The 57,671-nt window shown below is 55.1% G+C and carries 49 protein-coding genes, 4 tRNA genes and 3 pseudogenes (1 of these 56 cut by a window edge); 23 read left to right on the top strand and 33 right to left on the bottom strand.

All coding sequences use genetic code 11. The features are described from left to right. The 4 genes from dacD to HV242_RS14445 form a co-directional block, all read left to right on the top strand. A protein-coding gene (gene dacD, locus HV242_RS14460; RefSeq protein ID WP_014170783.1) for a serine-type D-Ala-D-Ala carboxypeptidase DacD crosses the window boundary here: on the top strand, positions 1-596 show its 3' portion. The gene continues 571 nt to the left of window position 1, outside the view; only the last 596 of its 1,167 coding nucleotides appear in the window; its start codon lies beyond the left edge, outside the window; the stop codon is at positions 594-596. A gap of 131 nt (positions 597-727) precedes the next feature. Beyond that, positions 728-1,201, top strand: a complete 474-nt coding sequence (gene sbmC / locus HV242_RS14455) for a DNA gyrase inhibitor SbmC (protein WP_032678501.1) — start codon at positions 728-730, stop codon at positions 1,199-1,201. A gap of 92 nt (positions 1,202-1,293) precedes the next feature. Next, a complete protein-coding gene (locus tag HV242_RS14450) occupies positions 1,294-2,352 on the top strand; it encodes an FUSC family protein (protein ID WP_020883296.1) in 1,059 nt (352 codons plus the stop codon). 168 nt (positions 2,353-2,520) lie between these two features. Further along, positions 2,521-2,856 (top strand): DUF496 family protein, encoded by a 336-nt coding sequence (locus tag HV242_RS14445; protein ID WP_008499467.1) that lies wholly within the window; start codon positions 2,521-2,523, stop codon positions 2,854-2,856. A gap of 49 nt (positions 2,857-2,905) precedes the next feature. Here HV242_RS14445 and HV242_RS14440 read toward each other — a convergent pair whose 3' ends face one another. Beyond that, positions 2,906-3,238 (bottom strand): gamma-glutamylcyclotransferase family protein, encoded by a 333-nt coding sequence (locus HV242_RS14440; protein ID WP_063858300.1) that lies wholly within the window; start codon positions 3,236-3,238, stop codon positions 2,906-2,908. A 53-nt stretch (positions 3,239-3,291) separates the two neighbouring features. Continuing rightward, positions 3,292-3,367, bottom strand: a tRNA-Asn gene (locus HV242_RS14435). Between the two features lie 161 nt (positions 3,368-3,528). Between HV242_RS14435 and emmdR the strand changes: the two are divergent. Next, positions 3,529-5,036, top strand: a pseudogene (gene emmdR / locus HV242_RS14430) (multidrug efflux MATE transporter EmmdR). Positions 5,037-5,116: 80 nt separating this feature from the next. After that, positions 5,117-5,192: transfer RNA gene (locus tag HV242_RS14425), tRNA-Asn, on the top strand. 119 nt (positions 5,193-5,311) lie between these two features. On the opposite strand, the gene HV242_RS14420 is transcribed toward HV242_RS14425, so the two are convergent. The 3 genes from HV242_RS14420 to shiA form a co-directional block, all read right to left on the bottom strand. Further along, the gene (locus tag HV242_RS14420; RefSeq protein WP_063858301.1) at positions 5,312-7,084 is read right to left on the bottom strand and encodes an aminopeptidase P family protein; all 1,773 of its coding nucleotides are present in this window, start codon (positions 7,082-7,084) and stop codon (positions 5,312-5,314) included. A gap of 18 nt (positions 7,085-7,102) precedes the next feature. Then, positions 7,103-8,557, bottom strand: a complete 1,455-nt coding sequence (locus HV242_RS14415; protein WP_014170778.1) for an AMP nucleosidase — start codon at positions 8,555-8,557, stop codon at positions 7,103-7,105. Between the two features lie 73 nt (positions 8,558-8,630). Then, on the bottom strand, positions 8,631-9,947 hold the full coding sequence (shiA, locus tag HV242_RS14410; protein WP_032680659.1) for a shikimate transporter: 1,317 nt from the start codon (positions 9,945-9,947) through the stop codon (positions 8,631-8,633). Between the two features lie 191 nt (positions 9,948-10,138). On the opposite strand from shiA, the gene ldtA reads away from it, so the two are divergent. Further along, on the top strand, positions 10,139-11,038 hold the full coding sequence (gene ldtA / locus HV242_RS14405; protein ID WP_063858302.1) for a L,D-transpeptidase: 900 nt from the start codon (positions 10,139-10,141) through the stop codon (positions 11,036-11,038). A gap of 61 nt (positions 11,039-11,099) precedes the next feature. Here the strand turns inward: ldtA and HV242_RS14400 are convergent. Then, a tRNA-Asn gene (locus HV242_RS14400) sits at positions 11,100-11,175 on the bottom strand. A gap of 320 nt (positions 11,176-11,495) precedes the next feature. On the opposite strand from HV242_RS14400, the gene nac reads away from it, so the two are divergent. Continuing rightward, positions 11,496-12,413 (top strand): nitrogen assimilation transcriptional regulator NAC, encoded by a 918-nt coding sequence (gene nac, locus HV242_RS14395; protein WP_014170773.1) that lies wholly within the window; start codon positions 11,496-11,498, stop codon positions 12,411-12,413. A gap of 96 nt (positions 12,414-12,509) precedes the next feature. Continuing rightward, positions 12,510-13,460: an HTH-type transcriptional regulator Cbl gene (cbl, locus tag HV242_RS14390; RefSeq protein ID WP_025203722.1), complete on the top strand. Its 951-nt coding sequence runs from the start codon at positions 12,510-12,512 to the stop codon at positions 13,458-13,460. 282 nt (positions 13,461-13,742) lie between these two features. Here the strand turns inward: cbl and HV242_RS14385 are convergent, their stop codons facing one another. Further along, complete coding sequence (locus tag HV242_RS14385; protein WP_063858303.1) at positions 13,743-14,351, bottom strand: glutathione S-transferase family protein; 609 nt, start codon at positions 14,349-14,351, stop codon at positions 13,743-13,745. Positions 14,352-14,521: 170 nt separating this feature from the next. On the opposite strand from HV242_RS14385, the pseudogene HV242_RS14380 reads away from it, so the two are divergent. After that, positions 14,522-15,430 (top strand): annotated as a pseudogene (locus HV242_RS14380) (LysR substrate-binding domain-containing protein). Between the two features lie 43 nt (positions 15,431-15,473). On the opposite strand, the gene HV242_RS14375 reads toward HV242_RS14380, so the two are convergent. The 6 genes from HV242_RS14375 to HV242_RS14350 form a co-directional block, all read right to left on the bottom strand. After that, a tRNA-Asn gene (locus HV242_RS14375) sits at positions 15,474-15,549 on the bottom strand. Positions 15,550-15,713: 164 nt separating this feature from the next. Then, positions 15,714-17,903: a TonB-dependent siderophore receptor gene (locus HV242_RS14370; protein ID WP_014170770.1), complete on the bottom strand. Its 2,190-nt coding sequence runs from the start codon at positions 17,901-17,903 to the stop codon at positions 15,714-15,716. 26 nt (positions 17,904-17,929) lie between these two features. Beyond that, positions 17,930-19,255, bottom strand: coding sequence for a lysine N(6)-hydroxylase/L-ornithine N(5)-oxygenase family protein (locus tag HV242_RS14365; protein WP_014170769.1), 1,326 nt, complete (start codon positions 19,253-19,255; stop codon positions 17,930-17,932). Further along, positions 19,252-20,994: an IucA/IucC family protein gene (gene iucC, locus HV242_RS14360; protein WP_074172473.1), complete on the bottom strand. Its 1,743-nt coding sequence runs from the start codon at positions 20,992-20,994 to the stop codon at positions 19,252-19,254. The genes HV242_RS14365 and iucC overlap by 4 nt, the downstream gene beginning before the upstream one ends. Next, positions 20,991-21,938 (bottom strand): GNAT family N-acetyltransferase, encoded by a 948-nt coding sequence (locus HV242_RS14355; RefSeq protein ID WP_063858304.1) that lies wholly within the window; start codon positions 21,936-21,938, stop codon positions 20,991-20,993. The genes iucC and HV242_RS14355 overlap by 4 nt, the downstream gene beginning before the upstream one ends. Beyond that, entirely contained in the window at positions 21,938-23,680 is a 1,743-nt protein-coding gene (locus tag HV242_RS14350; protein WP_047744881.1) for an IucA/IucC family protein, read from the bottom strand. The genes HV242_RS14355 and HV242_RS14350 overlap by 1 nt, the downstream gene beginning before the upstream one ends. A 138-nt stretch (positions 23,681-23,818) precedes the next feature. Between HV242_RS14350 and HV242_RS14345 the strand changes: the two genes are divergently transcribed. Beyond that, complete coding sequence (locus tag HV242_RS14345) at positions 23,819-25,030, top strand: MFS transporter (RefSeq protein WP_032680667.1); 1,212 nt, start codon at positions 23,819-23,821, stop codon at positions 25,028-25,030. On the opposite strand, the gene mtfA is transcribed toward HV242_RS14345, so the two are convergent. Then, complete coding sequence (gene mtfA, locus HV242_RS14340) at positions 25,027-25,824, bottom strand: DgsA anti-repressor MtfA (RefSeq protein WP_063858306.1); 798 nt, start codon at positions 25,822-25,824, stop codon at positions 25,027-25,029. The genes HV242_RS14345 and mtfA overlap by 4 nt on opposite strands. 315 nt (positions 25,825-26,139) lie before the next feature. Here mtfA and HV242_RS14335 point away from each other — a divergent pair, with 315 nt between their 5' ends. Next, a complete protein-coding gene (locus HV242_RS14335; RefSeq protein WP_063858307.1) occupies positions 26,140-27,039 on the top strand; it encodes a LysR family transcriptional regulator in 900 nt (299 codons plus the stop codon). Here the strand turns inward: HV242_RS14335 and HV242_RS14330 are convergent. The 3 genes from HV242_RS14330 to HV242_RS14320 form a co-directional block, all read right to left on the bottom strand. After that, positions 27,014-27,802, bottom strand: a complete 789-nt coding sequence (locus HV242_RS14330) for a substrate-binding domain-containing protein (RefSeq protein ID WP_063858308.1) — start codon at positions 27,800-27,802, stop codon at positions 27,014-27,016. The two genes, HV242_RS14335 and HV242_RS14330, sit on opposite strands and share 26 nt — an antisense overlap. Beyond that, complete coding sequence (gene tcuC / locus HV242_RS14325; protein ID WP_044866317.1) at positions 27,799-29,112, bottom strand: MFS transporter; 1,314 nt, start codon at positions 29,110-29,112, stop codon at positions 27,799-27,801. Before tcuC ends, HV242_RS14330 begins: the two co-directional genes overlap by 4 nt. Before the next feature lie 285 nt (positions 29,113-29,397). Beyond that, positions 29,398-30,705 carry a serine hydrolase domain-containing protein gene (locus tag HV242_RS14320; RefSeq protein WP_063858317.1) on the bottom strand — a complete coding sequence of 436 codons (1,308 nt, stop codon included), beginning with the start codon at positions 30,703-30,705 and terminating at the stop codon, positions 29,398-29,400. Positions 30,706-30,800: 95 nt separating this feature from the next. Here HV242_RS14320 and HV242_RS14315 point away from each other — a divergent pair, with 95 nt between their 5' ends. Continuing rightward, the gene (locus HV242_RS14315) at positions 30,801-31,706 is read left to right on the top strand and encodes a LysR family transcriptional regulator (RefSeq protein WP_050737025.1); all 906 of its coding nucleotides are present in this window, start codon (positions 30,801-30,803) and stop codon (positions 31,704-31,706) included. On the opposite strand, the gene fumA is transcribed toward HV242_RS14315, so the two are convergent. Beyond that, the gene (gene fumA, locus HV242_RS14310; RefSeq protein ID WP_050737024.1) at positions 31,695-33,344 is read right to left on the bottom strand and encodes a class I fumarate hydratase FumA; all 1,650 of its coding nucleotides are present in this window, start codon (positions 33,342-33,344) and stop codon (positions 31,695-31,697) included. The two genes, HV242_RS14315 and fumA, sit on opposite strands and share 12 nt — an antisense overlap. Positions 33,345-33,399: 55 nt before the next feature. Then, entirely contained in the window at positions 33,400-34,908 is a 1,509-nt protein-coding gene (locus HV242_RS14305) for an anion permease (protein ID WP_072126457.1), read from the bottom strand. Positions 34,909-35,519: 611 nt separating this feature from the next. Here HV242_RS14305 and HV242_RS14300 point away from each other — a divergent pair. Both HV242_RS14300 and HV242_RS14295 read left to right on the top strand, forming a co-directional pair. Beyond that, positions 35,520-38,300: a flavocytochrome c gene (locus tag HV242_RS14300; protein WP_050737023.1), complete on the top strand. Its 2,781-nt coding sequence runs from the start codon at positions 35,520-35,522 to the stop codon at positions 38,298-38,300. A gap of 65 nt (positions 38,301-38,365) precedes the next feature. Further along, positions 38,366-39,328: an FAD:protein FMN transferase gene (locus tag HV242_RS14295; RefSeq protein WP_050737022.1), complete on the top strand. Its 963-nt coding sequence runs from the start codon at positions 38,366-38,368 to the stop codon at positions 39,326-39,328. Here the strand turns inward: HV242_RS14295 and dcuR are convergent. Together dcuR and HV242_RS14285 are read right to left on the bottom strand one after the other, a co-directional pair. Continuing rightward, on the bottom strand, positions 39,309-40,028 hold the full coding sequence (gene dcuR, locus HV242_RS14290) for a two-component system response regulator DcuR (RefSeq protein WP_050737021.1): 720 nt from the start codon (positions 40,026-40,028) through the stop codon (positions 39,309-39,311). The genes HV242_RS14295 and dcuR overlap by 20 nt on opposite strands. Next, positions 40,025-41,641 (bottom strand): sensor histidine kinase, encoded by a 1,617-nt coding sequence (locus HV242_RS14285; protein WP_050737020.1) that lies wholly within the window; start codon positions 41,639-41,641, stop codon positions 40,025-40,027. The genes dcuR and HV242_RS14285 overlap by 4 nt, the downstream gene beginning before the upstream one ends. Positions 41,642-41,805: 164 nt before the next feature. On the opposite strand from HV242_RS14285, the gene HV242_RS14280 reads away from it, so the two are divergent. Continuing rightward, positions 41,806-42,669 (top strand): N-acetylmuramic acid 6-phosphate etherase, encoded by an 864-nt coding sequence (locus HV242_RS14280; RefSeq protein ID WP_050737019.1) that lies wholly within the window; start codon positions 41,806-41,808, stop codon positions 42,667-42,669. 56 nt (positions 42,670-42,725) lie between these two features. Here the strand turns inward: HV242_RS14280 and ompC are convergent, their stop codons facing one another. Further along, complete coding sequence (ompC, locus tag HV242_RS14275) at positions 42,726-43,892, bottom strand: porin OmpC (protein ID WP_050737018.1); 1,167 nt, start codon at positions 43,890-43,892, stop codon at positions 42,726-42,728. 352 nt (positions 43,893-44,244) lie between these two features. Here ompC and HV242_RS14270 point away from each other — a divergent pair, with 352 nt between their 5' ends. The 3 genes from HV242_RS14270 (at position 44,245) to HV242_RS14260 (ending at position 46,895) form a co-directional block, all read left to right on the top strand. Further along, positions 44,245-44,946, top strand: coding sequence for a phosphohydrolase (locus HV242_RS14270; protein WP_050737017.1), 702 nt, complete (start codon positions 44,245-44,247; stop codon positions 44,944-44,946). Between the two features lie 61 nt (positions 44,947-45,007). Next, positions 45,008-46,423 carry a DNA cytosine methyltransferase gene (locus HV242_RS14265; protein ID WP_050737016.1) on the top strand — a complete coding sequence of 472 codons (1,416 nt, stop codon included), beginning with the start codon at positions 45,008-45,010 and terminating at the stop codon, positions 46,421-46,423. Beyond that, positions 46,404-46,895, top strand: coding sequence for a very short patch repair endonuclease (locus tag HV242_RS14260; protein WP_050737015.1), 492 nt, complete (start codon positions 46,404-46,406; stop codon positions 46,893-46,895). The genes HV242_RS14265 and HV242_RS14260 overlap by 20 nt, the downstream gene beginning before the upstream one ends. On the opposite strand, the gene yedA is transcribed toward HV242_RS14260, so the two are convergent. Beyond that, the gene (gene yedA / locus HV242_RS14255) at positions 46,867-47,781 is read right to left on the bottom strand and encodes a drug/metabolite exporter YedA (protein WP_020883329.1); all 915 of its coding nucleotides are present in this window, start codon (positions 47,779-47,781) and stop codon (positions 46,867-46,869) included. The two genes, HV242_RS14260 and yedA, sit on opposite strands and share 29 nt — an antisense overlap. A gap of 178 nt (positions 47,782-47,959) precedes the next feature. Between yedA and HV242_RS14250 the strand changes: the two genes are divergently transcribed. The 3 genes from HV242_RS14250 (at position 47,960) to dgcQ (ending at position 50,906) form a co-directional block, all read left to right on the top strand. Further along, positions 47,960-48,871 carry a DUF808 domain-containing protein gene (locus tag HV242_RS14250; RefSeq protein ID WP_020883330.1) on the top strand — a complete coding sequence of 304 codons (912 nt, stop codon included), beginning with the start codon at positions 47,960-47,962 and terminating at the stop codon, positions 48,869-48,871. Between the two features lie 78 nt (positions 48,872-48,949). Beyond that, complete coding sequence (locus HV242_RS14245) at positions 48,950-49,132, top strand: YodC family protein (protein ID WP_014170745.1); 183 nt, start codon at positions 48,950-48,952, stop codon at positions 49,130-49,132. A 73-nt stretch (positions 49,133-49,205) separates the two neighbouring features. Then, positions 49,206-50,906, top strand: coding sequence for a cellulose biosynthesis regulator diguanylate cyclase DgcQ (gene dgcQ / locus HV242_RS14240; RefSeq protein ID WP_044867762.1), 1,701 nt, complete (start codon positions 49,206-49,208; stop codon positions 50,904-50,906). On the opposite strand, the gene HV242_RS14235 is transcribed toward dgcQ, so the two are convergent. Both HV242_RS14235 and yodD read right to left on the bottom strand, forming a co-directional pair. Beyond that, the gene (locus tag HV242_RS14235; protein WP_063858310.1) at positions 50,891-51,691 is read right to left on the bottom strand and encodes a mannosyl-3-phosphoglycerate phosphatase-related protein; all 801 of its coding nucleotides are present in this window, start codon (positions 51,689-51,691) and stop codon (positions 50,891-50,893) included. The two genes, dgcQ and HV242_RS14235, sit on opposite strands and share 16 nt — an antisense overlap. Before the next feature lie 302 nt (positions 51,692-51,993). Beyond that, on the bottom strand, positions 51,994-52,221 hold the full coding sequence (yodD, locus tag HV242_RS14230; RefSeq protein ID WP_008500310.1) for a YodD family peroxide/acid resistance protein: 228 nt from the start codon (positions 52,219-52,221) through the stop codon (positions 51,994-51,996). 129 nt (positions 52,222-52,350) lie between these two features. On the opposite strand from yodD, the gene dsrB reads away from it, so the two are divergent. Beyond that, the gene (gene dsrB, locus HV242_RS14225; RefSeq protein ID WP_020883333.1) at positions 52,351-52,539 is read left to right on the top strand and encodes a protein DsrB; all 189 of its coding nucleotides are present in this window, start codon (positions 52,351-52,353) and stop codon (positions 52,537-52,539) included. Between the two features lie 104 nt (positions 52,540-52,643). Here the strand turns inward: dsrB and rcsA are convergent, their stop codons facing one another. From rcsA to fliL, 8 genes and pseudogenes are all read right to left on the bottom strand, one after another. Then, positions 52,644-53,267: a transcriptional regulator RcsA gene (gene rcsA, locus HV242_RS14220; RefSeq protein WP_008500313.1), complete on the bottom strand. Its 624-nt coding sequence runs from the start codon at positions 53,265-53,267 to the stop codon at positions 52,644-52,646. Between the two features lie 278 nt (positions 53,268-53,545). Then, positions 53,546-54,347, bottom strand: a pseudogene (gene fliR, locus HV242_RS14215) (flagellar biosynthetic protein FliR). 7 nt (positions 54,348-54,354) lie between these two features. Beyond that, complete coding sequence (gene fliQ, locus HV242_RS14210; protein WP_008500315.1) at positions 54,355-54,624, bottom strand: flagellar biosynthesis protein FliQ; 270 nt, start codon at positions 54,622-54,624, stop codon at positions 54,355-54,357. A gap of 9 nt (positions 54,625-54,633) precedes the next feature. Beyond that, on the bottom strand, positions 54,634-55,371 hold the full coding sequence (gene fliP, locus HV242_RS14205; RefSeq protein ID WP_008500316.1) for a flagellar type III secretion system pore protein FliP: 738 nt from the start codon (positions 55,369-55,371) through the stop codon (positions 54,634-54,636). Further along, on the bottom strand, positions 55,371-55,745 hold the full coding sequence (gene fliO, locus HV242_RS14200; protein ID WP_025203802.1) for a flagellar biosynthetic protein FliO: 375 nt from the start codon (positions 55,743-55,745) through the stop codon (positions 55,371-55,373). Before fliO ends, fliP begins: the two co-directional genes overlap by 1 nt. A gap of 2 nt (positions 55,746-55,747) precedes the next feature. Beyond that, entirely contained in the window at positions 55,748-56,161 is a 414-nt protein-coding gene (gene fliN / locus HV242_RS14195) for a flagellar motor switch protein FliN (protein ID WP_014170738.1), read from the bottom strand. Continuing rightward, positions 56,158-57,162: a flagellar motor switch protein FliM gene (gene fliM, locus HV242_RS14190; RefSeq protein WP_014170737.1), complete on the bottom strand. Its 1,005-nt coding sequence runs from the start codon at positions 57,160-57,162 to the stop codon at positions 56,158-56,160. Before fliM ends, fliN begins: the two co-directional genes overlap by 4 nt. 4 nt (positions 57,163-57,166) lie before the next feature. Beyond that, positions 57,167-57,637 (bottom strand): flagellar basal body-associated protein FliL, encoded by a 471-nt coding sequence (gene fliL, locus HV242_RS14185; protein ID WP_020883336.1) that lies wholly within the window; start codon positions 57,635-57,637, stop codon positions 57,167-57,169. Positions 57,638-57,671: the final 34 nt, after the last annotated feature.

Genomic DNA, 57,671 nt, shown 5'->3' with positions numbered 1-57,671 from the left:
TCATTCACGGCGAGCCAGAGTTCTACCATATGTACAGCGAAAAGAGCCTTACCTGGAACGGGATCACCCAGCAAAACCGTAACGGCCTGCTGTGGGATAAAACCATGAACGTTGATGGCCTGAAAACGGGGCACACGTCGGGAGCGGGCTTTAACCTGATTGCGTCAGCGGTTGACGGTCAGCGTCGTTTAATCGCGGTGGTGATGGGCGCTGACAGCCCGAAAGGGCGTGAGGAACAGGCCCGGAAGCTGCTGCACTGGGGGCAGCAGAACTTTGATACGGTGCAGATCCTGCATAACGGCAAAAAAGTGGGAACAGAGCGTATCTGGTACGGCGATAAAGAGCAGGTGGAACTGGGCACCGACCAGGATTTCTGGCTGGCCTTGCCTAAAACAGAAGTTCCTAACATCAAAGCCAAGTACGTGCTGGATAAAAAAGAGCTGGAAGCGCCGATTGCGGCTCATCAGCGGGTAGGGGAAATCCAGCTTTACGATCGTGACAAAGTCGTGGCGCACTGGCCGCTGGTGACGCTCGAAGCGGTGAATAAAGGCGGCCTCTTCTCCCGTCTGAGCGATTATCTGCATCACACGCTGTAACGGCCTGCGTTAAAGCTCATGAGCAGACTGGCGCGGTTGCGAGTCTGCTCACATAATAAACACTCCTCGTTTGCTGAACAGTTAAAACCTGCTTTATAGTGTATAAATATACAGTAATAAAAGGAGGCAGCATGGACTACAGCATCAAGCAGCAACAGAAACGTAAAATCGCCGGCTTTCATCTGGTCGGGCCGTGGGACAAAACGGTAAAACAGGGCTTCGAACAGTTAGTCATGTGGGTGGATGGACGTCACATTCAGCCGCTGGAGTGGGTTGCGGTTTACTACGATAATCCGGACGAGGTCCCGGCAGAAAAATTGCGCTGTGACACGGCCGTAACGGTACCGGACGATTTTGTCATTCCTGAAAACAGCGAAGGCGTCATGATGACGGAAATCGCCGCTGGAGAGTATGCGGTGGCGACGGCGCGCGTTGAAAACCATGACTTCGCGACCCCATGGAACCAGTTCTTTAATTCCCTCTTGCAGGACAACAGCTACCAGATGGCCCCTAAACCCTGCTTCGAGCGCTACCTTAATGATGGTAACGCGGACGGTTACTGGGACATCGAAATGTATATTGGTGTAGAGCACAAAGCCGGTTAAGCCTGGTTATTACAGGGTTTTTCAGCCGGGTGTGATCCGCCCGGCTGAAAACACAGTACAATTGTGATTTGCCCTGTAGCTGGAGAGCGGGTGTGCGTCCCGACAAATCATTAACCCCTTTTGAAATTCGTCTGTACAAACACTACCGCGTGGTACATGGGTGCCGTATCGCGCTGGCCTTTGTGTTGACGTTTGTGCTGGTTCGTTTGCTGGATGTTCCTGAGGGAACATGGCCGCTTATCACGCTGGTGGTCGTGATGGGGCCTATTTCGTTCTGGGGGAACGTTGTTCCACGCGCCTTCGAGCGCATTGGCGGTACCGTTTTAGGCTCTGCCCTGGGGCTTATCGCGCTGAAGCTTGAGCTTATCTCGTTTCCGGTTATGTTGATCTGGTGCGGTGCCGCGATGTTCCTTTGCGGCTGGCTGGCTTTAGGCAAAAGGCCCTATCAGGCGCTGCTGATTGGTATCACGCTGTCGGTGGTGGTCGGTGCACCGGCGGGGGATATGACGACTGCCCTGTGGCGAAGCGGGGACGTTATCCTCGGCTCACTGCTGGCTATGCTCTTTACCGGCATCTGGCCACAGCGTGCTTTTCTGCACTGGCGTATTCAGATGGCTAACTATGTCACCGCATTCAACCGTGTCTATCAGGCCGGATTTTCCCCTAACCTGGTTGAACGTCCCCGGCTGGAAAAACATCTGCAAACGATCCTCAACGATGTGGTCAGGATGCGCGGGCTGATTACCCCGGCCAGCAAAGAAACCCATATCCAGAAATCCATTTTCGAAGCCATTCAGACGGTAAGCCGCAATCTGGTATGCATGCTTGAGTTGCAAATCAACGCGCACTGGGCTTCTCGTCCCAGCCACCTTTTAATGCTCAACGCCCATACCTTAAAAGAGACGCAGCAGATGACGCAGCAAACGCTGTTGACCATCGCCCACGCGCTTTATGAAGGTAACCCGCAGCCCATCCTGGCGAACAGTGAACGTCTGAATGAGATCGTTGCGGAGCTGAAGCAGTTAATGAATGAGCGTCAGAGCGATAACGTTGCGGAAACGCCTATTCATGGTTATGTCTGGCTGAGTATGGAGCTGGCGCGGCAGCTGGAGCTACTGTCGCATCTCATTTGCCGGGCGCTGCGCAAATAAAGAGCAGCTATCTCCATATGTGACGCCTGCTGCTTCGATTCAGCATCAATTGGGGTTATGATAGCTTTAAACGATATACTCATTGTCATTCGCAGCCGCTGTCAGTAAGGTTATTGTTACAACGGTTGCTTTAACGAATCCGAATCTCACATTATCAGGGGTGTAAAAATGGAAACTACCAAGCCTTCGTTCCAGGATGTTCTGGAATTCGTCCGCCTGTTCCGCCGCAAAAACAAACTGCAGCGTGAAATCCAGGACGTTGAGAAGAAGATCCGTGACAACCAGAAACGTGTCCTGCTGCTCGATAACCTGAGCGACTACATCAAGCCAGGCATGAGCGTTGAGGCTATTCAGGGCATCATCGCCAGCATGAAGAGCGACTACGAAGACCGCGTTGATGACTACATCATCAAAAACGCTGAGCTGTCTAAAGAACGCCGTGATATCTCCAAGAAACTGAAAGTAATGGGCGAAATCAAAAACGGTGAAGCCAAAAGCGAGTAATCGCCGATGAATACAAAAAAGGCTCTCTGGTGACAGAGAGCCTTTTTTATTACGCAGTACGCGGCTGTAGCTGATAAATCCAGGCGTTGACCTGTTTTCCATGCGGCGTGGTCACATTGACCTCAACCCGATCGTAGCCGTCTTCAAATTCGTCCAGCATTGGCCAGTGTGCACTCAGGCTATCAGAGATAAACAGAAAGCCCTCCACGCGTGGGCCGTCCGGATGCAGCACTATCCCCGGAAAATCTGCCGCCGCGCCCCAGCCACGTTCGTAAAACGTCCCGGTGACAAAACCGGCCTGCCATTCGCCACCGATGTTTTCAAGAATATGTGCATTCGCGTGACCCGGGCGTAGCGTGCCGTAGACAAACAGAGCGTTCATTTTCCCTCACCAGCAAAGCAAAAAGCCTGCTATAAAAGCAGGCTTTTTAAATTTGGCTCCTCTGACTGGACTCGAACCAGTGACATACGGATTAACAGTCCGCCGTTCTACCGACTGAACTACAGAGGAATCGTTGTGGAGGCTTATCTTAGCGGCGAAAAAAGTTTTGTCAAACCTGATCTTAGCGATTAGCGATCGATTGATGATTCTGTCGACAGTTTGTTGTAAATCCACACATCTTTTTATGGAAAATACTTTGCAGGTTTAGCATTTCTCCCCCATCATTTGAAATGGAGTTTCAACTTTCTCGTTAAGGTCCATTTTGAACGTCACTGCCCCTCTACGCCAGGTGATTATGCGCACGCCATGGTATGCAAAGCGTAAAAGCTATCGTGTTCTGTTCTGGCGTGAAATCACCCCCCTTGCCGTGCCTATTTTCCTGGAAAACACCTGCGTTCTGTTGATGGGGGTGCTGAGTACCTTCCTGGTCAGCTGGCTGGGTAAAGAGGCGATGGCCGGTGTCGGGCTGGCGGACAGCTTTAACATGGTGGTTATTTCTTTTTTTGCCGCCATTGACCTCGGGACGACGGTTGTCGTCGCCTTTAGCCTCGGTAAGCTCGATCCTAAACGTGCGCGCGAGGCTGCCCGACAGTCGCTGATGATCATGACCATTTTCTCGATCGTGCTGGCGGCGGTGATCCACTATTTCGGCAGGGAAATTATCGATTTTGTCGCCGGTGAGGCCACAAATGAGGTTAAAGACCTCGCGCTGACCTACCTGGAAATGACGGTCCTGAGTTATCCGGCTGCAGCCATCGCGCTGATTGGCAGCGGCGCGCTGCGCGGGGCGGGCAACACCAAAATTCCGTTGCTGATAAACGGCGGGATGAACATCCTGAATATCATTATCAGCAGCGTGCTGATCTACGGCGTCTTCTCCTGGGACGGGCTCGGGTTCGTGGGTGCCGGGCTGGGGTTAACGATTTCACGTTATATCGGCGCGGCCGCCATTCTCGGGGTGCTGATGGCGGGGATCACGCCGTCACTGCGCCTTACGCTGAAGAGCTATTTCCGCCCCTTTAACTTCGCCATTATCTGGGAAGTGATGGGAATTGGTATTCCCGCCAGTATTGAATCCGTGTTGTTTAACGGGGGCAAGCTGTTGACGCAAATGTTTGTCGCCGGGATGGGGACTGACGTTATCGCCGGTAACTTTATTGCCTTCTCCATCGCCTCCCTGATAAACCTGCCGGGCAACGCCCTCGGTTCGGCGTCGACCATCATCACTGGTAAACGGCTGGGGAAAGGGCAGATAGGGCAGGCGGAACGGCAGTTGCGGCACGTCTTCTGGCTGTCAACCATTGGCCTGACGCTGATCGCCTGGGGAAGCGCCCCCTTTGCCGGGCTTATGGCCTCTTTTTATACCCACGAAGATGATGTCAAAGAGGTCGTTAAGATCCTGATCTGGCTGAACGCGGCCTTTATGCCCATCTGGGCGGCTTCATGGGTTCTGCCTGCCGGGCTGAAAGGGGCACGCGATGCACGCTTCGCGATGTGGGTGTCGATGCTCGGCATGTGGGGTTGCCGTGTGGTGGTGGGTTACACGCTCGGGGTCATGCTTGGCATGGGGGTAGTCGGCGTCTGGCTGGGGATGTTCCTTGACTGGGCGGTGCGTGGGGCGTTGTTCTACTGGCGTATGGTCAGTGGGCGCTGGCTCTGGAAATACCCGCGAATAAAACAGGAACCAACGACCACAGAATCAACAGAATGCCTGACAAATGCGCGAAGTGGAGAATAATTCGGCAAACAGTCAGAAATATGCATTCTGCCTTTGACATCATCGGGGAGCATCGATAATATGCGCCCCGTTCACACGATTCCTCTGTAGTTCAGTCGGTAGAACGGCGGACTGTTAATCCGTATGTCACTGGTTCGAGTCCAGTCAGAGGAGCCAAATTTAAAAAGCCTGCTTTTATAGCAGGCTTTTTGCTTTTCTGCGTTCTGAAAAAGTCCGATGCGACGGGCTTACAGCCGGGTCAGGCGAAACCGCCGCCCGGCATCCACCTGATATTTCTAGTGGTTAACCCCAACCGGCATCGTCGCCTCAAGCAACCATTGCCGCGCGTCGCTGTCGACCAACGGTAACAGGGCCTCACGCACCTGCTGATGATACTCATCCAGCCACTGTTTTTCCTGTTCGTTCAACAGCTGTAACTCGACCTGGCTCAGGTCGATCGGGATCAGCGTCAGTGAGGAAAACGTGCAGAATCCCGGACGGCTTTCGACTATCTCCACCTGGTTTTCAATGCGGATCCCATGGCTGTCCGCCAGATAATATCCAGGCTCGATAGTCATGATGGTGCCGGCCACCAGGGGCCACGGGTTAACCTTTTTGGCGAGACGATGCGGGTTCTCATGGATAAGCAACTGATGTCCTACGCCATGCCCTGTCCCGTGATCGTAATCCAGCCCCATTTCCCACAACGGGCGACGCGCGAAGGCATCAAGCTGATGGCCCTGGCTGCCGGAGGGAAACTGTAAGGTTATCAACGACAGGAACCCTCTCAGTACGGCGGTGTAGTGCAACTTCTGCTGTGACGGCACGCTACCCCATGCCAGCGTACGCGTGGCGTCAGTGGTGCCGTTATGGTACTGACCGCCGGAATCATTAAGGTAAAAATGATGATGACCGATGGACTTATTGCTGGCTTCGCTTGAGTGATAGTGGCACATCGCCGCATTACTGGAGGAGGCGGAGATGGTGGCAAAACTTTGCTCAATAAATCCAGGCTGCTGTTTACGGAACGCAAGCTGCTGCGCCTGCGCTTCCAGCTCCGTCAGCGGTTTTCCCGCCGCCTCACGCAGGGGGACTTCACGGCTTAGCCAGGCCAGGAAATTTACCCAGGCAGCACCGTCCTGGTGATGACACTCGCGGTACCCGGCAAGTTCGACCGGGTTTTTAGTGGCTTTCATCAGAGTGATGGGATCGGTTCGCCAGGCTATTTCGCCCTCTGGCTCAATGGCAAAGCGCAGGGCGACCGGCGCGGAATCGGCATCAACCATCACCCGCTTACCTTGTGACAGGCGCTGACAGCGTTCGATAAAGGCATCCTGTGGCGCAATCCTGAACGCGTTTCTCACGCTCTCGGGTAGCTCGCTAAGCTTATTGTCGTTAACAAACCACTCCACGCTACCGTCACGGTCAAGAAGGGCAAAGGAGAGGGGAACAGGACTGGATGGAATGTCGGCGCCACGCACGTTCAACAGCCAGGCGATGTTATCCGGCAGAGTCACGGCCAGATAATCGGCATCGTGTGCGGCCAGCACGGCGGCAACGCGCTGGCGTTTGGCGAGGCTGCTTTCGCCACTGACCTCCACCGGCATTTCTCGAATACGTCCCGCCGGCGCGGCAGGGCGATCGTGCCATAAGGTATCAAACGGCGACTTACTGAGCGGAACCAGTTCACAGGGTGTTGCAGACAGTTGCCCGAACTCCGTATTGGTCATCAGCAGTGCTTCAAACCCAATACGCATGCCGGCCCCGGCGTTGGCTGTGAGCCATTCGGCCAGCGGTTCATTGTGCAGATGGTGGATTTCAATTTCATCCATATTGACCTGAAGGCGAGCCTGAACCTGATAGCGGCCATCGACAAACAGCAGGGCTGTGTTTTTCAGTATCAGCGCCAGACCTGCGGAGCCATCAAAGCCTGTCAGCCAGGCCAGCTTTTCATCGTACGGCGCGCAATACTCACTCTGCCAGGCATCCGCGCGCGGCACGATCATGCCATCAAGATTGTTTTCCTGTAGCCATCGGCGCAGGGCCGATAAGCGTGATGGGGTGTGCATGGTTATTCCTTGTTCTGGTTAGCGGAATGGCGGCTCGTTGAAGGTACGTAATTTACGGGAATGCAGCCTGTCACCTTCCGCACGCAGTAAATCAATGGCGCGAATGCCGATTTGCAGATGTTCGGAGATAGCCCCTTCATAGAAACGGTTGGCCTGACCCGGAAGCTTAATTTCGCCGTGCAGCGGTTTGTCGGAAACGCACAGCAGCGTGCCGTAAGGGACACGGAAGCGATATCCCTGTGCGGCGATGGTGGCGCTTTCCATATCAATCGCGACGGCACGGCTGAGATTGAAACGCAGCGCGGAGGCGGAGTAACGCAGTTCCCAGTTGCGGTCATCCGTCGTCACTACCGTACCGGTACGCAGACGCTGTTTAACTTCTTCACCCGGCATACCGCTCACCTCTTTGGTGGCGTCATACAGCGCACGCTGCACTTCGGCGATGCTCGGGATAGGAATATCCGGTGGAAGCACAGCGTCAAGCACATGGTCATCACGCAGATAGGCGTGTGCCAGCACGTAGTCGCCAATCAGTTGGCTTTCACGCAGGCCGCCGCAGTGTCCAATCATCAGCCACACGTCCGGGCGCAATACCGCCAGATGGTCGCAGATGGTTTTGGCATTTGACGGACCAACCCCGATGTTAATTAAGGTGATCCCCTGGCCGTCAGCGGTGATCAGGTGCCAGGCAGGCATCTGGTGTTTTTTCCACGCCAGGTCGGAGATGGCCTGCTCGGGTGCCTCGGTTTCCGCGGTGATCCAGATCCCGCCGGCGCAGGACAGCGCGATGTAAGGGCTATCCGGGTCGAGGATCTGGCTACAGCCCCAACGGACAAACTCGTCGACATAGCGGGTGTAGTTGGTAAACAGTACAAAGGGCTGGAAATGGTCGACGGGCGTCCCGGTGTAGTGACGCAGGCGCGCCAGAGAGAAATCCACGCGGCGGGCATCAAAGTGCGACAGCGGTGAAAATTCTGCCGGGTGGTAGATACCATCCGCCGTCTCATCGCCAATCTGCGACAGCTCGGTGGTCGGGAAATGGCGCGTCAGCCCCGCGCTCATGGAGCGGTCAAGGGTTAATGCTGAACCGTCAATCACATACGGATACGGGATCTCATGCTGTGAAGGTTCAACGGCAATGTGCGCGCCGTAATCCTGATACAACAGCGTGAGTTGCTCTTCAAGATAAGGGCGGAACAGTGCAGGGCGGGTGACGGTGGTGCTGTAGCAGCCGGAGTGGGTAAAGCGTGCGTAGGCGCGCGTTTTCGGCGTGTTAGTCGCGCTGCCGTCCCAGGTGACGGAAAGCGATGGATAAACAAAAAGGCCCTTACTTCTGGCCTTTTCGTCGGGGAGTTTCCCTGTTTCGATATACTCACTGATGGCGCTGCGCAGCGCGTTGACGGACTGTTCATACAGTGCATCGAGTTTTTCCAGTGCCTGAGCCGGGGTCAGGCTGGAGCCCTTATTATTCATCTCTGTCTCCTTGTTCCACAGGTGTGCGACTCTACCCGATAGTATGTCACACGCCTGTGAAACAAAAGTGAGATCAGGTGTGGCTCGTCTCTTTCATCAATAGCGCCGTCGCTGCTGACAGCAGGCAACCGGCCAGCAGATAAAGTGCCACACTATGCCAGTTGCCGCCGGAGAAGGTCACCAGCGCGGCGGCAATAAATGGCGTAAACCCGCCGCCGACCACGCTTGCCACCTGATAGCCTACGCCCGCGCCGCTGTAGCGATAGCTCGCCCCGAACAGTTCGGTAAACATGGGCTGCTGCACGCAGACCACCATATCGTGGGCGATGTTAGCGAGCATGATGGCAAAGAAGACAATCCAGAAGATCGACTGTGCCTCCAGTGCCATGAAGAACGGCCAGGCGCTGAGGGTGCCAATCAGCGCCCCGGTGATATAGACGCGACGGCGACCAAACCTGTCCGCCAGCCAGGCGAAGCAGGGGATAGTCAGGCAGCTGATCCCGCCGACCAGCAGGCCAATGTTCAGGAACAGCTCGCGGGGCAGACCGAGATTTTGCGTTGAATAATTGAGGGCAAAGGCGGTCACGATATACATCGTCAGCAGTTCGCACAGGCGCAGGGCGATAATTTTCAGAAAAGCGCCAGGATGCCGGACAAGCGCTTCCATCACTGGAAGCCGTTTTCTGGCAACGGGCGGTTCTTGCCGCTGTTGTTCGAACTCAGCAGATTCCTCCATGCCGTTGCGGATCCACAGTGCAGCGACAACCAGCACGATGCTGAAGATAAACGGAATGCGCCAGCCCCAGCTCAGGAATTGTTCATCGGTGGTGAAGTGGCTCATCAGCGACACCAGCCCGGTGGAGAGCAGCAGACCTACGCCATAGCCCACCTGCACGCCGCTGCTGTAAAACGCTTTCTTGTTCTTCGGGGCACTCTCAACGGATAACAGCGCCGCGCCACCCCATTCGCCGCCTACCGCGAAGCCCTGAATGGCGCGCAGCGTAACCAGCAGCACCGGCGCCCACCAGCCAATGGTGGAAAATGAAGGGAGAACGCCAATCAGCGCGGTGGCGATGCCCATCATCCAGACGGTGAGCATCAGCATGCGTTTGCGTCCGAGACGGTCACCGAAGTGGCCGAAGATCACTCCGCCCAGTGGACGAAACAGGAAGCCGACGCCAAAGGTGGCAAACGCGGCGAGCGTACCCATTGCCGGGCTAATCTGGGGGAAGAATTCGCGGTTAAACACCAGCGCGGCAGTAATGCCGTAAAGCAGAAAATCATACCAGTCGACGACGGCACCCGCGAAGCTGCCGAGGGCTGCGCGGCGGGCACGATTGAGCGAAGGTGTCTCCTCGTTGGGATGTGTGGAGGTGAGAGTGGAGTCCATAGTTGTCCTGTCTGCACGTATTTCTAATTATTGGTATAAGAAAAGGTCACTCACATAGCCACCGTCATATAAACGGAACGTATGAGACTACCGCGCCAGGGCGCGTGTGCAAACTGATTTTATTTCCTGATGGGTAATGCAAAGTGGCTACGCTATGCTTAGCAAATCGAGGTGCGACTGAGGAAGGGAATATGTGTCGTATAAATGTGTTGAGTTGTCTTGCTGCATTACTTATCAGCCAGAGCGTTCAGGCGGTAAGTTATCCTTTACCGCCGACAGGCAGTCGGCTGGTGGGCACTTCGCAAACCATTACCGTGCCGGATCACAATACGCTACCGCTCGAAGCGTTTGCCGCGCAATACGGGCAGGGTCTGAGCAATATGCTGGAAGCGAACCCGGGCGTGGATCCTTTTTTGCCTAAATCCGGTACGCGACTGGTGATACCCCAGCAGCTGATTTTGCCTGACACCGTCCGCGAGGGAATTATCGTTAATGCGGCAGAAATGCGCCTCTACTATTACCCACCGGGAAGTAACACTGTTGAAGTGTTACCCATCGGCATTGGTCAGGCCGGGCGCGAAACCCCGCGAAACTGGGTCACAGCGGTAGAACGTAAGCAGGAAGGCCCCACCTGGTCTCCTACGCCGAATACGCGACGCGCCTATGCGGCAGAGGGGAAAACGCTGCCTGCATTCGTGCCCGCCGGGCCCGATAACCCAATGGGACTGTATGCGATTTATATTGGCAGGCTGTATGCCATTCACGGGACAAACTCCAATTTTGGCATCGGACTGCGGGTGAGCCAGGGTTGTATTCGTCTGCGCAATAACGACATTAAATATCTTTTCGATAACGTCCCGGTAGGCACCCGTGTGCAGCTTATCGATCAGCCCGTTAAAGTGACGACAGAGCCGGACGGCAGCCGCTGGGTTGAGGTGCATGAACCGCTATCACGGAACCGGGCGGAATTTGAATCGACCCGGAAAGTGCCTTTGCCGATATCTGCCTCGCTGCGAACCGAGCTTGTCAACGAGGGGGCGGGCGCGGAACTGGAACGTCGGTCAGGGATGCCGGTTAAGCTCGGCAACTGAGGGCAATTTTACCTGCCGCAGAAAAGCAAAAAGCCTGCTATAAAAGCAGGCTTTTCAAATTTGGCTCCTCTGACTGGACTCGAACCAGTGACATACGGATTAACAGTCCGCCGTTCTACCGACTGAACTACAGAGGAATCGTGTGAACGGGGCGCATATTATCGACGTCAGCCGGCCTTGTCAAAGGGTGGATCAACGCCTTTTGATCGTTTGCTGACAAAATCAGCAAAATGGCGTTTTTGACGCCGGAATGCACCGTAATGGTGCGCGCATACCCCTAATGGGGCAGATCATAAACTGCTGTTTCAGTAATAAAACCGCTGCTTATGATTAGCTTTCCTTATTTTCAGCCGCTTAGCGACAAATCAGACCTCTTCGTAAAACTGGCATTCATATTGCAAAACCCTATCAACAATGAAAAGCCAGTACCGGCACAGCATTTCGAACAGGGGGCAAAATGAACTTAAGACGACTGAAATACTTCGTAAAAATCGTCGATATCGGCAGCCTGACTCAAGCGGCGGAAGTGCTGCATATCGCGCAGCCTGCGCTGAGCCAGCAGGTGGCTACTCTGGAAGGCGAGATGGATCAGCAGCTGTTGATCCGCACCAAACGTGGCGTGACGCCAACGGAAGCAGGCAAAATCCTTTATACCCATGCGCGCACCATCCTTCGCCAGTGCGAACAGGCGCAGCTGGCGGTGAATAACGTGGGCCAGACGCTGAGCGGCCACGTATCCATTGGGCTGGCTCCGGGAACGGCCGCGTCCTCTATTACCATGCCGCTGCTGCAGGCCGTCCGCGCAGAGCTGCCAGAAGTACTGGTTTACCTGCATGAGAACAGCGGTTCTGTGCTGAATGACAAACTTCTTAGCGGCCAGCTGGATATGGCGGTGCTGTACGACCGCTCACCGGTGGCCGGGATCACCAGCCAGCCGCTGCTGAAAGAAGATCTCTACCTTGTGGGCACCCGCGACTGTCCGGGGCAGAGCGTCGATCTGACGGCCGTAGCAGAAATGAATCTTTTCCTGCCACGTGACTACAGCGCGGTGCGCGTGCGTGTGGATGAAGCGTTCTCCCTGCGCCGCCTGACGGCAAAAATTATCGGTGAAATTGATTCCATCTCCACGCTAACCGCCGCTATAGCCAGCGGTATGGGTGTGACCGTCCTGCCTGAATCCGCAGCACGTTCGCTGTGCAGCGCGGCAAACGGCTGGATGGCGCGCATCACCACGCCTTCGATGAGCTTACCGCTGTCGCTGAATATGTCCGCGCGCGGATCGCTGTCACCTCAGGCGCAGGCGGTAAAAGAGATTCTGATGTCGCTGGTCAGCAAACCGTCTCTGGAGAACCGTGAGCTGCAGCTGGTGAGTTGATATTCCATAAAAGCATAAGATGCTGGTTTTTATTATTTGTTCTGCAGGTCGGCTGACTCTAACAATAGCGTTATGTCAGATGCGCCGGAGTGAATCGTGAATTTCCAGCAACTTAAAATTATCCGTGAGGCGGCCAGGCGGGACTACAACCTGACCGAGGTCGCCAATATGCTTTATACCTCTCAGTCCGGCGTCAGTCGCCATATCCGCGAGCTGGAAGAAGAACTGGGTATAGAGATTTTTATCCGCCGCGGCAAGCGTCTGCTTGGCATGACGGAGCCGGGAAAAGCCTTGTTGACCATCGCTGAGCGGATCCTCAACGAGGCCAGCAATGTGCGTCGCCTGGCGGATCTCTTTACCAATGACGCCTCGGGCGTCCTCACTATCGCCACCACCCACACCCAGGCGCGTTACAGCCTGCCGCCGGTGATTAAAGCCTTCCGTGAACTTTTCCCTGACGTCCGTCTGGAGCTTATCCAGGGCACACCGCAGGAAATTGACGTGCTGTTGCAAAACGGTGGGGCAGATATCGGCATTGCCAGTGAACGCCTGAGCAACGATCCGCTGCTGGTGGCTTTCCCGTGGTTTCGCTGGTACCACAGTCTGTTACTTCCCGTCGACCATCCGCTGAATCAGGTTACGCCCCTGACGCTGGAAGATATCGCGAAATGGCCACTGATTACCTATCGGCAGGGTATTACCGGACGCTCGCGCATTGATGAAGCCTTTAACCGCAAAGGCTTAACGCCGGATGTGGTGCTGAGTGCACAGGACTCTGATGTGATCAAAACCTACGTCGAGTTGGGGCTGGGCATTGGTCTGGTGGCGGAACAGTCCGGTGGTGAACGCGAGACGGAGAACCTGGTACGACTGGATACGCGTCATCTCTTTGATGCCAATACCGTATGGCTCGGCCTGAAGCGTGGACAACTGCAGCGCAACTATGTGTGGCGCTTTATCGAACTCTGCAACGCCGGGCTGTCCGTGGATGAGATTAAACGTCAGGTGATGGAGCCAGAAGAAGTGGCGATTGATTATCAGATTTAAGCCCCTTATAGCACCCGTCCCCGTCGACAAGAAGCACAAGCCTGCAATTAAAGCAGGCTTTTTTATTGAAACCGTTTAATTTCCTGACCGCTTGTTCTCAAGAATACCCTGATGAATAAAGATACCCTGTGACGTCATAAGATTGTCTTATATTGAAATGTTTCTCATATTTTCCATTGGGTTACATATAAGAATAAAGAAATATGATTCTTTTAGATGAGGATAATATTCGCGTGCAGCAAAAAAAGGGCTGAAAAGCCCCATAACACGCCGAGCGAAGCGTTAACTAAAAGGGTATTTTTTAAATGCCGCCTGGTTTTCGAAAACGTCGGCTACCGCTTGAATCTTTTTAAAATCCCCGGCGTTAACGACGTGAGGGATCATTGACTGAATAAATGTCCAGATAACCGTACTGGTAACAGCAACCTGATCGGCCACCGCGTTTTCCGGGCGTGCTTCCAGCAGCGCGTTCCATTCCCGACAGGCAGCCAGCAGTTGGTCGGTAATACGTTCTATCCACGGATTATGTTGTTTCTCCGCCGGGCGCAGATTGTGTTCGTACACATTTTGCACAGCTTTCTCCGCGGCGGCGAGGATAAAGCCCAGCGTCTGGAGATCGTTCGCCAGTGCATCCGGCGTCACGGGCAGGAGTCTCCGTTCAGGCGCGGCCTGAGCCTCAAAATAATTCAGTATGAGAGACGAGTCCATCAGACGTGTTCCATTTTCCAGAACCAGCGTTGGCGCTTTTACCGCAGGGTTAATCCGGGAAAATTCCTCAAATGTGCTGAATACGGACAACGGCTGGCTTTCAAACGCAACGCCATAAAGTTCCAGGGAGACCGCCACGCGGCGTACATAAGGAGAATCCATCATACCAATCAGCTTTATCATGATTCCCGTTTTCCTGTATGTGTGAAATAACGCTTCATTGAAGATGATAAACAGACATTACAATAAATTCGTTATGGCGAATATCATCAGTATCTTACGGCCTGAGTGAGTATTACTGCCAGATTGGCCGGTTAGCGTTTATCAGGTTCAGTCTATGAGGGCGTGGTTTCATGTCGGATTTTCCACCTATCGCAAGTTTGCGTAGTTTTGAAGCTGTGGCTCGCCTTGGCAGCGTAACGCTTGCGGCGAAAGAGCTTCACGTTACCCATTCCGCCATCAGCCAGCAGATTAAAGTGCTGGAGGAAATGGTGGGGGTGAAGCTGTTTATCCGTCATGGGCGAGGGGTGCAGATCAACGAAGAGGGGCGTCCCTAGGCGTTACAGGTGCGCGAAGCGCTGAATCATATCGCAGATGCCACCCGGTTAGTGCAGGTGAAACCGAGAATACAGGAACTGACGCTGGCGATGGTGCCGTCTTTTGGTTGTCACTGGTTGTTGCCGCGTCTGGAGCAGTTTCGGGAAAAATATCCATACATCACGCTGCGGATCCAGGCCAGTCTGACGATCACCCGCATGCAGCAGGAAGGGATAGATGTGGCGATACGCATGGGGAAAGGTAATTGGGAAGGAAGCGACTGCCATTATCTTTTTTCAGATGAACTGATTGTGGTTGCAGCACCCGGTTATAACGGCGGCGTCCTCCCGGCAACGCCAGCTGAGGTGGCGAAGAGTAAAATCATATTCTCCATGGAGTCGTGGAAAACCTGGTGTTTCAATGCGGGACTGGAAAAAGATATTGTGCCCGGCGGGTTATGCATTAACGACTCAAATTTAGTCCTTGAGTCTGTCAGACTCGGTAAAGGTATCGCGCTGGAGCGTCGCTCTCTGGTACAGGATGCCATCACCCGAGGCGAACGGGTCCAGCTTACCCCTTTCACTGCACCTTATCCCTGGCCTTACTGGCTGGTGACATCGCAGTTAACGGAAGCGAAACCGGAGGTGGCTCTCTTTGGTGAGTGGCTGGATGAGGAAGTGGCGGCCTGGCGTCAGTTGACAGGGCCTGTGGAAAGTAACGGCTAACAGAAAAGCAAAAAGCCTGCTTTAAAAGCAGGCTTTTCAAATTTGGCTCCTCTGACTGGACTCGAACCAGTGACATACGGATTAACAGTCCGCCGTTCTACCGACTGAACTACAGAGGAATCGTGTGAACGAGGCGCATAGTATCGACCTCAGTTCGTCTTGTCAAAGGGGGAAAACGCACTTTTCGTTCGTTTGCCGACAATTTCAGCAAATCGCTGATTTTATAGCAAATTCGCGCTGAAATTACACAGTAAATTGCGCCGCCCGCAGGCGGCGCGCAGGATTAGAACAGTACGGAGTAGTTCAGACCAAACGTACGGCCACGGCCTTTATAAGTATACAGACCTGGTGCACCGTAGGTTGGGCTATACAGCCCCGGCGCACGCTGACCCCAGGCGGTGGTGTAGTCTTTGTCCAGCACGTTTTCCACGCTGAAGCTCACTTTACCCACCGGCAGGTCGTAGCTGCCCAGGAAGTCGACCGTGTTATAGCCATCGATCTTCTTACCGTCGGCATCTGACACGTCAAAGGTCTGCGTACTCTGCACGCGCAGGGTCCAGTCGCCCGGTGCCCAGTTGACCCAGGCGCTGGCTTTCGACGGGCTGGCGCTGTCTACCGTCAGCTTCTCCCATTTACCGTTTTCGCGGGTTTCAGACTTAATGGCGTTAAAGTTCGCGCCGGTGCTCCAGTCGCTGTCGGTGAAGAAATAGTCCACCTGGCCTTCAATCCCGTAGATACGACGTTTGTCGTCTTCCAGGTTGATGGTCATGTCCGTCTTGTTGATGGTGATGGTTTTGTCCGAGAGCGAGTAATACGCCGCAACCTGCGTGCGCAGGTTGTCGCCGGTGTAGCGCCAGCCCAGCTCATACGCGTTAACCTTAATGCCGTCCAGCGTCGAGTCGTTAACGTTCACGCTGTTCAGCAGGCGATAGTGCCCGTCGACAAGCTGGTAGGTACCGGAGCCGTAGTACTTCGCCAGGTCCGGAATTTCGAAGCCCTGGGAGAAGTTAAACCACAGCTGCTGCTGTTCGGTCAGGCGGCCAAGGATCCCGGCGTTGAACAGGAAGTTGTTGTAATTGGTTTTCCCGCCCGGTACCGCGTCAGCCGATGTGGCTTTCCCGTTAGCGATGGCCTGTTGCTGGGTATAACCAACGAAGTCATCCACCTTGTTTTCGGTGTACTGATAGCGCACGCCGCCGCTCAGGGTAATGGCATCAATGTCGTAGCTGGCCTGCAGGAACGGGGCGAGGTTGGTAATGCTGTAACCCGGGTAACGGCCCACGTTATAGGCGTTCTCCAGATCCATACCGCCGCTTGCTGCCGCTTTGTCCAGATTGAAGAACTGCTGGTTAGCGTCGAAGGTTTCGTGGTCAGCATCCACACCCCAGGTCAGCGTTAAATCATCCATCGGTTTGCTGTTCAGCGTCAGCTTGCCGCCGTAAAAATCGGTTTTCTGCTGCGACGCACCGATGCTGCTCACCACGCCTTTGGTCAGTGTCGGGAACGGGTAGTAGGTCAGGCTTTCGTCACGATAGTAAATCTGTGCGACCAGATCCTGGCCCCAGAAATCGGTGTTGGAGTACTGCAGGTTAATCAGATGCCGCTCTGTGCCCGGCAGGCGGTCAGAGTTCAGGTTGCCTTTATTGTAGGCTTTGGCATCACCCGTAACCGCGGAGAAGTTTTCCCCGAGGAACAGGCCGTGCTTCCCGTCAGACTCGCTCTTGTAGTATTGCGTCGTAAGCTGCAGCTGCTGGTGATCGTCGATGTTGAGGGTGCCTGTTCCCATCACATCCAGACGGTCGGAATATTGTAATCCGGTCTGGGTGTTATCAATAATCACCTCGTTGCCTTTGCCGTCGTACCAGCCGCCGTAGCGCTGATACGATACTGACAACCGGCCAGAGGCATTGTCGTTGCCGCCGCTCACCGCGGCTGACACGTTCTCATCGTGATCGTTATGGCTGTTAAAGCCACTCTTTGCTCCGGTCTGGAACTCCACTTCGGTATCAGGCTGGCCTTTTTTGGTCACGATATTCACCAGACCGCCGGTACTGCCGCCGCCGTAGAGGGACGTGGCGCCGGAGATCACTTCGATACGGTCAATGTTGAACGGATCGATGGAGTCGAGCTGGCGGCTGTCGCTGCGGGATGAGTTAAGACGCACGCCATCCACCATCACCATCATCGAGCGGCCGCGCAGGTTCATACCGTAGTTGGTGCGGCCCTGGCTGCTGACGTCCATGCCCGGGATCAACTGCGCCAGCACCTCTTTAATCTCTTTTCCACCCTGAACCTGCTGTTCAATCTCAGCACGCTCAATAACCCAGGTAGTCTGCGCCATCTCCGCCACGCTGCGGTGCGCGCGGCTGGCGGAGACAACAATATTTTCTTCCTTTTGTTCTTCCGCCCACGCAGAGGTAGAAAGCATTGCAAGCAAGCAAGGATTTAAAACCCAAAGATGAGAACGTTTCATTGTTATGTAGTTCCTGAATGTGTGTGTCAGTACTCGGTGGTTCTTGCTAAAGATTGATAAACCTGGCTGCTGTCCGGGCGGGGAGTGCTTCGCCAGTGGATCACGCCAGGGGTGGTGGCCAGCTCAAACGGCTCGTCGTCGTGCGCGCGATTCAGAATACGCGCGGCGCGCCAGGCCATCAGGCTGAGCTGGGGTTCGGCAATGCCAAGACGGTGCATCCCGGCATTCACGGCGAACAGGCGGTTGCTCTGCGGACCGTCCCATTCAAGGGTGAAATCATTGTTGATGCAGAAGGTTTCGTCGGCGTCCAGACGCAGGCGATGGGAGAGCGGTGCCAGAAACGCAGGCTGCGCGGTGCGATAGCCGGTAGCGAAAATCACCACGTCGGTATCGAGTTGTTCACGGCCACCGTCAAGGTGATGCTGTAACGTCAGGCGCTTGCCGTTCTCCTGCTGAGCGATCGCGGTGACCGATCGAGAGGGCAGGAGGTGTGCCCACGGTTTTTCCCGCAGCACTTCGAAGCGGTGATACATGGCGCGATAAATCGCCAGCAGAGACTCCGTGGTGATGCCGTCGGAGGTCATCTTCTGCTCGTGCAGCATCTGACGACGCGCCTCTTCGCCAAGCGTGGAGAAGCTGTCTACATATTCCGGTGTGAAATACTCGTTGGCGAAAGCCGCTTCATCCAGCGCGTTATAATTGTTGCGTCGGGAAACCCAGTTCAGGCTCAGTGGCTGACCCCACTCCCCGCGGAAGATATTCAGAAACAGATCCGCACCACTCTGACCTCCGCCGACGACGGTGACGCGCTTGCCCGCTAAGTCCGGCGTGCGCAGCATCATCTCGCTGGCGTGGAAGCAGCTGTCATCCTGCGCCGGAGCGCAGTCAGGCAGGTTAATCTGTTTGCCAATTCCCACGCAGACGTGACGCGCCAGGAAGCGATCGCGCTGAGTCACCACGTCGAACAGACCGTTTTTTTCATCAAAACTGACCTGCTGTACCTGCTGGCTGAAGGACAGGTTGGTGAGGTTTTCCGCGGCCCAGCACAGGTAATCGGCAAACTCTTCGCGAGAGACGGTACGCTGCTCGGTGGTCAGAAAACGATAGAACTTTTTACGCTGCACCAGATAGTTAAGAAAACTGTGGCGATTGGTGGGCTCCACGGCGCTCACCAGATCTTTCAGGAAGCTGGTTTGCATATGGCAGTCCGGCACCATCATGCCAGGGTGCCAGGAGAAATGCGGCTTGCGTTCAAGAAACAGCGAACTAAAACCGTCCAGTCCTTCAGCCAGTGCGGCGATGCTGAGGTTAAACGGGCCAATACCAATGCCGATGAAATCATACGTTTTCATTGCGCTGACTCCTGGGAGACCAGAAAAAGAGGGTTATCAAGATCGGTGACATAGTTCGGCAACATGCGGCTGCCGCCGTCGTGTTCGGAGAAGGTCAGTTTGACCGGGTTGAGGATCACGCGAATAATTTGCGGCTTAAACAGATCAAACTTCGCAAAGCGTTCGGCGAGATCGGGATGCGCGGCCATATAGCGGCGCAATACCTCGGCCAGGATCTGGTAGAAACGGGTTTCGCTGACGCCGCTTCGCAGGGTAAGGCGTGAAATAAACCGCAGCACCGTGACAAAGTTACCGGTTTGCAGATCGTGAATGATGTAATCCGCACTCAGGCGCGCCGTGACGGACTTCACCTGTTCAGGCAGGCTTGCTGCCTGCGGGAAATCTTCATCCACCAGGCGCATGTCCCCCTGGAAATCTTTCAGCAGGATGCGTTGCGGGATGGCGTCTTTCATCACCAGCGTCACGTTCTGGCCGTGGGCGATAAGCGCCACGCCGTAGCGGCAGAGCAGGTGATAGAAAGGGATGACCGTCGCGTCAAAGAGCTTTTCCAGCCAGGCTTCAGCGGTCAAACCGGATTGGGCGATCCATGCGTCAATCAAGGGGCGTCCGGCGTTATCGCTCTCCATCAACGCAGCCATCAGCACCGCTTCTTCACCCTGCTGAAGATAACAGGACGGATTTTCGCGCCAGATAACCCCAAGCATCTCCTGATAGCGGTAAGGCGCTTTCGGCAGCGCGGCGTAACCCGGATGGGAAAGATACCCGGCCGCGGGCTCGCCAAGCACCTGCGCGCCACAGCGAATAAGCGTGGCATCGCTGGTGAACTGCTGCTGTAACCAGCGTGAGGCCAGCGGGCCAGCGGCAATGTACTTACCCGGAATACCGCGATAGCAGGAGGTGTTGTAAATGGTCAGCGGCAGCTTGATGTCAAACGGCGCGCGGCGGCTGGCATTGGTGAGGGTGCGCAACGATTGCTGCGCCAGGTACTCGTCGCCAAACTCGCCCAGCTCAACCATTTCGCCGCGCGCGAGTTGCGCCAGGAAATGGACTGCAATCTTTTGTTGCCACTGCCACGGATGCAGCGGCACGGGCAGCCAGTTATCATCAAGATCCAGCGCCTGCCAGCGGGCATCAAACCGGGCGCGCTCGGCGTTATCCATGGCGCTCGCCAGCAGAGTACTGATATCGCAATCAACATCGCTGCTCCAGACCAGGTGCGCACGTTGCACGGCGACCCAGTGCAGGCGAAAACGGCCACGGTATTCCGGGGCATATTGGCGTAGCGCATCCAGCCCCCAGCCGCGGCGTCCCTTGTTAAAGATAAACTTAGGATGGCCGCTCATCAGGCACTGTAATTCGTCCGGGTCGAGATGAATGAGCGCGTCAGCATCCAGCGTTTCGCGCGCCTGTAACAGCTGAATATCACCCCGCAGCGTGGCATAGAGATCTTCCAGATGCTCCGCGGTCTGCGCGTCGCTCATCTCCAGTACCGTCGCAAGCTGCAGCAGTGCAGTTTCTGCGTCCACTGCGTTACCGCTGACGGTGGTCAGGCTCTCGGGGTCGATATGCAGCCAGCCCCAGATCCCGCGCGTGGCCTGGAACTGCCAGGTCTCCGCGCCCATGGTGATTTGCCAGCGATTGTCTGCCAGCTGCCGGGCGCTCAGGGTGCGTTCATATTCCAGCTCGGCGAGGATTTTCGCCACCATGTCGCGGTTCACTTTCTGCCAGTACACGTTCACAGTCCCACCTCGCTGAAGAAGCGGTGACGCTGGTTCATGATGAGGCGCGAGCGTTTATGCGGGAAGTCGAACTCTTTCACGGTTTCGAAACCGGCAGACGAAAGATGGCGGAACAGGCGCTGGTTGTCGAAACGTGGCTCGGCAACGATGCGTGTTGTGCGTGGCTCATCCAGCCACAGATAATGGCTCAGACCGCGCAGCCAGCTGCGGATATACTGCGCGCCGCGCCAGTTTTCTTCCCCAACCAGCATGTGCAGGCCGCGGTCAAACGGCTGCCAGCGATAGTGACGGCCAATACGGTCTTCCGCCGCCCAGTAAATTTCAAAGTAGCCGAACGGCTGGTCATCAAAGCAGCCGATAAGCGGATAACAATAGGTCGAGTCGAGCTGACGGCGCAGGTAATTTTCCTGCTCCGCCTGCGGGCCGGCCATCTCCCAGAAGGCGTTAACGCGCGGGGTGTTCATCCAGCGGGTGAAACGTTCGCCGTCCTGCGCCACATCGGCCACGCGGAAACTCAGGGTGCGTTTAATCTGCGGGTCGTAACGGCGATAGACTTCGCCTTGCGGACGGTGAGGGCGCCGCGGGAAGTAAAGCTGACGGCTTTCATCGAACTGCATGCTGCCGTGGTTCTGGGGCCGTTCTCCCTTCAGCCACAGAGGCAACTGCCAGAACGTTTCGCGCGCCAGATAATCTCCGCTGGCAAGCGTAAACAGCGCCTGCGCCTGCGGTTCATCCTGCCAGGCGGACCAGGGGAGCGTGACGCCGGTCAGTGCCGGTGCGGCGATAAACAGCTGATCCAGCGCGTCGACTAACCAGCCTTCCGGGATACCACTCACGCGCTCAAGCACTGCGCTGCCGTCGAGACCTAACGTCAGGGGGAGAGTGTTCTCCGTTGCGGTACAGCGAAAGCCATAGCCAGAATGGACGATATTCGCGTGTGCCATCACGCCTTCTCCTTGTAAAACGGGTTGCTAAAGTCGAAATAGATCACTGCCGGATCGGCGATGGTGTTTTCGTTGCGATCGTGCAGATAGCAGAAAAAGTTGCCTTTACAGTTCCAGGTTGGGCTGTCGAGCACGTAGTCGAGGCAGCGGGTCTGTTTCGCTGTTTTGCGTAATTCGGCCAGTGCGTCACGCACCTGCGCCATCAGGCTCTCTTCGCTGTCGAAACCGGCGGCGGCGAGGGCGGCAGTCACGGCAAGCGTTGAGTTCAGCAGCAGGTAGTAGGGGAAGTAGCGCAGCAGTTGGCTTTCGCCAAAACGGTTTTCCACATCATGTTCACCCGCCTCTTTTAGCCATTCATCGGCGCCTTCAGTCCAGGCGCTGCCCTGACAATCGCGGTAGATCAGCCCGACGGGGAAATCCTGCTGCATCTCAACGAGGATATTTTGCTGGTGCGCCAGCAGAACCAGGCCGTAATCCGCTTCAGCGCTAAACAGCGGAAGTAAGACGCGATCGCAATACGCCTGCACCCAGCAGCGCGCAGCCTCGGCGAGGGGTAAATCCAGGCGATGGCTCAGACGACGTACCGCCGCAACCAGCAGACTGTCACCTCCGTCCGGTGCCGCCTGCGTCAGGCTCACCAGTACGTTGGTCTGGTTGTCTGGCGTCTCGAACAGCAGGTTCACGCGAAGGGCCATCAGGCTCTCTTCCTGGATGACGCCATTTTCATCACGCAGCCCCGCCCAGCCGTCTTCCTGCATAACACGCAGGGTCGGGTAGCGTGCCTGTAAGGTCTGCCAGCGCGCTGTCTTAGCCAGACGCGCCAGGCGCATACCGCGTTTAACCTCTTTCACCGACAGCGTGCGCACGGAGTTGGTCAGGCGCACGCTGAGGGAAAACTTGATCATGTCGCTGTTGGTTTCGCTGTACAGCGAGCGTGAGGAGCTGGTGGGCAGCCACTGCGCGCCCGCTTCGCCCAAATCCTGCAGATCGCCGTTAGCCACAAGACGCTGGCACCAGGCCTGACCCAGCAAATGCTCGGCCTGCCACGGATGCATCGGCAGCAGCCAGCAGGTATCGGTGAAGTGACCGAGGAGCTCAGGGGCACTCTGCGCTGCGAAGCGCAGCAGGCGTTCGCGAAGAGAGACGGCCAGGCTGTCGCCGGCAATCAATTCACGCTTAACCGCAAACCAGCGCAGCGGGAAGCGGGAGGCAAAATCAGGCAAATAGCGGCGCGCTTCACTTTCGTTAAACGGCTCGTGAGATTTGGGGGCCGGGTGAAACGCATGCCCCACCAGCAGCGCCTGTTCTGCTTGCGCAAAATTCAGCGGTTTGTCACGCAGGTTTGCCCAGTTGTGGCGCAGATCTATGGCCTGCCAGGTGTGGGCATGGCTTTCAAGGGCGCGTTGCTTAAAGCGAGCCAGCGTTTCGGTATCGAGTGAGCCTTTAACTGAAGGTTTTTCCAGAATTAAGTCAATCAGTTGCGTGAAAGTGACGGCGTCACCGCTATCGCTGTCGCGCTGGATAAGCATCGCCGGAAAGTGATACTGATGATGCTGAGTTGGAGAGAAATAGCGTACCGGAACCCGAATGGCCTGGGTTGAAGAGAGCGGAATATGAATCTGCGATAGCTCATCCGCAACGGTAGCGGGGAGATAGCGCCAGTCCTTCGTTTCACGCAACAGGGCGTTCAAAAAACACTGGGCCGCAACGTCTGTACCGGCGGAGCGGGGCAGAGTACGCATAGGTGTACCTCATTCCATGATTGATAATAATTATCGTTATGATATGCATTCTGTTTACAGTCGCAACTATTTTTGCAATATTTGTTTTCATAAACTTCATGATTTCCACACATTTATTGACACTATGTTCACATTCTCATGCGCACTTACCCTGAAACACTGACGGAAAACCTCACCCCGAAAGCGAACTGGCCACTGGCGTTATGCGCCGGATTGTTAGGAATTGGGCAAAACGGTTTGCTGGTCATGCTGCCGCAACTGGTCACCCTGACCGGGTTATCGCTCTCCGTCTGGGCGGGGCTGTTAATGTTCGGCTCCATGCTCTTTTTACCCGCATCGCCGTGGTGGGGACGCCAGAGTGAGCGACACGGCTGTAAGGTCGTGATGCAGGCCTCGCTAAGTGGCTATCTGGCGAGTTTCGTCGTGATGGCGCTGGTGGTCTGGGCGATGGCAAGCGGGATGATGAGTGCTGTCTGGGGGCTGGCGGGCCTGATCCTGTCGCGTACGCTGTACGGCCTGACCGTCTCAGGGCTGGTGCCCGCGGCTCAGACATGGGCCATTCAGCGCGCGGGTCTGGATAAACGCATGGCCGCGCTGGCGACCATAAGCTCCGGCCTCAGCTGCGGTCGTCTGCTGGGGCCACCGCTGGCGGCGATGATGCTCAGCGTCAATCCGGTGGCTCCCCTCTGGTTGATGGCGATTGCACCGTTTATTGCTCTCCTGCTGGTCCTTCGAGAGGTCGCCGATCCGCCGCTGCCGCCGGTCGCGCATCAGGCGACGCGTGTGCAGGTTTCAATGCTGCCGTACCTTGTGCTGGCGTTGCTTCTGGCCGCACTGGTGAGCCTGATGCAGCTTGGCCTGTCACCGCATCTCAGCCCTCTGCTGGACGGTAACCCACGAGAGGTGAGCCATCATGTCGCGCTGCTGCTGAGTCTGGCCGCGCTGGCAACCCTCGCTGCGCAATTTCTGGTGGTCCGTCCGCAGCATTTCAGCCCGGTGACATTGCTCTGCCTGGCCGCGGTACTGATGGTGACGGGACTGGGGCTAATGTGTATTGCCGGGCTGGTGTTGTTCTACGTGGGAATTGTCATGACGTCGCTGGGAGCCGCCATGGCGACGCCGGGATATCAGCTGCTGCTGAATGAACGGCTGACCACCGGAAAAGGGGCGGGAGTGATTGCCACCAGCCACACGCTGGGCTACGGCCTGAGTGCGCTGCTGGTGCCTGTCGTCACGCGTTTATTCGGCGAGGTATTTTTAACGCAGGCCGCCTGGGTGATGGCGCTGATGTTTCTGGTGATGAGCCTATGGGTACGGGCGGTCAATCGTACCCATGTCGACCCGTCTTAATGGAGCTGGTGAGATGAATTGCCGGCAGGATCCTCATTTTGCCGCAGACGCAGCAGAGGGTCTTGCTGATAAAACTGACAGAACCGTTGCCACAGGGCCGGGAAACGGGGGGCGAAAAGCTCAGGCGCGCTAAAGAAATATTCTGACAGCACCGCAAAGCACTCCGCAGGATCGGTTGCCGCATAGGCATCGATGCTGGCGGCACTTTCGCCCACCAGATCTATCTCATCCTGGATATTATCCATTGCCGCATGGAGATCGTGTTCCCAACCTGCAACCTCACGAAGCGGGATCAGCGGTACACCGCTGGCGCGATCCCCGTTGCGGGTATCCAGCTTATGCGCCACTTCGTGAATGATCAGGTTAAAGCCTGATGCGTCGAACGAGTCCTGAATATCAAGCCAGTTCAGAATGATCGGTCCTTGCTGCCAGCTTTGCCCGGACTGCACCACCCGTTGGTTATGCACCAGGCCGAAATCGTCCTGCCATTCATCGTCCACCACAAACGGTGCAGGGTAGATGAGTACTTCATGGAAGCCATCCAGCCACTCAATACCGAGTTCCAGTACCGGCAGACAGAAAAGCAGGGCGATACGCGCGTTTTTCAGGGGATTCAGCTCGAAGCCCTGCAGCGGAACCAGACGTTTTTGCTGCAAAAAGCGATCCGCCAGTTGAACCAGTTTTGATTGTTCATCCGGCTGAAGATTAGCCAGAACAGGGATCGCCAGCGCTTCATCCCACGGCAGCGCCATATTTCGGCCAGCGTCATTCGTTTTCCAGGGCCACTTAATCATCGCTTTGCTCGCAAACTCGTCACTTGAACAAAAGGGGAAGGTAAGGTTCTGTTAAAATGCCAGACATTCGGTCATTGCTTCAATTCCAGCCTGGATAAACTATCACTTCGTACGTAACGGTGGATAGCGGTTTGCTGGTATCACCTTCATTTTGTGAACTCAGTCGAAGCCTAATCTTATGACACTTACCCCATTATGGTCAGCGTGAAAACCAACTCCTTAAGGGATTTCGGCGCTTCACCGGTTGCGGCAGGACAATAAGCCGCTATTATTTTTGACTTTCGTTCGTATTGCCAGACAGGACATTCAGACGCTATGCCCGTAAATTTTGACCTTAACGATCTTTATGCTTTCAGAGCGTTAGTGGAATACGGCAACTTTCGGGTTGCTGCTGAATCTATCTGTTTGTCCCCGTCAGCACTGAGCCGCAGGATTGAAAAACTGGAGGCGGCGCTGGGAGCGAAGCTGTTTGACCGGACCACCCGCCACGTGGCTCTGACACTGTACGGGCAGAACTTTGCTGAACGTTCAGCGCAGTTGCTCGATAACGTTGAGTCCATGCTGGCTGATATTGATAAAGTGAGTGAAGAGCGGACCGGGCTGATTACCGTCGCTACGGTACCGTCTGCGGCCTATTACTTTATGCCGGATGTCATTCGTCGCTTTCAGTCCCGTTATCCGCGTGTCCGGATTAAGCTCATCGACAGTAGCGCGGGGAATGTCATTGACGCGGTTGCCCGTAGCCAGGCGGATTTCGGGATCTGTTTCGCCGGGAGTTTGCCCTCTGAAATCGAGTTTTTCCCCCTTGTGGAAGATCGCTATGTCGCCGCGTGCAGGCGCGATCACCCGCTGGCAAAAAAGACTCACCTGACGTGGCAGGCGTTTTATCAGCAGGACTATATCATCCTCGACAAAACGTCAGGCAACCGTAACCTGCTCGACCAGATGCTGGGGGATATCGTGCCTGCGCGTCCCAGCGTTTGCGAAACGCGCCATGTGACCACGATGCTCGGTATGGTAGAGGCGGGCATCGGCATTGCTGCCGTGCCCGCCATGTCGATGCCGACGTCAGAGCACTCGCTACTGACGTCTGTCCCGCTCGTGGCGCCGGAGGTGAAACGCACTGTGGGGCTTATCCGACGCCGGGGGCGTATCCAGTCTTACATTGCGGCTGAACTGGAAAAACACATTACTGAGCAGTACCGCGGGACGTGACGGGGCTCATCCCCGTGTCGCGAATCACGGCGCTGGACTGTGTCGAGGAAAGGTAATCCAGCAGCGCTTTCCCTTCGCCAGGATGGTCGGCGTGGCGGGTCACGGCGCCAGCAAAGCGGGTGATGTATTGCAGGTTGTCCGGGAGTTTGCCAATAAACGTCACTCCCGGAATCGGCAGCAGTTCGCTGACCTGCTGGAAACCTACCGCGTATTTCCCTTTCGCCACTTCTTCGGCGACGGGAATGCGCTCAACCTTCTTTGCTTTACCCATCACCTCTTTTTCAATCCCCAGCGTTTTGAACAGCGTCTGGCTGACGTATCTGCCGCTGGCGCTGTCGGAGTAGGCGATGGACTCCGCCTGAAGCAGCGTATGGCGAAGTTTCGCCTCGTTACTGATATCCGGGACGTCAGCGCCTTTTTTTACCACCATACCGACAGGGGAGTCCGCAAGTTCCGTGCGCGAGCCAGGCTGAGTCAGGTTGTCCTTTTCAAGTGTTGCCAGCGCATCGCCCACCATGATCACCACGTCGGCTTTTTCCCCGCGCGCAAGCCGGTTAGGAATTGCCTGCGGAGTCGTTCCCATAGACGGGCCGGGAATGAGCACAATGTTATCTCCGGTCTGGCGTTCATATTCCGGTGCCAGCTTTTCAAGGGCGGCTTTAAAACCGCCTGAGATCATGACCGTCACCTCTTTCGCTGCGGCACTGAAGCTCAGGATGGTCAGTATCAACGCGCTGGTGGTCAGTCGAGGAATCAGTCTCATGCCGCCCCCTCTGATTTCACGGTATTTTGCAGCGTCACTGCACGACGACGGTACAGGTAGAGCGTTGCCAGCAGGGCGCATACCGCGGCGAAACTCATCCAGTAGCCGGGAGAGGCTTTATCCCCGGTATATTCAATCAGCGCGGTAGACATTACCGGCGTGAACCCCCCAAATACCGCCGTTGCCAGACTGTAGGCTAGAGAGAACCCCGCCACGCGAACTTCAGAAGGCATGATCTCCGTGAGCGCCGGGATCATCGCACCGTTGTACAGGCCATAGAGGAAAGAGAGCCACAGCAGGACGCTCAGCATCATTGAGAAGCTCGGTGCCTGCGCCAGCAGCGTCAGTGCCGGGTAGCTCGTCGCCAGAGCCAGCAGCGTCATGGCGATAAGCACCGGTTTACGCCCAAAGCGGTCCGACAGCGCACCGCCTACTGGCAGCCAGATAAAGTTGGAAATTGCCACCAGAAGCGTGACCAGCAGGCTGTCCGAAGCGCTGAGCATCAGCACTTTTTTCCCGAAAGTCGGCGCGTAAACGGTGATCAGATAAAAGGCCGTGGTGGTCATTGCCACCATCAGCATGCCGGCAATGACCACCTGCCAGTTACCGAGCAGGGTTTTAAAGACCTGATGCATCTCCAGATGATGGCGGCGTGCGTTGAACTCCTCTGTCTCTTCCAGCTTGCGGCGCAGGAAAAAGATAAACGGTACGATTAAACAGCCGACCAGGAACGGGATACGCCAGCCCCATTCACGAATGGCGCTCTCTGCCATCAGCGCATTCAGCGCAAAACCCATGGCTGCCGCAACCATAATCGCGACCTGCTGGCTGCCGGACTGCCAGCTGGTGTAAAAACCTTTGCGGCCAGGCGTGGCAATTTCTGCCAGATAGACCGATACGCCACCCAGCTCCGCTCCGGCAGAAAACCCCTGCAACAGTCGGCCAGTCAGAACCAGTAACGGTGCCCACAGACCTATGCTGTGATAAGACGGAATAAGCACGATCAGGAAGGTACCCGCCGCCATAATCGACAGGGTCACGATGAGTCCTTTTCTGCGCCCAACCTTGTCGATATAGGCACCCAGTACGATTGCCCCGATGGGGCGCATTAAAAATCCTGCGCCGAAGACGGCAAACGTCATCATCAGGGAAGCAAATTCACTGCTCGCCGGGAAAAAGGTATGCGCGATGTAGGTCGCATAAAAGCCGAAGAGGAAGAAGTCGAATTGCTCGAGAAAGTTGCCGGACGTCACGCGAAGTATCGCGCCCGCTTTCGAGCGAACGGTTGCAGTTGAGGTTGAGGAAAACATGGTTATCTCCAGTTTATTGTTGACGTTTTGCTCGTCTGTTTCTGAAAACTGGATCAAGAACCCCAAATTTATAAGCGCAATTAATACATGGACTGATGCATTTAACGCATCAATAGCGCGTGGTCGATCGGGAGTGATTGTCGTAACAACAACTTAACAATTAATTGATTTTTTATTCACCAGTTTGGGTAAGTCACTGATATTGCCGTTTTGTGACATCGCGCAGAGGCACCCTTGTTTGCAGCGAATACAAAAGCCAGGCGATGCCTGGCTGTTAACGATGACTTACCGCAACGCGTTGGCAATCGCACTGAACATCAGTGAGGCTTCCAGCGGCTGTGCGCTAAACGACGGTTCGGCCTGCGGCCAGGTGGACCACTGAACGATCACCAGATTTTCCGCCTGGTTTACCATGATCATCTGCCCAAAGATCCCCAGCGCCCAGAGCGAGCCTTTCAGCGACTTATTCGCCGCGGGCACCACCTTCGTGGCCGTGACGGGCACTTCGTTGTTCCACCACTGATAGCCGTACAAGCCGGTCGGGTGTGCGTCAGAGACAGAGCCATCAGCCTGCGTCCAGCGTGAGGCGTCTTTCACCCAGTTGTCGGGCAGGAGCTGTTTACCGTTCGGTAGTGTGCCGTTATGCAGGATAAATTCCCCGAAGCGTCCCCAGTCTTCCAGCGTGGCGTTAAAGCCATGCGCGCCGACATCATGCTGACCTTTACGGTAGGCATGCCATACACCGTCGCTCGCCATGCCGTACGGCTGCCAGATGCTCTTCTCAAGATAGGCGGCCAGGGTCATGCCCGTTACACGCTCAAGCACGTCACCCAACAGCCAGGCGCCACCGGAGGAGTAAGACCAGTGCTGGCCTGCCGGGTGTTCGCGTTTCAGCCCCGACACCAGCTTACGCACGCAGTCATAGGTGCCTGGTTTCGCTTCACACTCGGTGAGCTGCGCGAAATCGGAGGCGGAATTAGTGTAGTCTTCGTTCCATGCCACGCCGGAGGTGTGGGTGATCAGCTGTTTTAACGTCACGCCGTCCCAGGCGGTGCCTTTCAGGTCTGGCTCGTATTGCGTGACCCGGTCGTCGAGTGAGCGAATTTTTCCCTCTTTGAGAGCCACGCCAACCAGCGTTGAGACCACGGATTTCCCGACCGAACGGGAGGTCCAGAGCGTCGTATCCGTATTGCCTTCGCCGAGATATTTCCACGCGATTTTGCCGTCTTTCAGTACCAGCATGCCGCTCACGTTCTGACGTTTCAGGTAGTCCTGCAGGTTATAGGTCTTGCCGTTGACCTGATAGCGGGCGTCAGTGAGCGGTTTCTCTGCGCTGAGCAGCGGCGTGGCGTTGCCGTGATGGAACACATCTCCCGCGTAGTTGCGGTAGTCATTCCGAAAGCCGACCACGCGATCCGCCTGGCTCCAGGTGAGCATCTTGTGCGTGTCAGGAAGCTGTTTGTCGAACGGAGCAGGGCAGGTGTTCAGGTCAGTACCGTCGCAGGCAGCCAGCGCGACAGGCGCAAACAGACCGCTGCACAGGCTAATTACAACGCCCGCCAGCAGCGTGCGGTTCAGTGAAGGACAATTCATCATTTTTCTCGCTGTGATTAGGAACGCCTTCAGTTTAAGAACCCGCGGCTTATAATAAAAAACGCGTAATGGGGGAAATTCCCCCCGAAAACTGAATGGAGAGTGGCGTGTCGACGGTAATTTATTCCTTTGCCCAACTGGAAGCGTTTACCGCCGTGGTGGAATACGGTGGCCTGGCAAAAGCGGCGATGAAGCTCGGGAAAGATCGTACGACGCTGCGCGACCTGATTGATTTTCTCGAAGATGGATTAGGGTACAGGCTGTTTGTGCGTGAAGGACGCACGCTGCGTCTGACCCCTGAGGGCGAGCAGCTGCAACGGCAGGCGCACCTGCTGATGCGCCAGGTGAAAGCCTTTGAGGCATTTGCCAGCGCGGTGCCGGAGCGTGCTACGCAGGACATCACGCTGGTTTACGATCCCTTTACCTCGAGGCCATTTTTGCAGGCGCTGATTGGCGAGATGGCGAAGCGACATTTACGTCTGAGCCTGGTCAGCGCCTCCCGGGATGAGGCTGAAGCGATGCTGGCCAGCGGGCAGGCGGATCTGGGCATTTGCCAGGCACGTAATCGCAGTGTGGGTAATGAAATGGAGTGGCGGGCGCTCGGGGCGATCGATATGGATTTCTACGCCTGCAACACGCTGTTCGCTGAAGCCACGCAGCCGCTGTCGCTGCTTGAGTTGTCGCTGGTGCCGCAGGTGATTATGCACGCCGCCTCGGATGAGCCGGTGGCGCGTCGTCTGCAAATTTCGGGGCACACCCTTTTCACCAATGAGCTGGAGATGTTGCGGGGCCTGCTGGAGCAGGGATGCGGCTGGGGATTTTTACCGACGCATTTCCAGCCGACCGGGTGGAAAAAGGTAAAAAGGCTGCACACCGAAGTGGGCAGCCAGGGGATAAGTCAGACGATGGTGACCATCTGGAAGCCGGGAAGCAACAAGCGAGAGAGGATCGCTGAAACGCTGTCGCTGTTACCGGCGTTGTGGAAAAACTCAGCGCTGTGAACACCCATTGCACTGCTGATTCTGGATCTGCTGGAAGAAGTCGTTACCCTTGTCATCCACCAGGATAAACGCCGGGAAGTTTTCCACTTCGATTTTCCAGATGGCTTCCATACCCAGCTCAGGATAGGCCACGCACTCCAGACGCTTGATGCTGTTTTGTGCCAGTACCGCCGCCGGGCCGCCGATGCTGCCGAGGTAGAAACCGCCGTGCTTATGACAGGCATCGGTCACCTGCTGGCTACGGTTGCCTTTCGCCAGCATGATCATGCTCGCACCGTGAGACTGCAGCAGGTCGACGTACGAATCCATCCGTCCTGCCGTGGTTGGGCCGAGAGAGCCTGATGCATAGCCTTCCGGAGTCTTGGCCGGGCCTGCGTAGTAGATTGGATGGTCTTTGACGTACTGCGGCAGTTCTTCACCGTTGTCGAGCAGCTCTTTCAGCTTCGCGTGGGCAATGTCGCGCGCCACGATGATGGTGCCGTTCAGTGACAGGCGGGTTGAGACCGGGTGCGCAGAAAGCTGGGCCAGGATCTCCTTCATCGGCTTATTCAGATTGATGCTGACCACGTCGCCTTCACCCTGTTGACGCAGGGATTCAGGAATATACTGGCCCGGATTGTGCTCCAGTTTTTCAATCCAGATACCGTCGCGGTTGATTTTGGCTTTGATGTTGCGGTCAGCGGAGCAGGAGACGCCCATGCCGATTGGGCAGGAGGCGCCGTGGCGCGGCAGACGGATCACGCGGATATCATGGGCGAAGTATTTCCCGCCAAACTGCGCGCCCAGGCCGAGGTTCTGTGCTTCCTGAAGCAGTTCCTGTTCGAGCTGAACATCACGGAACGCCTGACCGTGTTCGTTGCCTTCGGTGGGCAGCGCGTCGTAATAGCGCGTTGAGGCGAGCTTAACGGTTTTCAGCGTCGCTTCAGCCGACGTTCCCCCAATCACGAAGGCAATATGGTAAGGCGGGCAGGCCGCGGTACCCAGGGTACGCATTTTCTCAACCAGGTAGTTTTTCAGCTTCGCCGGGGTAATCAGCGCTTTGGTTTCCTGATAGAGATAGGTTTTATTCGCGGAACCGCCGCCTTTTGCCATGCACAGGAATTTATACTCGTCCCCGTCGACGCTGTAGAGATCGATCTGCGCAGGCAGGTTAGTGCCGGTATTGACCTCTTTATACATATCCAGCGCGGCATTCTGGGAATAACGCAGATTATCTTCGATGTAGGTGTTATAGACACCCTGACTCAGCGCGGCTTCGTCACCGCCACCGGTCCAGACGTGCTGGCCTTTTTTACCCATGATGATCGCCGTACCGGTATCCTGGCAGGTGGGCAGCACGCCTTTGGCCGCAATTTCAGAGTTGCGCAGGAACTGCAGGGCAACGTATTTATCATTTTCGCTGGCTTGTGGGTCGTTAAGAATAGCGGCAACCTGTTTCTGATGCGAAGGGCGCAGCATAAAGGCGGCATCGTGGAAGGCCTGCTGTGCCAGCAGCGTCAGCGCTTCGGGTTCCACTTTCAGGATCTCCTGACCCTCAAATTCGGCAACAGAGACGTGTTCTTTGGTCAGCAGATAGTATTCGGTATCGTCGTGTGCAAGAGGGAAGGGGTTCTGGTAGTAAAACGGTTTGTTTGACATAGCGTATTGCTCCAAAAAAATAAAACCGCCGGAGGGGTAGTCCGGCGGTCAGGGATCAGAACATCATGGACATCCACGGATAACCAATCAGCAGCAGGGCCGCCAGGAAGATGGCACCAAAGATGGTGCCGAGGCGCCAGTAGTCTTTGGTTGGCAGGTAGCCGCTACCGTAGTAGATAGGGCTAGGGCCGGTACCGTAAGGGGTGATAATCCCCATGACACCCAGGGAGGTCACCATCAGCAGGACGAACACCTCCATATTCATGCCCGGAATGGTAGAGGCGATGGTCAGCATCGCTGGCAGCAGCGCCGTGGTGTGTGCGGTGGTGCTGGCAAACAGGTAGTGCAGCAGGTAGAACGCCAGCAACAGTACGATGGTGGCAACACCCGGCGAGATACCGCTCATCAGCAGACCGCCTTCTTTACCCAGCCAGCTAATAAAGCCCGTGGAGGAGAGGCCATCCGCTAGCGCAACCAGAGTGGCGAACCAGACGAAGGTGTTCCAGGCGGCTTTATTCCCGGTGATATCGTTCCACTCCAGCACCCCGGTCCACAGCATCAGACCCACGATTAACAGTGCAGCCATCGCCGGTTCAATCCACGCGGCGGCGAAGATCCACATCAGCAGCGCGCAGCAGACGAAAATCAGCAGCAGGATTTCGTTACGGGACAGTTTGCCCAGTTTTTCCAGTTCACGGGTCGCCCACAGTGGCACTTCGTTGTTCACTTTAACTTCAGGCGGGTAGAACCAGTAGGCCAGCAGCGGCATGGTCAGAATCAGCAGCACGCCCAGCGGCAGGAATGCGATAAACCAGGTGCCCCAGGAGATGTCGATCCCCACGGTGCTTTTCACCAGCGCCAGCGCCAGCAGGTTCGGTGCGAGGGCAGACAGGAACATTGAGCTGGTAATACAGGCCGCGGTGATCGCCACCCACATCAGGTAAGAACCAATTTTACGCGCGCTTGGATCGTTCGGTTTTGAACCATACAGCGGCGGCAGGTTAGCGATAATCGGATAGATGGTCCCGCCGCTACGCGCGGTGTTGGAAGGTGTAAACGGTGCCAGCAGCAGGTCCGCGAAGGTGATAGCGTAACCGAGCGTCAGGCTGCGACGACCCAGATATTTCACCAGAATCAGCGCCAGACGGCGGCCGAAGCGGGTTTTGTCATAGCCTGCGGCAAACATGAAGGCACCGAAAATCAGCCATACGGTAGAGTTACCAAAACCGCTCACGGCCCATTTAAAGGAGGCACCCGCCAGTTTGAATTTCGGGTCGGCCAATTGTTCCGGGCTGAACAACACCCACTGGCTGCAGAGCGCAATCGCCACGACGCCGGTCAGGCCAATGACCGCGCCTGGCAGCGGTTCGAAGATCAAACCGACAATCACGCCGACAAAGATAGCGAAGTAGTGCCACGCGTAAGGAGGAAGCCCTTCCGGGACCGGAACAAACAGTAACAGCACGGCAACGACAATGGGCAATGCCATCATTAGCAGACGTTTTGCCTTTCCGTTGGATGCTTGACTCGCCACAGGGGGCGTTACAGCAGTTTTTGTATTCATAGTTTCGCGTCTTAAGTTGTCAGGAATTCGGTTATGCGCTGAAATATTCATTTGCTTTCTTTAGTTTGTTTTTATTTTCTTTAGTTACCAAAGGTGCGCATTTGCTATTTCAGTAATAGCGACTTAACGCATTTTTGATGCGCTAAATTAAAAATTGATGATATTTATATATTGCGCCTTTGACTGTCTCGATGCTTGATCGCGATCAAAAAAATAGAGTTGCGGTGGTGTTTTTGTTCAGTTGATAATAACCACTCTGGCGTATGTGGGTATTATTTATTTTGATATGGATTTTACTCAATGTTGTTAACATTTCAAATAACCATTTTCATATAACTCTTTGTTTTTAATGGTTTGTTTTTGTCTCTTGGGATCGTGAAAAGGTCATTGATACGTTAACGGTGTTTAAAGGATTGTGAATGGAGTAATTAATATTGCTAACACCAATGTGTTATTAATGTTATTGAAGGGATTAAATAGTTTTTTAACTAACGTAATAGCTTTAGAAACTAAAAAAATCATTATATTAGTATTATGACATCGGAATAAAAAATCGAAATAAAACTGAGCCCGATAACGAATTCTTAATTTTAAAGTTTGGAGTTTCTATTATGAGCACTAACGAACGTATTCTAAGCCCCTTCACATTACCGAATGGTACCGAACTGAAAAACCGTTTGTTAATGGCCCCTATGACGACCTGTACCGGTTATTACGACGGTACGGTGACCAGCGAGCTGGTTGAGTACTATCGCGCCCGCTCAGGCAGTATTGGTACCATTATTGTTGAGTGCTGCTTTGTTGACGATCTCGGTCTCGCCTTCCCGGGTGCGATTGGCATAGATAACGACGAGAAAATCGCCGGGCTGGCGAAGATCGCTGAGGCGATTAAGTCCAAAGGCTCTAAAGCGCTGCTGCAGATCTACCACGGCGGCCGCATGGTTGATCCGAAACTGATCGGTGGCCGCACGCCGGTGGGGCCAAGTGCCGTTGCCGCGCCACGTGACGGCGCCGCCACGCCGGTTGCCCTGACGGGGGAAGAAGTCGAAGGGATGATCGGTAAGTTCGGTGAAGCAGTACGCCGTGCGATTCAGGCGGGTTTCGATGGCGTTGAAATCCATGGGGCCAACACCTATTTGATTCAGCAGTTCTACTCTCCAAACTCTAACCAGCGTGACGACGAGTGGGGTGGCAGCCGCGATAACCGCGCGAAATTCCCGCTGGCCGTGCTCGACATCACCCATAAAATGGTGCGCCAGTACGCCGATGACGCCTTTATCATCGGCTATCGCTTCTCCCCTGAAGAGCTGGAAGAGCCGGGCATCCGCTTTGAAGACACCATGTACCTGCTGGAAAAGCTGGCCGCGCGCGGTGTGGATTATCTGCACTTCTCCGTTGGCGCAACCCTGCGTCCTTCTATTGTCGACACGCAGGATCCGACCCCGCTTATCGAAAAATACCGCGCAATGCGTTCTGACACGCTGGCGCAGGTGCCGGTCATGGGCGTCGGTGGCGTGGTCAATGCCGCGGATGCGAACGAGGCGCTGGAACATGGCTACGATCTTATCGCCGTAGGCCGCGCGACCATCGCCTATCCGGATTGGACAGACCGCATCGCGGCGGGAGAAACGCTGGAACTGTTTATGGACAGCACCCGACGCGACGCGCTAAGCATCCCTGAGCCGCTGTGGCGTTTCTCGCTGGTGGAGGCGATGATCCGCGATATGAGCATGGGTGAATCGAAATTTAAACCGGGCATGTTTATTGAGAATGTTCGGGACGATAGCAACGAACTGGTGATTAACGTCAGCCTAGAGACCGACCGCATCGCCGACATTGAACTGGCTTCTGGCCCGACCCAGGACGTTGAGTTTGTCACCAGCTTCGAAGAGATCCGCACCCGTATTCTGGATGCAAACACCCCGCACGTGGATGCCATTACCGGTGCAACCAGCCAGAGTGAAGCGGTCAAAAAAGCGGTGTCTAAAGCCATGCTGAAATCCAGCAAAGCGCTGGCAGCCGAAGAGGGTGTCGACCCGAACGAGACCCGAAGCGTTGACGTTGTGGTGGTCGGTAGCGGTGGCGCGGGTCTGGCCGCAGCAATCCAGGCGCATGACGAAGGCGCAAGCGTGCTGATTGTCGAGAAAATGCCCTCCATCGGCGGTAACACCATTAAAGCGTCTGCGGGGATGAACGCCGCGGAAACACGCTTCCAGCGGGTGAAAGGAATTCAGGACAGCAAAGAGCTGTTCTATCAGGAAAGCCTGAAAGGCGGTAAAAACAAGAACAACCCGGAACTGTTGCGCCGCTTTGTGGAAAATGCCCCGCAGGCGATCGAGTGGCTGGCGACCCGCGGCATTATGCTCAACGACATCACCACCACCGGCGGGATGAGCATCGACCGTACTCACCGTCCAAAAGACGGTTCTGCGGTGGGCGGCTATCTGATTAGCGGCCTGGTGCGTAACGTCAACAAACGCAACATCGAGGTCATGCTCGATACGTCGGTCAGCGACATTCTCTTCGAGAACGGCGAAGTCACCGGCGTACGTCTGACCACGGAAGAAAACGAAACCCTTACCGTAGCAACCAAAAGCGTCATTGTGGCTACCGGTGGTTTCAGCGCCAATAGCCAGATGGTGGTGAAGTACCGTCCTGACCTGGAAGGTTTCGTGACCACCAACCACAAAGGGGCGACAGGGGGCGGTATCGCGCTGCTGGAGCGTATTGGCGCCGGTACGGTCGATATGGGGGAAATCCAGATCCACCCAACCGTTGAGCAGAAAACCTCGTACCTGATTTCCGAATCCATCCGCGGTGGCGGGGCGATTCTGGTGAACCAGCAGGGGAACCGTTTCTTCAACGAGATGGAAACCCGCGATAAAGTCTCTGCACAAATTATCGCCCTGCCGGAGAAATACGCTTACATCGTCTTTGATGAGCATGTCCGCGCCAAAAACAAAGCGGCAGATGAGTACATCGCCAAAGGGTTTGTCACCAGCGCCAGCTCACCTAAAGCGCTGGCTGAAGCCCTGGGTATGGATTACCACGCTTTCCTGGCGACCCTGGAGCGTTACAACGGCTTTGTTGAAAAACAGCACGATGACGATTTTGGCCGTACGACCGCGCTGCGTGCACCAATCAACGAAGGGCCATTTTATGCCATTCAGATTGCGCCGGGCGTGCACCACACCATGGGCGGTGTGACCATTAACACAGAAACCTGCGTACTGGACAGCAACCACAACGTGCTGCCAGGGGCATTTGCGGCCGGTGAAGTGGTCGGTGGTATCCACGGTGGTAACCGCATCGGGGGTAACGCGGTGGCAGATATCATTATTTTTGGTACGCTTGCCGGACATCAGGCGGCGATGCGCGCGAAAAGGGCGTAAGTCAGCCGTAAGGGTATGCCGGATACGCGCCGTGTATCCGGCATTTCAACCAGGGAGCTTGCACCATGTCTTCTGAACACCGCGTCTACAGTTACTCCGCCGTTCTGATGGGATCGCCCATTCTCCTGAAGCTTTTCTCTCATGATGAAGCCCTCGCTTCTCGCGTTTTTAGACTGATTAAACAGTATGAAGACCTGCTGACCGTCAACCGTGCCAGCTCGCAGGTGATGGATATCAACCATGCTGCCGGTCAGCATCCTGTCACCGTCAGTCGCCCGGTTTTTGAGCTTATCCGCTGTGCGAAAGCGGCAAGCCAGCTCAAGGACAGCGCATTTAACCTGGCCATCGGCCCGCTGGTGAAACGCTGGAAAATCGGTTTTCGGGGAGATAGCGTTCCGCCTGCCGATGAAATCGCGTCGTTGCTCGCCATTACCCATCCTGAGGATGTGGTCCTTGATGAGGCCAGCAGCAGCGTGTTCCTGACCCGGGCGGGCATGGAGATTGATCTGGGGGCCATCGCCAAAGGCTATATCGCCGACAGAGTGCGCGATTACCTGCGTAAAGAGGGCGCTCAACTGGGGCTTATTAATCTTGGCGGTAATATCCAGACGCTGGGTTCACCTGAAGGGGGCTGGAGCGTGGGGCTCAAAAAACCGTTCGCCGGGGAGGCGCTGATCGGTACGATGACCGTAGAGAACATGTCGGTGGTGACATCGGGTACCTACGAACGCTTTTTTGAGCAAAATGGCAGGCGTTATCACCACATACTTGACCCGCGTACCGGCTATCCGCTGGATAACGAACTGGACAGCGTCACCATCATTTCGAAAAACTCCATTGACGGTGATATCTGGACCACGCTGATGTACGGCATGGGCGTCAGTAAAGGCTGTTCAGCGCTGCGTGCACGACCCGACATTGAAGCAATCTTCGTGACCAAAACAAAAGAAGTGGTGCTCTCTTCAGCGCACCACTTCCATTTTACCTTGCTGGATAACAGCTACCGCGTTACTGACAGTACTGCTTGAGCAGTGCCGTCTGCTCGGGCTGCAGGCGATAGCGATACACCGGCCGCCCGGTGGCACCGTAGTGAATGCTGGTAAACAGAATGTTGATTTGCGCCAGCCAGATCAGGTATTTCCGACAGGACACGCGTGAAATATTGACCGCGTTTGCCAGATCATCGGTGGAAAACTCCGTCTCCGGGTGCGCATCAATCCACTGACAAATCGTACGCAGCGTTTGCGGCGTTAACCCTTTCGGCAGTTTTTTACTGTCCGCCAGTTCCGGCGCACCGCCGTGGATCAATCTGTCGACGTCGGCCTGCTCATAGTACTGATGCGATCCCATCAGGCTGTGCTTTGCCTTCCAGCCGTTCAGCGCCTCTTCAAAACGCGGGAACTGGAACGGTTTAATCAGATAATCCACCACACCGTAATGGATGGAGGTCTGGATGGTGGCGGCATCGGCGGCGGAGGAGATCATAATGACATCGATCGGCCGGCCTGAGGCACGGATGACGGGAAGGAGATCCAGCCCGTTATCCTGCTGCATATAGACATCCAGCAGCACCAGATCGACAGGCTGGCTGGGGTCGTTAATGATGGTCCTGGCCTGGTTGAGCGTGGAGGCGACGCCGCAGCAGCTAAAGCCTTCAACACGGTTGACATACAGACGGTTGAGGTCGGCCACCATGGCGTCATCATCGACAATTAACACATTTATCACGCGATATTCCTCTCGCTATCCCAGGGGATGTGAACAAAAAATTGGGTAAATACGCCAGGCTCAGACTCGACGGTAATCTCTCCGCCCAGGTTCTGGATCTGCTGACGAGCAAGGAACAGCCCAACGCCGCGATTTTCGCCTTTGGTTGAGAAGCCCTTTGTAAAAACAGCCTCGAGCTGAGCCGGATCAATACCGGGGCCATCGTCGCTGACTTCGCAACTGAGCCAGCCATTCTGATAATGTAGCAGCAGGCCAATTTCGCCTTCCTGCTGTCCTTCCATCGCGTCGAGCGCGTTTTCAATGAGGTTACCCAGCACGGTAATCAGCACCGCAACCTGCTCTTCGTTGGCGGTATCCGGTATCTGGCACTCATCGGCCAGCGTCAGGGCGATCCCTGCTTCCTTAGCCCGGTTGATTTTACCCAGCAGGAACCCGGCTATCACCGGAGATTTAACTTTGCTCTGAATGGTACCAATATCGGTCTGATAATTATGCGCCGTCTGGATGATGTACTCTTCAAGTTTGTCGTAGCGCTTCATATGCAGCAGACCGAGGATCACGTGCAGTTTGTTCATAAACTCGTGCGTATGGGAGCGCAGGGCATCGACATAATTGACCATGCCATCAATACGCTGCATCAGCTGGCTGATTTCCGTTTTATCGCGAAAAGTGGTGATGGCACCAATAACCCGCTCCTGGCTTTTAACAGGCACCATGTTGCACAGCAAGAGTCGCCCGTTGCAGCTGATCTCCTGATCCTTGCGTGCAATGCCACTCTTCGAGACTTCCCGCAGGCTTGCCAGCAGGGGAGCACTGGCATTTTCGGTCTGTTTGCCGGAAGGCAGAAGCAATATTTCTCTGGCGGTGTGGTTAATCATCGTCACCCGCCCCTGAATATCCACGGCCAGAACCCCTTCGCGAAGCGACTGCAGCATCGCCTGCCGCTGTTCGAACAGCGCAGAGATCTCATACGGCTCAAGGCCGAACAGGATACGTTTGAGCACGCGAACCAGACCCCAGATGGCCAGCGAGCTCATCAATATACTGAATAATATGGTCCAGACGGCGTTAAGCCGCCCACGGGCAATCTGATCTTCCACTTTTTTAAGGGAGATGCCGACCACCACCACGCCGATCTGCTCGTGCTGGCTATCAAAGACGGGAGTAAAGACGCGAAGCGCTTCCGCGAGGGCACCCCGGTTAACGGCGACATGCTCCTTTCCTTCCAGCGCGGGCGTCAGGTCATCGCCGATAAAGTGCAGACCTAACAGGGCTTCGTTCGGGTGCGAGTAACGAATACCGCGCATGTCGGTGACCACGGTGAAGAGCAGGTCGTTGCGCCTGGTGACCGCCTGGGCGATGGGCTGAATAATATCCGCCTGGGGAGCCTGCATCAGACCGCGTTGAATTTCGGGACTGTCGGCCAGCGTTCGCGCGATCCCAAGGGCCGTATCCTTAACATCATCGCGGGTGGCACGGGTGATTTGGACGGAATAGAGCGCAAATACCAACAGCAGCACAGAACCGATAATCGCGCACACCATTAACGTGACCAGGGTGTTCAGTTTCATGGGGCGCTTGCGCGTCAGGGGGAAGGGCTGCAAATCGCTCATCAAAACTCCGCGATGATTAAGAAAGGGGTAATTATCGCCGATGACGCGCATTTCTTAAAGCCATGTAAAGGCATGGATTCGGTCCTCTTTTCGTGACCCTCCTCGCAGGTCACCTGTCTAAAACACTTTATAGTGTAGGGGTACTCATAATAAGGAGGTTGTTTATGAGCATTACGCTTACCGGTTCGGTCAAGGAAAGACGGCACGCCAGCACGATGAATATCGATAGATTGTCCACGCTGGACATGCTGAAAGTCATTCACCAGGATGATGCCCTCATCTCCGCTGCAATAACCCCATGTTTAACAACGATCGCCCGCGTGGTGGATAACGCCGCTGCGACCCTGAGTCACGGTGGTCGTCTGGTCATTGTTGGCGCCGGCTCGTCAGGCCGTGTCGCGCAGCAGGCAGCCGATGATTATGCCCCGGGAAAAACGCCTGTGATCGCCATAACGGCGGGAGAGGAGGCGGGCAGCTACGAGCGCGGTGTCGCTGACCTGCAGGCCATCAAATTTGGTGAACAGGATATGATGCTGGCGGTCACCGTCAGCGGCAAAACACCGTGGGTCTGGGGCGCGATGCGCCATGCGTGGTCGTTGGGTTCCCCGGTCGCGGCTATTTCGGATGACGCGCAAAGTGAAGCCGCGCAGCTGGCGAGCATGGTGATTGCCCCGGAGCTTGGCGCGGACGCGATCGCGGGTTATATCAATACCAAAGCCGGGATCGCACAAAAAATGATCCTGACCATGATAACCACCGGCCTGGCGGTTCGAACCGGACGCGTGTTCAGCAACCTGCGCGTGGATCTGGACGCCAGCAACACCAAATGGTCTGAACGGCAAATTGCCATCGTCATGGAAGCGGGGGGATGCACCCGGTCAGCGGCGAAAGCCGCGCTGGAGAGCTGCAACCATAACTGTAAAACAGCGGTGCTGATGGTGCTGACAGGGCTGGATGCCTGGAAGGCGCATGAACTGCTGGCGCAGAACAACGGCTTTATTCGTCTGGCACTGCAGGAAGCTCCGTAACATTTCTCTGTTGAATAAAAAAAGCCCGCGATGCGGGCTTTTATCATAGTGGGAAGTTAGAACTGGTACGTCATACCTACGCCAACGATGTCATCTGTAGAGATGCCGTTTGCTTCGTAGAAGCTTTCGTCGTTGTCCAGCATGTTGATTTTGTAATCAACATAGGTGGAGAAGTTTTTGTTAAAGCTGTAGGTCATACCGACGTCGATATAGTTAACCAGATCCATGTCGCCATGCTGGCCCTGTGGGTTACCCGCATTGCCAAGATAAGTCATGTCCTTGCCTTTGGAGTAAACCCATGCCAGGGACGGACGCAGGCCGAAGTCGAACTGGTATTGTGCCACGGCTTCAAAGTTCTGCGTCTCATCCGCAATCCCGGTATCGCCATATGGCGTCATATTACGGGTTTGCGCATACATCATCGCCAGATAAACGCTGTTGGCATCATATTTCGCGCCAACGGTCCACACTTCCGCAGTCTTCCCGCCGGCGAAACGTGCGCTGTCTTGTATACCCTTCGCTTCCTGCTCATTGGTACGGTCAGAAGAGGAGTAGGCCGCGCCTAAGGTCAGGCCAGACAGATCGCCGGAGAAATCATAGCTAGTGGACATACCGAAGCCGTCACCGTTCTGGAAACGCACGTCGTCATGACCGTTCTTGGTCCCTTCCTGATCTTCTGTTGCGTCCTGACCTTCGTTTGCCCCCTGATACTGCAGCGCAAAATTCAGACCCTCAACCAGGCCGAAGAAATCGGCATTACGGTAGGTCGCCACACCGTTTGCACGGCCGACCATGAAGTTGTCGGTCCAGGTATAAGAATCGCCCCCAAATACGGGCAGCATATCGGTCCAGGCTTCAACATCATACACGACGCCGTAATTACGACCGTAATCGAATGAACCGTATTCGCCATATTTCAGGCCAGCGTACGCCAGACGGTTAAATGAAGTATCACCGGCACTTTCGGTATTATTGGCGTAAGTTTTATATTCCCACTGGCCATAACCAATAACATCGTTAGTGATTTGTGTTTCGCCTTTGAAACCAATTTGTACATAGGTTTCATCGCCATCATCCCCAGGGTGGTCAGAGAAGGTATGACGCGCATCGATCTTACCGTACAGATCAACTTTATTGCCGTTTTTGTTATACATTTCAGCTGCATGTGCTGCGCCAGCCATTAATAATGCGGGTACGAGAATTGCCAGAACTTTTCTTTTCATTATATATTCCCTTTAAAGATAATTAATATGAATATATGTAATCACTCTCTGTCATTACAGAATTGATACTATTCTACGCAATGTCATTTTGGTTCAAAAATAAATGTAATTAAAATCGTAGAAATATTGCAAAACATTTCTATCTGTCGCTTTATTTTTCTGGTGAATTAGAGTTTAGAATATATAGAAATAAATTATCATTAAGTATTTAGCGGCAGTATTATTTAATATCTCCAATTGATATTAAATATATTTCCTCGGGAATGCAGGGTACACGCGTCCCTGTCAGGACAAGCCGTGATAGCGGCGGGGAAAGTTGCTATTGTAGCCGTTTTAACAACAGGACGTGATGATGGAACTTACGCAGTGGCAGTCTCGCTTTGAGCGTTGGCTCGATGAAAACCACGCGACCCACGACGCTGCGCATGATATTTCGCACTTTCGTCGTGTCTGGATGACGGCGCAAAAAATCATGGCGAACCAGGCGGTCGATTCACTGGTGGTACTGACCGCCTGTTATTTCCATGACATTGTCAGCCTGCCGAAAAACCATCCCCAACGCAGCCAGTCATCACGTCTGGCTGCCAGCAAGACGCTCGACATTCTGCGTCGCGATTTTCCGGATTTCGCCTCTGAACGCTATGCAGCCGTGGAGCATGCCATTGAAGCGCACAGTTTTAGCGCCGGTATCGCGCCGCACAGTCTTGAAGCCAAAATTGTTCAGGATGCTGACCGGCTGGAAGCGCTTGGTGCTATTGGTCTTGCGCGCGTCTTTGCGGTATCGGGGGCGCTGGGCGTGGCGCTCTTTAACGCTGAAGACCCGTTTGCCGACGCGCGCACCCTTAATGACCGCGTCTTTGCCCTCGACCATTTTCAGACCAAGCTGCTGCGCTTGCCTGATACAATGCACACAGACGTGGGGCGCGAACTTGCGCAACACAACGCCGATTTTCTCATCCAGTTTATGGCGAAATTAAGTGCCGAATTACAGGGCGACTGCCTGGGGCTGGATACCCAGGTGCTGAGCCGCTTCCGTCGCAGTTTGAGCGAGTGAACTGTGGTAATCTGTTTCCAGTCTTTATTCTCCGGTTAAAAGAATGCAGGAAAATCGATCAGTGAGTGAGCCCGCGCCAGAGCAGGCTGAGAAATCAACGGCAACGGTGCAGGCTTTATTGCGCCAGCTGCTGGATATCTATGATGCTAAAACGCTGGCGAATCAGCTGGTGGCGCACGGTGAGAGCCACTGGAGTCCGGCAATCCTGAAGAGACTGCTGACCAGCGAGCGGGCAGGGCAGCGTCTGAGTGAGGGCGAGTTTCGTTACCTGCAAAACCTGCTTCCGCGTCCTTCAGCCGCACACCCGAACTATGCCTTCCGTTTTATCGATCTGTTTGCCGGCATTGGCGGCATTCGACACGGGTTTGAGGCCATTGGCGGGCAGTGTGTGTTTACCAGCGAGTGGAACAAACATGCGGTCCGTACCTACAAAGCCAACTGGTACTGCGATCCCCATGAACACCGTTTCAACGCCGATATCCGTGATGTTACGCTGAGCCACAAAAGCGGCGTGAGTGATGAAGAGGCGGCTGAGCACATTCGCCAGTCAATTCCGGCCCATGATGTCCTGCTGGCGGGCTTCCCGTGCCAGCCTTTCTCGCTGGCCGGCGTGTCGAAAAAGAATGCCCTCGGACGCGCCCACGGTTTTGCCTGCGATACGCAAGGCACGCTGTTCTTTGATGTTGTCCGCATTATCGATGCCCGTCGTCCGGCGATTTTCGTGCTGGAGAACGTCAAGAATCTCAAGAGCCATGACGGCGGAAAGACCTTCCGCATTATCATGCAAACGCTCGATGAGCTGGGGTATGACGTAGCGGACGCTCAGCATATGGGCGCGGATGACCCGAAAATCATCGACGGTAAGCATTTCCTGCCGCAGCACCGCGAACGCATTGTGCTGGTTGGTTTTCGCCGCGACCTCAACCTGAAGGGGGATTTTACCCTGCGGGATATTCCCTCTTTATATCCTGCGCGTCGCCCAACCGTGGCCGACCTGCTGGAGCCTGTTGTCGACGCGAAATTTATCCTCACCCCGGTGCTGTGGAAATACCTTTACCGCTATGCGAAAAAACACCAGGCCAAAGGCAACGGTTTTGGCTTCGGGATGGTTAATCCGAACGATCCGCACTGTGTGACGCGCACGTTGTCCGCTCGCTACTATAAAGATGGCGCAGAGATCCTGATCGACCGGGGCTGGGATAAAGCGCTGGGGGAGAAAGATTTTGACGATCCCGATAACCAGCGTCACCGTCCGCGCCGCTTAACGCCGCGTGAATGCGCTCGGCTGATGGGGTTTGAGACCCCGCAGGGTTACACCTTCCGTATTCCGGTGTCGGACACCCAGGCTTATCGGCAGTTTGGTAACTCGGTGGTCGTTCCCGCGTTTGCGGCGGTGGCAAAACTGCTGGCCTCCCGCATCAGACAGGCCGTGGCGTTACGTGAGAGTGAGGCCGTCAATGACGGATGTTCACGATAAGGCGACGCGCAGTAAAAACATGCGTGCCATCGGCACGCGTGATACCGCCATTGAAAAGCGGCTAGCCGGGCTGCTGACCGAGGCGGGGTTTGATTTCCGCGTGCAGGATGCCGCGCTTGCGGGCCGTCCGGATTTCGTTATCGATGCGTATCAATGCATCATCTTTACCCACGGCTGTTTCTGGCATCACCACGACTGCTACCTGTTTAAGGTTCCCGCGACGCGTACGGATTTCTGGCTGGAGAAGATTGGCAAGAACGTCGCGCGGGACAACCGTGACCTTAGCACGCTTCTCGCGCAGGGCTGGCGGGTGTTGATTGTCTGGGAGTGCGCGCTGCGCGGCAGATTAAGACGTACCGATGCCGACCTGACAGAACGGCTGGAAGAGTGGATCTGCGGCGGCGGGCAGGCCGCGCAGATCGACACCCAGGGTATTCACCCGCTTACGGTTTCTCCACCTCACACGGCGTAACAACCGGCTTCGCAGGAAGCAGATATTTCCCCAGCGTTACCAGCACAACGGCAAAGACAATCACGCCCAGCGCCAGCCATTCCACGGGAGATAACGTTTCGCCGGCAAAGCTGGTGCCCAGTAGTACGGCAACCACCGGGTTCACGTAAGCGTAGCTGGTCGCGATCGCCGGCGAGACATTGCGGATCAAGAACATATAGGCGTTAATGGCGATGACAGAGCCAAATAATGCCAGGTAACCCACGGCCAGGAAGCCCGAAAGGTCCGGCATGGCTGTCAGTTTTTCGCCCGTCAGCGTTGAGGCAATCAGCAGCACAATTCCCGCCGCGAGCATTTCAATCGCGCCCGCCATCATGCCGGTCGGTAGCTCAATTCGTGAACCGTATACCGACCCAAATGCCCAGCTCATGGAGCCGATCAGGATAATCACTGCGCCCCACGGATTTCCGCTCAGGTTACCGCCGCTGTTGAGCAGGATGATCCCGGCAAGCCCGATCCCAATCCCTACCCACTCGAGCTTGCGGGTGCGGATGCCGAAAAGACGGCTAAAGCACAGGGTAAACAGCGGGACGGTCGCGACCACGACGGCGGCGATTCCGGACGGCACGTTCTGGTGCTCGGCGACCGTCACAAACCCATTCCCTATGGCCAGCAGCAGCAGGCCAATCAGAGCGGCATTGAGCATCGGGCGAAGCGGAGGCAGCTTATGGCCCCGTAACAGCAGGAAGGCCATCAGTAACACGCCCGCCGAGAGAAAGCGTACGCCCGCCATCATGAGCGGCGGCCAGCTCTCCACGCCGATACGAATGACAAAGTAGGTGGAACCCCAGATGATATACAGCGAAAAAAGTGCCCCAATGAGCGGTAGCAGTTGCCGGAAACGCATAATCCCTCGCGACAAAATGAAAAGGTCGCTGACAGTAAACGCCAAAACTATCGGCCTGGCGAGCGCTTTAATTGTGTAGTTGATGTGAATTTTTTGTTGACGCGAGGTGCCTGTTTCCGGGTTTACACTTTTGCTCCATACTATTCACTTAATTACCAAAAAAAGAAGGAATGAGATTTTGGCAGGAAGTAGCTTATTAACATTACTGGATGATATTGCCACCTTACTGGATGACATTTCGGTGATGGGAAAACTGGCGGCGAAGAAAACCGCCGGGGTTCTGGGAGACGATTTATCGCTCAACGCCCAGCAGGTGAGTGGCGTTCGGGCCAACCGTGAATTACCGGTGGTATGGGGCGTAGCGAAAGGCTCATTCCTGAATAAGGTGATCCTGGTGCCGCTTGCGCTGCTGATCAGCGCGTTTATCCCATGGGCGATCACGCCGTTGCTGATGATTGGCGGCGCATTTTTATGCTTCGAAGGCGCTGAGAAGATCCTGCACTCGTTCGCCGCACGTAAGAACAGCGACACGCCGGAAATGCGCCAGCAGCGTCTTGAGGCGCTGGCCGCGCAGGATCCTAAAACCTTCGAGCGTGATAAGGTGAAAGGTGCCATTCGTACCGACTTTATTCTGTCGGCGGAGATCGTGGCCATTACGTTAGGTATTGTCTCTGAAGCACCGCTTCTGAACCAGGTCCTGATCCTCTCCGGGATCGCCATTCTGGTCACGGTGGGGGTGTACGGGCTGGTGGGGCTTATCGTTAAGCTGGATGATATCGGCTACTGGCTGGAAGAAAAATCGAGCGCTATCGCCAAAGGTATCGGTAAAAGCCTGCTGGTGACCGCGCCCTGGCTGATGAAGAGCCTGTCAGTGGTTGGTACGCTGGCGATGTTCCTTGTCGGAGGCGGTATTGTGGTTCACGGTATCGCGCCGCTGCATCATGCTATTGAACATTTCGCCTCGGCGCAGGGCAGCATAGTGGCGGCAATTCTGCCCACGCTGCTTAATCTTGTGCTGGGCTTTATCATTGGCATTATCGTGGTTGGGGCCGTAAAACTGGTCGAAAAAATCCGCGGAACGTCGCACTAATTGTTACCTGTTGCGGGGTGCAAAAAGATCATTCCTCGTCTAAATTGAAAACGTTTCACCCTGATACAGGAGGCAGGTATGGTCTTTTTGGTCAGTGATGAAGTTAAGCCTAAGAAGGGCGGCCCACGTATGATTGTCACCGGGTATTCCAGCGGTATGGTGGAATGCCGGTGGCACGACGGTTATAGCATCAAGCGGGAAGCGTTCCGTGAAGATGAGCTTCAGCCGGGAGACGGGCAGCGCAAGCGAGACAAGGCTTAATGACATAACGCCCGGCTTTGCCGGGCGTTTTTACCTTCCGTATCCGGCGTCGGGCAGTAATCAGGGAGTGTGTGTGCAGCGCGAGACCTTTGTTGTAAGACGATCTTTTCTGCAATGGCTGCATATGCGTAGCAATCCGGGGTTGATTGTTAATCTCTGTTTTCTCATCGTACTGATATTTTCCACGCTCCTGACCTGGCGAGAGGTGGTGGTACTGGAAGATGCGTATATCTCCAGCCAGCGTAATCATCTGGAAACGGTAGCCACTTCGCTGGACCGGCAGTTACAGTACAGCGTGGATAAAATGCTGTTTTTCCGAAAAAGCATGCGTGATGCCATCCAGACGCCGCTGGCCTTTGATGTCCTGTATGAAGCGATTTCACGCTTTAACGCCTTTCGCACGCGCCCCAGCTGGCAGCTCGCCGTTGATAAAAAACGCACTCTCCCCATTAACGGCGTGTCGGATGCGTTCGTCGAAAAAACCACGCTGTTGAATCGTGACCCTGAGCGTATCAGCAATGAAATTTCTGCCGCCCTCGAAGTGGGGTATTTACTCCGACTGGCGTCCTCGGTGGGGCAAAGTGAAGAGCGGGTTATCTATGCGTCTCGCGCCGGGTTTTACCTTGCGACGGACACGCCTGAACAGACGAGTGATATTAGCCAGCGCTATTACTATCTGGTTACCCAGCCGTGGTTTACCCAGCAGTCTGAACGTAACAATCGCGCTCGCGCGGTGCGCTGGTTTATCTCCAGCCCGTCGCCCTGGACCGGTGGTGAACGGATGATCACGGCCAGCGTACCGATCTATTTTGACCATTACTGGTATGGCGTTGTGGCGATGGATTTCTCATTGAAGACCATGAAACATCTGCTGGAAGAGGCAACGCAAGAGCGTACAGAGGGGGAATATCAGCTGTACGACACCCGGCTGAATATGATTGCCACGTCAGAAGAGACCGGTAGTCTGGTGAACCGGTTTGACGAACGCGAAACGGCGCAGATAGCGCACGCGATTGAGAACGATACCGGCGGGGGGATCCGCCTCGGAAGCCGCTTTATCAGCTGGGAGCGGCTCGATCACTTCGATGGTGTGATTTTACGCGTTCATACCCTGCATGAAGGCGTGAAGGGGGACTTCGGCAGTATCAGTATCGTGCTGGCGCTGCTCTGGGCACTCTTCACCGCCATGCTTCTTATCTCGTGGCTGGTTATCCGTCGGATGGTCAGCAATATGTATACGCTTCAGCACTCTTTGCAGTGGCAGGCCTGGCACGATCCGCTCACCCGCCTGAATAACCGTGGTGCCCTGTTTGAGCGTGCCAAAATGCTGTCGGAAAAATGTCGGCAGCAGTCGCTGCCGTTCTCGGTGATTCAAATCGATCTCGACCATTTTAAAAGCATTAACGATCGCTTTGGCCATCAGGCCGGGGACAAAGTGCTTTCCCATGCCGCGGGCCTGATTGGCAGCGCACTGCGCAAGAATGATGTTGCCGGACGCGTGGGTGGGGAAGAGTTCTGCGTGGTACTGCCCGGCAGCGGGCTTGAAGAGGCGAGGGGGATTGCGGAACGCATTCGCTCACGCATCAACAGTAAAGAGATCCTGGTGAAAAAGAGTACCACCGTGCGTATCAGTGCCTCACTGGGGGTAAGTAGCGCCCAGGAAAAGGACAATTACGATTTCGAACAGTTGCAGTCAGTGGCGGATGCCCGGTTGTATCAGGCCAAGCAGTGCGGGCGCAACCGGGTGTTCTGGCACGATCAGGATAAGAAGTGATCCAGCCCCTCCTGCCAGCCCACGGGTCCGGGCTGTTGCGTGTGGTACACCCGGGCGGGGTTATCGTCACGTAACGTGATGCCCTGCCGGTTAATACCCTTGATCACCACGGCGTAGTCCACGCTGTCCAGCAGCGGGGCATCATTTGGACCATCGCCAAGCCCCAGGGTAACCGGCACAATGCCTTCCCGCTCACGGTACTGCTCAATCAGCCAGTCAACCGCAACATCTTTACCGCAGCGAGCATCCAGAACATGCCAGAAGCGGGCTCCCTGCAGGCATTTCAGGCCGCACTGCGCCAGCGCCTCGTCAAATTGCGCCATTTTTTCATCGCTGTCGCGCCAGATGAGCGTGACGGAGGCTTCGTGTCGGCGCGCGAGGGTCGAACGATAGCGCGTCAGCCCCGTCCACTCGCTGATAACCCGTTCGTCGACGTCATCAAAGGTGGTGAATTTAAAGCCCCGCTGCTGGCGAATCTGGTCGATCAGCGGGCGAATGTCGCGGTGCGTCATCCCCCTGATGTGGCGTTGACCTGTCTCCCAGCGCACGTCGGGCTGAATCACCGCGCCATTCTCAGCTATGAAGGGTAACCCCTCCAGACCCAGATCCTGCTGGATATCCAGCATTTCTGCCGCGGTCTTGCTGCTGCAGAGAATAACCGGCACCTGATTATCCAGGAGGGTGTCCAGCCAGGGCATGGCCGGTTGCCACTCGTACGTATGAATATCGAGCAACGAGCCGTCGAGATCGGAAAAGATCAGCAGGCTATCCTGCAGTGAAGGCATAACGACTCCTGATAACTGACAAACTGCCACCTAAGAATATTCCTAAAAAAATTCCTAACGCTTAAGTGAGGCAAAAGGGTATCTCTCCTGCCAAACCCGCATGCGGCGCATGTTGTCCCTCATAACTAAATTTATTATGTACCAAATATTATATTCGCCATGAGAATATATGCTTGTCATACAAAATGGTTGAGGATAGTGTTTTGTGTACATCAGATTTCCTGGTGTAACGAATTTTCAAGTGCTTCTTGCATAAGCAAGTTTTGATCCCGGCCATCCCCATGACCGGGATTTTTTTCGTCCTAACGATTTGCTTCAGACACGCTAAAATCGTGTATATCAAGCTCGAAGGCCTCCGCCAGTTCACGGTAGGTGTGATAATCCCTTCCGTTCACAATGACCCTGTCTGAATTGTCGTCCGAACGACGGACTTCTGACTCACTGATCTCATTGATGGCGGCCAGCAGGGCATCGACATCCACCTCAACCTCACGTTTGATGGTGTCGCTGTACTCTTTGTCGGTCTTCATTACGGGGTACCTCATTTTGCCGTCTCCAACCGTAAGTATAGACTGCGCACAAAAACGCCATTCACACCGGGCAGCGATGCCAGTTAAGGCGTTTTGTTCTACACTGGCTCAAAACCAGAGGAGGAACGTATGAAGGTCAACGATCGGGTAACCGTTAAAACGGACGGTGGACCGCGCCGCCCGGGTGTGGTCCTGGCAATTGAAGAGTTTAGTGAAGGCACGATGTACCTGGTATCACTTGAAGACTACCCGCTCGGCATCTGGTTTTTTAACGAACTGGGACACCCGGATGGCATCTTTGTAGAGAAGGCGCAATAGCATGGCGTCGGGTGGCGACTGGCGCGCCCGACACTGTCCACAGAAGCAAAAATCTCTGGCCAGGCCAGAGATCAAAGGTAGGGTGCAAAGGGTTTTTTTAGCGACTAACGCATGTTGACGAAAATCCCGTTCGTCACATTATCGGTGAGGCGTACCACGTGATAGATCACTTGCTTATTATGCGTTTTAATTTTCCTTTTAATATTTCCTTTATGTGACGAAACGGTTTTGGCTTTAATATTCATCTGGTCTGAGATCTGAATAGTCCCTTGGCCTGCCATCCACATTCGCAGCATGCTTGATTCAGTCCTGCTTAATGATAGGGTGGGTAAGTTAACCGCTCCTACATTTTTAACTTCTTTATTCAAATAATCACCCAGAATGTCATCCAGCGACTCTGGTTTAATCGATTTAGAACTGATCAATAAATTTTTGCGAACCAACAAATACTCATCGAAATGGATATTCGCGATCGCCATAAAAACAATAAACAGGGTTTTTGGATGCTGATTAATGATTTGCTTAATGTGCTGACTGTTGGCTGGATCGTGAATGAAACAGTCCTCATTAATAAACACCACGCCTGGTTTAAGTTCGTCACAAGCGGCTGCGAGTTCGTCAACGGTGTGTGCATCGTTGATGTCTCTCTTTCTTACCCCTCTGCTTGCCAGGTACCCGGTTAACCCTAGCCGGGTGTAGCTGCATAAATCCATAATGATCGTTGACATGGCATACCCTCACTCAATGCGTAACGATAATTCACCATCTGCCTGAGAGCTCATAACAGCCATACGGGATGGAAAAAATTAATAAACCTGTGAGCATGACAAAGACTTTCAGGCGGACTCACTATCCCGTAAAGTTACGTATAATTTGCCAGGAATCTTCTTAAAGTAAAGTAAATATTAAGTATTGTGAGGTGGTTAGAAACAATTAAACCGCGTCAGATATATCCTGGAAGATGTTTTTCACGTTTTATTTTAGGAATATCCTCAGAAAGACAATATCAACTGTGAGGGCTATTATTTACGCGGTAGCTCACTGACAATATCTGCTAACAGATTGAATATCTCGCCGAATAAGTGCTCACAGAAGGGGGCGATAAGGGGCATCAGTAATGACATTAATAAAATACCGACCGTCAGCGTCAGCGGAAAACCAATGACGAACACTGAGAGCTGCGGTGCCATTCGGTTGAGTAAGCCTAAGGCGAGGTTCACGGTCAGCAGCAGGGTGATGATCGGCAGCGCCAGCATCAGGCCGTTCAGGAAAACAAGCCCGGCCGCACGCGTAAGCGCCAGAAACGCGTTGCTGTTCACCGGGTTTTCCCCAATCGGCAGCGTATGGAAAGTATCCACCAGCATGGAGATGAGCCACAGATGGCCGTTAAACGACAGGAACAGCAACATGGCGAGCAGATCGATAATGCGCGCCAGCACCGGCATGTTGAGGTGGCTACCGGGATCCACAAACGTGGCGAATGATAAACCCATTTGCAGGCCAATCAGTTCGCCGGCGGTCCGCACGGCCGCGAAGGCAAGCTGCATGGTAAAGCCTACGGCCACGCCAATCATCACCTGTTGCAGTGCAACCCACACCGCTTTCGCCGAGAAGATCGGAATATCCACGGGCGGGAGAGAAGGGGCGACGATAATGGTGATGATGATGCCCAGCCCCACTTTGACGCGCTTGGGTATCGTTTTCTCACTGAGAATGGGGGCCGTTGTAATCAGCGCCAGGATACGCAGCATCGGCCAGAAATAGACGCCAAGCCATTGAACCCACTGGTCACTGGTGAAGTGCAGCATCGTCGGGTCAGCCGATGATGTACGGCAGATTGGTAAACAGGTTGCGCATATAGTCCAGCAACAGGTTCAGCATCCACGGCCCGGCAACGATAATCGCCACGAACACGGCGATGATTTTTGGGATAAATGACAGCGTCATTTCGTTAATCTGCGTGGCGGCCTGCAGGATACTGATAATCAGACCGGTCACCAGCGCGACAAGCAGTAACGGCGCGGCAACGGCTATCGCGATTTTCATCGCTTCCGTGCCCATCATCATGACCGATTCTGGCGTCATTACGGCTCCTTAACTGTAGAAACTCTGCGCCAGCGAACTGACCAGCAGTTGCCAGCCATCGACCAGGACAAAGAGCATGATCTTAAAGGGCAGGGCAATGGTGGCCGGGGGCACCATCATCATCCCGAGCGCCATCAGAACGCTGGCGATCACCAGATCGATAATCAGGAACGGAATAAAGATGGTAAAGCCAATCTGAAAGGCCGTTTTCAGCTCACTGGTGACATACGCAGGCAGCAGAATACGCATCGGAACGGCTTCCGGTCCCTGAAGCTCGCCGGTATTGGACAGGCGGGCGAAGAGTGCCAGGTCCGCTTCCCGGGTCTGGCGGAGCATAAACTCCCGCAGCGGCTGAGCCCCTTTATCGAGCGCCTCCTGCATGGAGATTTTATCTTCGCTAAACGGCTGGTATGCGTCGGTATAAATCTTGTCGATAACCGGCGACATAATGAAAAAGGTTAAAAACAGCGCCAGACCCAGCAGTACCTGGTTAGGCGGCGCGGACGGGGTGCCCAGCGCATTGCGCAGCAGGCCAAAGACGATGATGATTCGGGTGAAGCTGGTCATCATCAGCAGGATCGCCGGAATAAACGTCAGCGAGGTGATGAAAACCAGCGTCTGCACCGGCAGCGACCAGCTTTGCCCGCCGCCTGCAAGAGGGGTTGAGACCAGACCGGGCAGTTGCGCGTAAACCGCAGGGGCAAACAGGCCGACGCCCGCAAGCGTAAGGGATAACAAACGGCGCATCAGGATCTCCCGGAACGCTTAAGCAAACTCTTCATGACGGACTGGAAATCCGCAGGGACTTCTGCGCGCTCGTCACCCGTTGCCGGGGCTGGCGGCAGTTTATGCAAGACGTTGATGCTGGAGGCAGTCACGCCCAGCACCAGCCGTGCATCTTCCACATCGACAACGACCACGCGCTCGCGTGGCCCCAGTGTCGTGCTGGCGCTGACCTTCAGACCGCGGGTGCCGGCGGTTTTACCCGCCAGGCCGAAGCGCTTCGCCAGCCATGCGGCGATAAGAATAAAGGCAATAATACCGAGCAACGCGCCACTCACCTGGAGCAGCGGAGAGCCGGGAACGGCAGAGGGCTGTGATATTGTTGCCTGGGTTTTCATGCTTAACGGCTCAGACGACGCATACGTTCAGATGGCGTAATAATGTCGGTGATGCGCACGCCGTATTTATCGGCAACCACCACGACTTCACCCTGGGCAATGAGATAACCGTTGATCAGAATATCCAGCGGTTCGCCGGCGAGACCGTCAAGGGCCACCACGGAACCCTGCGTCAGACGCAGCAGCTCTTTAATGGTCATGCGGGTGCGGCCCAGTTCCACGGTCAGCTTAACCGGGATATCCATAATCAGATCAATATCCTGCAGCGTACCGCTGACATCGCCGCCGCCGAGCTGCTGGAACACAGCATCCGCTGCACTTTTGGCCGGAGTCGTTTTTTGCTCGTTTAACGCGTCAGCCCACAGATCGTCCAGTGCTCCGCTGTTTTCATCGGACGGATTGTTCATGTCACTCATTTGGGCTGTTCCTCATTCAGCGAATTCAATATCGGGTTGATCAAGTGCTCAACGCGTAACGCATACTGACCGTTAATTGTGCCGTACTGACTTGTCAGCACGGGGACACCATCCACATGGGCAATAATGCGGTCGGGTTTTTCTATCGGCAAAACATCGCCGGGTTGTAATTTCAGGATCTGGGATAAGCGCAGCGGGATATCCGCGAAGCTCGCCACCAGCTCAAGCTGAGAATGCTGAACCTGGCGCACCAGGTTTTCACGCCAGTTCTGATCTTCGTTGCGTGAGTTCTCCAGCGGCGGGTTGACCAGCAGTTCACGCAGCGGTTCGATCATGCTGAACGGCAGGCAGATATTGAACTCACCGGTCAGGTTACCGATCTCCACATGGAACGGGGTATTCACGACGATATCGTTCGGGGAGGTGGTGATATTGGTAAATTTCACCTGCATCTCAGAACGTACGTACTCCACTTCCAGCGGGTTAATCGCTTTCCACGCGTCGCTGTAAGATTCCAGCGCCAGCTTCAGCATGCGGTTGATGACGCGCTGCTCGGTGTGGGTAAATTCACGCCCTTCCACTTTGGTCGGGAAACGCCCGTCGCCACCAAACAGGTTATCCACCGCAATGAACACCAGGCTTGGCGAAAACACCACCAGACCTGTGCCGCGCAGCGGTTTCAGGTGGATCAGGTTAAGGTTCGTTGGCACCGGCAGGTTGCGGGCAAACTCATGATACGGCTGGATGCGGATCGCACCGACCGTGATATCCGGGCTACGACGCAGCAGGTTAAACAGCCCCATACGGAACTGACGTGCAAAACGTTCGTTAATGATCTCCAGCGCCTGCAGACGTTCACGTACTACGCGGCGCTGGGTATTGGGATCATAAGGACGAATATCGCTATCGCCGCCAATACCCGGTTGCGGATCATCGTTCTTATCGCTGTCGCCGTTAAGAAGCGCGTCGATTTCTGCCTGAGAAAGAATACTGTCGCCCATGTCGTTACCGCAGTATGAAGGCTGTATACAGAACGTCAGTGACTTCCTGCTTGGGTTGACCGTTTACCAGCGGGGTCGCCAGCGTCTGTTTAATGGCGTCGACCAGCTTTTGCTTACCGTCATCGGTAGCAAGTGTAGAGGCGTCCTGACGAGAGAACAGCAGCAGCAGACGGCTACGCACTTCAGGAAGATAATCATTCAGGCGCGCACGCGTGGCTTCATCTTTCAGGCGTAACGTAATACCCACATACAGCACACGATCCGCATCACCCAGATTCACGGTGAAGGTATCCAGTGGGAAGAATACCGGTGCCGGCGGAGGAGGCGGTTCGGCTTTGGCTGCAGCGGTAGAAGGTTCCTGCTGCATACGCCAGTAACTATAGCCCGCGGTAGCGCAGGCGGCGAGCGTGATTAACACCAGCAGCGGGATCCAGATGGAACGCTTGCTTTTTTTGGTGATCGCGGAGTCAGTCATCTGATACGAGCTTCCTGTTTCGGTACAGCTTAAT

The organism is Enterobacter sp. RHBSTW-00593 (assembly GCF_013784105.1).
GTDB lineage: Bacteria > Pseudomonadota > Gammaproteobacteria > Enterobacterales > Enterobacteriaceae > Enterobacter > Enterobacter ludwigii.
This window is presented reverse-complemented; position numbering and strand designations above follow the sequence as displayed.

Coding starts and splice junctions, on each gene's coding strand:
- fliM (WP_014170737.1), bottom strand. CDS start 57,162: ATGGGCGACAGTATTCTTTCTCAGGCAGAAATCGACGCGCTTCTTAAC.
- HV242_RS14330 (WP_063858308.1), bottom strand. CDS start 27,802: ATGAGACTGATTCCTCGACTGACCACCAGCGCGTTGATACTGACCATC.
- fliO (WP_025203802.1), bottom strand. CDS start 55,745: ATGAAAACCCAGGCAACAATATCACAGCCCTCTGCCGTTCCCGGCTCT.
- HV242_RS14300 (WP_050737023.1), top strand. CDS start 35,520: ATGAGCACTAACGAACGTATTCTAAGCCCCTTCACATTACCGAATGGT.
- nac (WP_014170773.1), top strand. CDS start 11,496: ATGAACTTAAGACGACTGAAATACTTCGTAAAAATCGTCGATATCGGC.
- HV242_RS14280 (WP_050737019.1), top strand. CDS start 41,806: ATGAGCATTACGCTTACCGGTTCGGTCAAGGAAAGACGGCACGCCAGC.
- HV242_RS14345 (WP_032680667.1), top strand. CDS start 23,819: ATGCGCACTTACCCTGAAACACTGACGGAAAACCTCACCCCGAAAGCG.
- sbmC (WP_032678501.1), top strand. CDS start 728: ATGGACTACAGCATCAAGCAGCAACAGAAACGTAAAATCGCCGGCTTT.
- tcuC (WP_044866317.1), bottom strand. CDS start 29,112: ATGTTTTCCTCAACCTCAACTGCAACCGTTCGCTCGAAAGCGGGCGCG.
- HV242_RS14245 (WP_014170745.1), top strand. CDS start 48,950: ATGGTCTTTTTGGTCAGTGATGAAGTTAAGCCTAAGAAGGGCGGCCCA.
- dsrB (WP_020883333.1), top strand. CDS start 52,351: ATGAAGGTCAACGATCGGGTAACCGTTAAAACGGACGGTGGACCGCGC.
- fliN (WP_014170738.1), bottom strand. CDS start 56,161: ATGAGTGACATGAACAATCCGTCCGATGAAAACAGCGGAGCACTGGAC.
- ldtA (WP_063858302.1), top strand. CDS start 10,139: ATGTGTCGTATAAATGTGTTGAGTTGTCTTGCTGCATTACTTATCAGC.
- rcsA (WP_008500313.1), bottom strand. CDS start 53,267: ATGTCAACGATCATTATGGATTTATGCAGCTACACCCGGCTAGGGTTA.
- fliQ (WP_008500315.1), bottom strand. CDS start 54,624: ATGACGCCAGAATCGGTCATGATGATGGGCACGGAAGCGATGAAAATC.
- fumA (WP_050737024.1), bottom strand. CDS start 33,344: ATGTCAAACAAACCGTTTTACTACCAGAACCCCTTCCCTCTTGCACAC.
- HV242_RS14385 (WP_063858303.1), bottom strand. CDS start 14,351: ATGATAAAGCTGATTGGTATGATGGATTCTCCTTATGTACGCCGCGTG.
- yodD (WP_008500310.1), bottom strand. CDS start 52,221: ATGAAGACCGACAAAGAGTACAGCGACACCATCAAACGTGAGGTTGAG.
- HV242_RS14260 (WP_050737015.1), top strand. CDS start 46,404: ATGACGGATGTTCACGATAAGGCGACGCGCAGTAAAAACATGCGTGCC.
- HV242_RS14320 (WP_063858317.1), bottom strand. CDS start 30,705: ATGAATTGTCCTTCACTGAACCGCACGCTGCTGGCGGGCGTTGTAATT.
- HV242_RS14270 (WP_050737017.1), top strand. CDS start 44,245: ATGGAACTTACGCAGTGGCAGTCTCGCTTTGAGCGTTGGCTCGATGAA.
- HV242_RS14305 (WP_072126457.1), bottom strand. CDS start 34,908: ATGAATACAAAAACTGCTGTAACGCCCCCTGTGGCGAGTCAAGCATCC.
- HV242_RS14440 (WP_063858300.1), bottom strand. CDS start 3,238: ATGAACGCTCTGTTTGTCTACGGCACGCTACGCCCGGGTCACGCGAAT.
- yedA (WP_020883329.1), bottom strand. CDS start 47,781: ATGCGTTTCCGGCAACTGCTACCGCTCATTGGGGCACTTTTTTCGCTG.
- HV242_RS14415 (WP_014170778.1), bottom strand. CDS start 8,557: ATGAATAATAAGGGCTCCAGCCTGACCCCGGCTCAGGCACTGGAAAAA.
- HV242_RS14335 (WP_063858307.1), top strand. CDS start 26,140: ATGCCCGTAAATTTTGACCTTAACGATCTTTATGCTTTCAGAGCGTTA.
- shiA (WP_032680659.1), bottom strand. CDS start 9,947: ATGGACTCCACTCTCACCTCCACACATCCCAACGAGGAGACACCTTCG.
- ompC (WP_050737018.1), bottom strand. CDS start 43,892: ATGAAAAGAAAAGTTCTGGCAATTCTCGTACCCGCATTATTAATGGCT.
- HV242_RS14350 (WP_047744881.1), bottom strand. CDS start 23,680: ATGCGTACTCTGCCCCGCTCCGCCGGTACAGACGTTGCGGCCCAGTGT.
- HV242_RS14420 (WP_063858301.1), bottom strand. CDS start 7,084: ATGCACACCCCATCACGCTTATCGGCCCTGCGCCGATGGCTACAGGAA.
- HV242_RS14285 (WP_050737020.1), bottom strand. CDS start 41,641: ATGAGCGATTTGCAGCCCTTCCCCCTGACGCGCAAGCGCCCCATGAAA.
- HV242_RS14355 (WP_063858304.1), bottom strand. CDS start 21,938: ATGGCACACGCGAATATCGTCCATTCTGGCTATGGCTTTCGCTGTACC.
- HV242_RS14315 (WP_050737025.1), top strand. CDS start 30,801: ATGGAGAGTGGCGTGTCGACGGTAATTTATTCCTTTGCCCAACTGGAA.
- fliL (WP_020883336.1), bottom strand. CDS start 57,637: ATGACTGACTCCGCGATCACCAAAAAAAGCAAGCGTTCCATCTGGATC.
- HV242_RS14295 (WP_050737022.1), top strand. CDS start 38,366: ATGTCTTCTGAACACCGCGTCTACAGTTACTCCGCCGTTCTGATGGGA.
- HV242_RS14235 (WP_063858310.1), bottom strand. CDS start 51,691: ATGCCTTCACTGCAGGATAGCCTGCTGATCTTTTCCGATCTCGACGGC.
- mtfA (WP_063858306.1), bottom strand. CDS start 25,824: ATGATTAAGTGGCCCTGGAAAACGAATGACGCTGGCCGAAATATGGCG.
- HV242_RS14370 (WP_014170770.1), bottom strand. CDS start 17,903: ATGAAACGTTCTCATCTTTGGGTTTTAAATCCTTGCTTGCTTGCAATG.
- fliP (WP_008500316.1), bottom strand. CDS start 55,371: ATGCGCCGTTTGTTATCCCTTACGCTTGCGGGCGTCGGCCTGTTTGCC.
- HV242_RS14365 (WP_014170769.1), bottom strand. CDS start 19,255: ATGAAAACGTATGATTTCATCGGCATTGGTATTGGCCCGTTTAACCTC.
- HV242_RS14445 (WP_008499467.1), top strand. CDS start 2,521: ATGGAAACTACCAAGCCTTCGTTCCAGGATGTTCTGGAATTCGTCCGC.